Annotated in this window: 50 protein-coding genes and 2 tRNA genes (1 of these 52 running past the window's edge); 35 read left to right on the top strand and 17 right to left on the bottom strand. The window is 62.6% G+C overall.

Going from position 1 to position 57671, the window contains the following annotated elements:
* Nucleotides 1-77: 77 nt before the first annotated feature.
* Entirely contained in the window at nucleotides 78-908 is an 831-nt protein-coding gene (gene rlmB / locus JQ632_RS16430) for a 23S rRNA (guanosine(2251)-2'-O)-methyltransferase RlmB (RefSeq protein ID WP_212403626.1), read from the bottom strand.
* 217 nt (nucleotides 909-1125) lie between these two features.
* Here rlmB and JQ632_RS16435 point away from each other — a divergent pair.
* Nucleotides 1126-1211: transfer RNA gene (locus JQ632_RS16435), tRNA-Tyr, on the top strand.
* A 297-nt stretch (nucleotides 1212-1508) separates the two neighbouring features.
* Entirely contained in the window at nucleotides 1509-1748 is a 240-nt protein-coding gene (locus JQ632_RS16440) for a GIY-YIG nuclease family protein (protein ID WP_212403627.1), read from the top strand.
* Between the two features lie 41 nt (nucleotides 1749-1789).
* Here JQ632_RS16440 and JQ632_RS16445 read toward each other — a convergent pair whose 3' ends face one another.
* The 5 genes from JQ632_RS16445 to JQ632_RS16465 form a co-directional block, all read right to left on the bottom strand.
* Nucleotides 1790-2821, bottom strand: a complete 1032-nt coding sequence (locus tag JQ632_RS16445) for an LLM class flavin-dependent oxidoreductase (RefSeq protein WP_212403628.1) — start codon at nucleotides 2819-2821, stop codon at nucleotides 1790-1792.
* Between the two features lie 106 nt (nucleotides 2822-2927).
* Nucleotides 2928-3908: an NADPH:quinone oxidoreductase family protein gene (locus JQ632_RS16450; protein ID WP_212403629.1), complete on the bottom strand. Its 981-nt coding sequence runs from the start codon at nucleotides 3906-3908 to the stop codon at nucleotides 2928-2930.
* Between the two features lie 103 nt (nucleotides 3909-4011).
* Nucleotides 4012-4257, bottom strand: a complete 246-nt coding sequence (locus tag JQ632_RS16455) for a hypothetical protein (RefSeq protein ID WP_212403630.1) — start codon at nucleotides 4255-4257, stop codon at nucleotides 4012-4014.
* A 29-nt stretch (nucleotides 4258-4286) separates the two neighbouring features.
* On the bottom strand, nucleotides 4287-6350 hold the full coding sequence (locus tag JQ632_RS16460; RefSeq protein ID WP_212403631.1) for an ATP-dependent helicase: 2064 nt from the start codon (nucleotides 6348-6350) through the stop codon (nucleotides 4287-4289).
* A 191-nt stretch (nucleotides 6351-6541) separates the two neighbouring features.
* A complete protein-coding gene (locus tag JQ632_RS16465; RefSeq protein ID WP_212403632.1) occupies nucleotides 6542-6928 on the bottom strand; it encodes a YciI family protein in 387 nt (128 codons plus the stop codon).
* A 215-nt stretch (nucleotides 6929-7143) separates the two neighbouring features.
* Here JQ632_RS16465 and JQ632_RS16470 point away from each other — a divergent pair, with 215 nt between their 5' ends.
* Entirely contained in the window at nucleotides 7144-7329 is a 186-nt protein-coding gene (locus JQ632_RS16470) for a hypothetical protein (protein WP_212403633.1), read from the top strand.
* A 31-nt stretch (nucleotides 7330-7360) separates the two neighbouring features.
* Nucleotides 7361-7576, top strand: coding sequence for a hypothetical protein (locus tag JQ632_RS16475; protein WP_212403634.1), 216 nt, complete (start codon nucleotides 7361-7363; stop codon nucleotides 7574-7576).
* Nucleotides 7577-7715: 139 nt separating this feature from the next.
* Here JQ632_RS16475 and JQ632_RS16480 read toward each other — a convergent pair whose 3' ends face one another.
* Entirely contained in the window at nucleotides 7716-8114 is a 399-nt protein-coding gene (locus JQ632_RS16480; RefSeq protein WP_212403635.1) for a VOC family protein, read from the bottom strand.
* A 291-nt stretch (nucleotides 8115-8405) separates the two neighbouring features.
* Complete coding sequence (locus JQ632_RS16485) at nucleotides 8406-9122, bottom strand: ABC transporter substrate-binding protein (RefSeq protein ID WP_212403636.1); 717 nt, start codon at nucleotides 9120-9122, stop codon at nucleotides 8406-8408.
* Nucleotides 9123-9453: 331 nt separating this feature from the next.
* Here JQ632_RS16485 and JQ632_RS16490 point away from each other — a divergent pair, with 331 nt between their 5' ends.
* Both JQ632_RS16490 and JQ632_RS16495 read left to right on the top strand, forming a co-directional pair.
* Nucleotides 9454-11862: an ATP-binding protein gene (locus tag JQ632_RS16490; RefSeq protein WP_212403637.1), complete on the top strand. Its 2409-nt coding sequence runs from the start codon at nucleotides 9454-9456 to the stop codon at nucleotides 11860-11862.
* 345 nt (nucleotides 11863-12207) lie between these two features.
* Nucleotides 12208-12281 (top strand) — tRNA-Gly (locus JQ632_RS16495).
* Nucleotides 12282-12611: 330 nt separating this feature from the next.
* On the opposite strand, the gene JQ632_RS16500 is transcribed toward JQ632_RS16495, so the two are convergent.
* The 6 genes from JQ632_RS16500 to JQ632_RS16525 form a co-directional block, all read right to left on the bottom strand.
* Entirely contained in the window at nucleotides 12612-13976 is a 1365-nt protein-coding gene (locus tag JQ632_RS16500) for an FGGY-family carbohydrate kinase (protein WP_212403638.1), read from the bottom strand.
* Between the two features lie 136 nt (nucleotides 13977-14112).
* Nucleotides 14113-15228: a substrate-binding domain-containing protein gene (locus JQ632_RS16505; protein ID WP_212403639.1), complete on the bottom strand. Its 1116-nt coding sequence runs from the start codon at nucleotides 15226-15228 to the stop codon at nucleotides 14113-14115.
* A 47-nt stretch (nucleotides 15229-15275) separates the two neighbouring features.
* On the bottom strand, nucleotides 15276-16268 hold the full coding sequence (locus JQ632_RS16510) for an ABC transporter permease (protein WP_212403640.1): 993 nt from the start codon (nucleotides 16266-16268) through the stop codon (nucleotides 15276-15278).
* Nucleotides 16265-17251 carry an ABC transporter permease gene (locus JQ632_RS16515; protein WP_212403641.1) on the bottom strand — a complete coding sequence of 329 codons (987 nt, stop codon included), beginning with the start codon at nucleotides 17249-17251 and terminating at the stop codon, nucleotides 16265-16267. The genes JQ632_RS16510 and JQ632_RS16515 overlap by 4 nt, the downstream gene beginning before the upstream one ends.
* Nucleotides 17248-18789, bottom strand: a complete 1542-nt coding sequence (locus JQ632_RS16520; protein ID WP_212403642.1) for a sugar ABC transporter ATP-binding protein — start codon at nucleotides 18787-18789, stop codon at nucleotides 17248-17250. Before JQ632_RS16520 ends, JQ632_RS16515 begins: the two co-directional genes overlap by 4 nt.
* A gap of 2 nt (nucleotides 18790-18791) precedes the next feature.
* Entirely contained in the window at nucleotides 18792-19604 is an 813-nt protein-coding gene (locus JQ632_RS16525) for a DeoR/GlpR family DNA-binding transcription regulator (RefSeq protein ID WP_212403643.1), read from the bottom strand.
* Nucleotides 19605-19788: 184 nt separating this feature from the next.
* On the opposite strand from JQ632_RS16525, the gene JQ632_RS16530 reads away from it, so the two are divergent.
* Nucleotides 19789-21885, top strand: coding sequence for a bifunctional rhamnulose-1-phosphate aldolase/short-chain dehydrogenase (locus JQ632_RS16530; protein WP_212403644.1), 2097 nt, complete (start codon nucleotides 19789-19791; stop codon nucleotides 21883-21885).
* Nucleotides 21882-23180: an L-rhamnose catabolism isomerase gene (gene rhaI, locus JQ632_RS16535; protein WP_212403645.1), complete on the top strand. Its 1299-nt coding sequence runs from the start codon at nucleotides 21882-21884 to the stop codon at nucleotides 23178-23180. Before JQ632_RS16530 ends, rhaI begins: the two co-directional genes overlap by 4 nt.
* 204 nt (nucleotides 23181-23384) lie before the next feature.
* Here the strand turns inward: rhaI and JQ632_RS16540 are convergent, their stop codons facing one another.
* Nucleotides 23385-24515 carry a Gfo/Idh/MocA family protein gene (locus JQ632_RS16540; RefSeq protein WP_212403646.1) on the bottom strand — a complete coding sequence of 377 codons (1131 nt, stop codon included), beginning with the start codon at nucleotides 24513-24515 and terminating at the stop codon, nucleotides 23385-23387.
* A gap of 168 nt (nucleotides 24516-24683) precedes the next feature.
* On the opposite strand from JQ632_RS16540, the gene iolD reads away from it, so the two are divergent.
* The 4 genes from iolD to JQ632_RS16560 all read left to right on the top strand — a co-directional run bounded on the left by iolD (nucleotide 24684) and on the right by JQ632_RS16560 (nucleotide 29614).
* Nucleotides 24684-26555 carry a 3D-(3,5/4)-trihydroxycyclohexane-1,2-dione acylhydrolase (decyclizing) gene (gene iolD / locus JQ632_RS16545; RefSeq protein ID WP_212403647.1) on the top strand — a complete coding sequence of 624 codons (1872 nt, stop codon included), beginning with the start codon at nucleotides 24684-24686 and terminating at the stop codon, nucleotides 26553-26555.
* A gap of 7 nt (nucleotides 26556-26562) precedes the next feature.
* Nucleotides 26563-27462: a myo-inosose-2 dehydratase gene (iolE, locus tag JQ632_RS16550; protein WP_212403648.1), complete on the top strand. Its 900-nt coding sequence runs from the start codon at nucleotides 26563-26565 to the stop codon at nucleotides 27460-27462.
* A gap of 26 nt (nucleotides 27463-27488) precedes the next feature.
* On the top strand, nucleotides 27489-28463 hold the full coding sequence (locus JQ632_RS16555; protein WP_212403649.1) for a Gfo/Idh/MocA family protein: 975 nt from the start codon (nucleotides 27489-27491) through the stop codon (nucleotides 28461-28463).
* Between the two features lie 77 nt (nucleotides 28464-28540).
* The gene (locus JQ632_RS16560) at nucleotides 28541-29614 is read left to right on the top strand and encodes a Gfo/Idh/MocA family protein (RefSeq protein WP_212403650.1); all 1074 of its coding nucleotides are present in this window, start codon (nucleotides 28541-28543) and stop codon (nucleotides 29612-29614) included.
* A 42-nt stretch (nucleotides 29615-29656) separates the two neighbouring features.
* On the opposite strand, the gene JQ632_RS16565 is transcribed toward JQ632_RS16560, so the two are convergent.
* The gene (locus JQ632_RS16565; protein ID WP_212403651.1) at nucleotides 29657-30529 is read right to left on the bottom strand and encodes a MurR/RpiR family transcriptional regulator; all 873 of its coding nucleotides are present in this window, start codon (nucleotides 30527-30529) and stop codon (nucleotides 29657-29659) included.
* A gap of 302 nt (nucleotides 30530-30831) precedes the next feature.
* On the opposite strand from JQ632_RS16565, the gene JQ632_RS40280 reads away from it, so the two are divergent.
* From JQ632_RS40280 to JQ632_RS16640, 16 genes are all read left to right on the top strand, one after another.
* On the top strand, nucleotides 30832-31470 hold the full coding sequence (locus tag JQ632_RS40280) for a Gfo/Idh/MocA family oxidoreductase (RefSeq protein WP_312015616.1): 639 nt from the start codon (nucleotides 30832-30834) through the stop codon (nucleotides 31468-31470).
* Entirely contained in the window at nucleotides 31464-31835 is a 372-nt protein-coding gene (locus JQ632_RS40285; protein WP_312015617.1) for a Gfo/Idh/MocA family oxidoreductase, read from the top strand. Before JQ632_RS40280 ends, JQ632_RS40285 begins: the two co-directional genes overlap by 7 nt.
* 77 nt (nucleotides 31836-31912) lie before the next feature.
* Nucleotides 31913-32722, top strand: coding sequence for an SDR family oxidoreductase (locus JQ632_RS16575; RefSeq protein WP_212403729.1), 810 nt, complete (start codon nucleotides 31913-31915; stop codon nucleotides 32720-32722).
* Between the two features lie 254 nt (nucleotides 32723-32976).
* The gene (locus tag JQ632_RS16580; protein ID WP_212403730.1) at nucleotides 32977-33717 is read left to right on the top strand and encodes an ATP-binding cassette domain-containing protein; all 741 of its coding nucleotides are present in this window, start codon (nucleotides 32977-32979) and stop codon (nucleotides 33715-33717) included.
* Complete coding sequence (locus JQ632_RS16585) at nucleotides 33707-34810, top strand: ABC transporter permease (RefSeq protein ID WP_312015618.1); 1104 nt, start codon at nucleotides 33707-33709, stop codon at nucleotides 34808-34810. The genes JQ632_RS16580 and JQ632_RS16585 overlap by 11 nt, the downstream gene beginning before the upstream one ends.
* Nucleotides 34811-34865: 55 nt before the next feature.
* A complete protein-coding gene (locus tag JQ632_RS16590) occupies nucleotides 34866-35870 on the top strand; it encodes a substrate-binding domain-containing protein (RefSeq protein ID WP_212403652.1) in 1005 nt (334 codons plus the stop codon).
* A gap of 921 nt (nucleotides 35871-36791) precedes the next feature.
* Entirely contained in the window at nucleotides 36792-39014 is a 2223-nt protein-coding gene (locus JQ632_RS16595) for a TonB-dependent siderophore receptor (RefSeq protein WP_312015619.1), read from the top strand.
* An 82-nt stretch (nucleotides 39015-39096) separates the two neighbouring features.
* Nucleotides 39097-39528 (top strand): ParB N-terminal domain-containing protein, encoded by a 432-nt coding sequence (locus JQ632_RS16600; RefSeq protein ID WP_212403653.1) that lies wholly within the window; start codon nucleotides 39097-39099, stop codon nucleotides 39526-39528.
* Nucleotides 39525-40916: a Y4yA family PLP-dependent enzyme gene (locus JQ632_RS16605; RefSeq protein ID WP_212403654.1), complete on the top strand. Its 1392-nt coding sequence runs from the start codon at nucleotides 39525-39527 to the stop codon at nucleotides 40914-40916. Before JQ632_RS16600 ends, JQ632_RS16605 begins: the two co-directional genes overlap by 4 nt.
* On the top strand, nucleotides 40898-41908 hold the full coding sequence (locus JQ632_RS16610) for a PLP-dependent cysteine synthase family protein (RefSeq protein WP_212403655.1): 1011 nt from the start codon (nucleotides 40898-40900) through the stop codon (nucleotides 41906-41908). Before JQ632_RS16605 ends, JQ632_RS16610 begins: the two co-directional genes overlap by 19 nt.
* On the top strand, nucleotides 41905-43044 hold the full coding sequence (locus JQ632_RS16615) for an NAD/NADP octopine/nopaline dehydrogenase family protein (protein WP_212403656.1): 1140 nt from the start codon (nucleotides 41905-41907) through the stop codon (nucleotides 43042-43044). Before JQ632_RS16610 ends, JQ632_RS16615 begins: the two co-directional genes overlap by 4 nt.
* A complete protein-coding gene (locus tag JQ632_RS16620; RefSeq protein WP_212403657.1) occupies nucleotides 43044-44930 on the top strand; it encodes an IucA/IucC family siderophore biosynthesis protein in 1887 nt (628 codons plus the stop codon). The genes JQ632_RS16615 and JQ632_RS16620 overlap by 1 nt, the downstream gene beginning before the upstream one ends.
* On the top strand, nucleotides 44927-46156 hold the full coding sequence (locus tag JQ632_RS16625) for an MFS transporter (RefSeq protein ID WP_212403658.1): 1230 nt from the start codon (nucleotides 44927-44929) through the stop codon (nucleotides 46154-46156). Before JQ632_RS16620 ends, JQ632_RS16625 begins: the two co-directional genes overlap by 4 nt.
* The gene (locus JQ632_RS16630; RefSeq protein WP_212403659.1) at nucleotides 46153-47325 is read left to right on the top strand and encodes an ABC transporter substrate-binding protein; all 1173 of its coding nucleotides are present in this window, start codon (nucleotides 46153-46155) and stop codon (nucleotides 47323-47325) included. Before JQ632_RS16625 ends, JQ632_RS16630 begins: the two co-directional genes overlap by 4 nt.
* Entirely contained in the window at nucleotides 47322-48389 is a 1068-nt protein-coding gene (locus JQ632_RS16635) for an iron ABC transporter permease (protein WP_212403660.1), read from the top strand. Before JQ632_RS16630 ends, JQ632_RS16635 begins: the two co-directional genes overlap by 4 nt.
* On the top strand, nucleotides 48383-49135 hold the full coding sequence (locus tag JQ632_RS16640; RefSeq protein ID WP_212403661.1) for an ABC transporter ATP-binding protein: 753 nt from the start codon (nucleotides 48383-48385) through the stop codon (nucleotides 49133-49135). Before JQ632_RS16635 ends, JQ632_RS16640 begins: the two co-directional genes overlap by 7 nt.
* Before the next feature lie 134 nt (nucleotides 49136-49269).
* On the opposite strand, the gene JQ632_RS16645 is transcribed toward JQ632_RS16640, so the two are convergent.
* Complete coding sequence (locus JQ632_RS16645) at nucleotides 49270-50607, bottom strand: LacI family DNA-binding transcriptional regulator (protein ID WP_249152096.1); 1338 nt, start codon at nucleotides 50605-50607, stop codon at nucleotides 49270-49272.
* On the opposite strand from JQ632_RS16645, the gene JQ632_RS16650 reads away from it, so the two are divergent.
* The 7 genes from JQ632_RS16650 to JQ632_RS16680 form a co-directional block, all read left to right on the top strand.
* Nucleotides 50591-51757 carry an ABC transporter substrate-binding protein gene (locus JQ632_RS16650; protein WP_249152098.1) on the top strand — a complete coding sequence of 389 codons (1167 nt, stop codon included), beginning with the start codon at nucleotides 50591-50593 and terminating at the stop codon, nucleotides 51755-51757. The two genes, JQ632_RS16645 and JQ632_RS16650, sit on opposite strands and share 17 nt — an antisense overlap.
* Nucleotides 51758-51830: 73 nt before the next feature.
* A complete protein-coding gene (locus tag JQ632_RS16655) occupies nucleotides 51831-52709 on the top strand; it encodes a carbohydrate ABC transporter permease (RefSeq protein ID WP_212403664.1) in 879 nt (292 codons plus the stop codon).
* 5 nt (nucleotides 52710-52714) lie between these two features.
* On the top strand, nucleotides 52715-53599 hold the full coding sequence (locus JQ632_RS16660; protein ID WP_212403732.1) for a carbohydrate ABC transporter permease: 885 nt from the start codon (nucleotides 52715-52717) through the stop codon (nucleotides 53597-53599).
* Between the two features lie 6 nt (nucleotides 53600-53605).
* Nucleotides 53606-54691 carry an ABC transporter ATP-binding protein gene (locus tag JQ632_RS16665; RefSeq protein WP_212403665.1) on the top strand — a complete coding sequence of 362 codons (1086 nt, stop codon included), beginning with the start codon at nucleotides 53606-53608 and terminating at the stop codon, nucleotides 54689-54691.
* A 26-nt stretch (nucleotides 54692-54717) separates the two neighbouring features.
* On the top strand, nucleotides 54718-55479 hold the full coding sequence (locus tag JQ632_RS16670; RefSeq protein WP_212403666.1) for a sugar phosphate isomerase/epimerase: 762 nt from the start codon (nucleotides 54718-54720) through the stop codon (nucleotides 55477-55479).
* Between the two features lie 14 nt (nucleotides 55480-55493).
* Entirely contained in the window at nucleotides 55494-56654 is a 1161-nt protein-coding gene (locus JQ632_RS16675) for a Gfo/Idh/MocA family protein (RefSeq protein WP_212403667.1), read from the top strand.
* Nucleotides 56655-56811: 157 nt separating this feature from the next.
* Nucleotides 56812-57671: the 5' portion of a sugar phosphate isomerase/epimerase gene (locus JQ632_RS16680; protein ID WP_212403668.1), read on the top strand. The gene runs 196 nt beyond the window's last position; 860 of the gene's 1056 nt are visible here — the first part of the coding sequence; the start codon lies at nucleotides 56812-56814; its stop codon lies off the right edge, out of view.

Below are 57671 nucleotides of genomic sequence, written 5' to 3' on the forward strand. Positions count from 1 at the left end.
ACCGAACCGCCGTATACGGACCCGTACGTACGGTGGTGTGGGAGGGGCGGAGCTGAGAGGCTCCCCCCTATCCCGATTTAGCGCTTCATGAGCCCAAGCCGGCTGGCGCCGACATAGAGCGACAGTACCGCGGCGTTCGACACGTTGAGGCTCTTGATCTCGCCGGGCATGTCGAGCCGCGCCACGACGCTGCAGGTCTCGCGCGTCAGTTGGCGCAGGCCCTTGCCTTCGGCGCCGAGCACCAGCGCCAGCGGTTCGCGCAAAGCGACTTCGCTCAAGTCCTCAGAACCCTCGCTGTCGAGCCCGACGGTCTGAAAACCGCGCTCGTTCAGCGCCGTCAGCGCGCGGGCGAGATTTTGCACGGTCACCATTGGCACCAGCTCGAGCGCGCCGGAAGCGGCCTTCGCCAGCACGCCGGTTGCCTCGGGGCTGTGGCGCGCGGTGGTGACGATCGCCTTGACCGCAAAGGCCGCGGCCGAGCGCAGGATGGCACCGACATTGTGCGGGTCGGTGATCTGGTCGAGCACCAGCACCATGCCCTCTGGCGCGAGCGTCTCGATGTCAGGCGAGAGCAGGGGATCGGCCTCGGCGAGCAGGCCCTGATGCACGGCGTCCGGCGACAGCAGCCGGTCGATCTCCTGGGGCCGGACGATCTCGGGCGTGATCCGGGTCGGGATGTTGTCCTCGGCGAGCCGCCGGGCGGCGTTCTCGGTCAGGATCAGCTTGCGGATCCGCCTGTTGGGGTTGGCGAGCGCCAGGGTCACGGTGTGCCAGCCGTACAGGATGGCAGGGCCGTCGGATCCCGAATCGCGGTCGCGCCAGGCCGGGCGGCCGGCCGATTTCTCGCCTCTCTTGAAGGGCTTACCGCCGCCGCGGCGGCCCTTGGGAGCGAATTTTCGATCGTTCATGGCTGCGCTTGTGTCACGGGTTCCGGAATATGGCAATTTGGCCGTCCCCAGAGGCCATTATGGACGATTTTCCCCGAACGCCTCGGTTGACTTTGCCCTGCCGCATCGCCCATAAACGCGCCCGGTCGCGCCCCGATCCGGGTCGTCGCGGCCTTCACGTTCCATGGCCGTCTTCGGTCGCCGGCAAACGTCCGGACCGATCATGCTGCCGTCGAGCGGGGGAGTGTCCCGAGTGGCAAAGGGAGCTGACTGTAAATCAGCCGCCTCATGGCTTCGAAGGTTCGAGTCCTTCCTCCCCCACCAGCCTTCGCTCGCTTCGCGAGCTACGGCTCGGCAAGCCAGCCCAGGTGGCCGTGGCGCGAAGCGAGCGAAGGCTGCCGCGCCGTAGCCCGCAGGGCGTAGGCGGGCTTTTCTCCACCAGGAAAAACCTGCATATGATGCCATCGTCGCGAGCTACGGCTCGGCAAGCCAGCCCAGGTGGCCGTGGCGCGAAGCGAGCGATGGCTGCCGCGCCGTAGCCCCGCAGGGCGTAGGCGGGCTTAGAGACCTTCGGCATTGCGATGTATAGGATAGCGGGCGTTCAGCCTTCGAGGGGCCCGGATGATCTACGTGTACATCCTCAGGAGCAAGAGCGATCCAAGTCGCTACTATGTCGGTCTCACTTCTGATCTCCGCGCGCGTCTCAAGAGGCACAACGCTGGTGAAGTCCCGCACACATCGAAGTTCGCCCCGTGGGAGCTCAAGACATATGTCGCATTCTCGGACGAACAGCAGGCCATCGCCTTCGAGAGATATCTGAAATCAGCCTCCGGCCGTGCATTTGCCAAGAAACGACTCTGAAGCAACCGTATCGGGTTCGTCGATCTGGTAACGCCGCCGCCTCACCCCATCATCTCCCGCACCATCGGCACCACCTTCCGCCCGTAGAGCTCGATGCTCTTCATCAGCTTCTCATGCGGCAGGGGACCAGCCGAATATTTCAACTGAAACCGCGCGATCCCGAGCGCCTTCGCGGTCGTGGCGATCTTGCGCGCTACGGTTTCGGGTGAGCCGACGTAGAGCGAGCCGTGGTCGGCTTCGCTCGCGAACTCGTCACGGCCCATCGGCGGCCAGCCGCGTTCCTTGCCGATGCGGTCGCGCATGGTCTTGTAGTCGGTCCAGAGCTCTTCGCGCGCCTGCGCGTCGGTCTCCGCGACGTAGCCCGGCGAATGCACGCCGATCGGCTTTGGCGTCCGGCCGAATTCCCTGAAGGCGCGGTGATAGAACTCGACATAGGGCGCAAAGCGCGCGGGATCGCCGCCGATGATCGCGAGCATCAGGGGCAGATCGTAGTGCGCGGCGCGCACCACCGATTGCGGGCTGCCGCCGACGCCGATCCAGGTCTTTAGCGTGCCGCTCTCGACCGGAGGAAACACGCGCTGGTTCTGCAGCGGCGGGCGCAGATTGCCCTGCCAGCTCACCGGCTCCTGCTTCAGGAGCGCCGCGAACAGGTCGAGCTTCTCCTCGAACAACTCTTCGTAGGATCGCAGGTCGAAGCCGAACAGCGGAAAGGATTCCGTGAACGAGCCGCGGCCAAGGATCACCTCGGCGCGGCCGCCCGAGATGGCATCGAGCGTGGCAAAGCGCTGGAAAACGCGGATCGGATCGTCCGAGCTCAGCACCGTCACGGCCGAGCCGAGATGGATGCGCTTGGTGCGCGCGGCGATCGCGGCGAGCACCGTCTCGGGCGAGGAGATCGCAAAATCCGAGCGATGGTGCTCGCCGAGCCCGATGAAGTCGATGCCGAGCTCGTCGGCCAGCACCGCCTCGTCGACGACGTTGCGGATCACCTGCGCATGCGGCAGCGCTACTCCGGTCGCGCCCTTGGTGACGTCGCCAAAGGTATCCAGTCCGAGCTCAAGCGGTTTGGTCATTGATCAGGTCTCTGTGGGGAAGAACCCGAGAGATAAGGGACCGTCGTCCCGTCACAAGACCGTGCAGCGAAATGCTCGGTTTCCATTCGTGAACCCGACGCGGGGCTTACGACGGGATCCGCACCACCATCTTGCCGAGGGCGTCGCGCGCTTGCATCGCTTTGAAGGCGTCGCGAAAATCGGCGAATGCGAACACACGGCCGACCACGGGTTTGAGCTTGCCCTCGGCGAGCCACGTCATCAGCTCGGCGATCAGGCGCCTCTCGACGTCAGGTTCGCGCGTCGGAATCTGCGCGAGATCGACGCCAAGGAGCGCGCCTCCCTTGAGCAGCGGCAGGTTGAACGGCAGCGCCGGGATGCTGCCCGCCGCGAAGCCGACCACGAGATGCCGACCGCGCCAGGCGATCGAGCGAAATGCCTGCACCGAGATCTCGCCGCCGACGGGATCGAAGATGACGTCGGCGCCGCGGCCGGCGGTGAGCTCCTTTAGTGCGTCGCGCCAGTTTGCTTGCGTATAGTCGATGACGGCGTCGGCGCCGTGCTGCCGCGCAAAGTCGCGCTTCTCCGGCGTGGAAGCCGCAGCAATGACGCGCGCGCCGAGCAGCTTGCCGATCTGCACGGCAGCAATGCCGACGCCGCCGGCTGCGCCCAGCACGAGGAGCTGCTCGCCTGCGGCCAGCATGGCGCGCGAACTGAGCGCATAATGCGCGGTCAGATAATTGGCGCGGAAGGAAGCGCCGACCTCCGCCGTGACGCCGTCAGGCATCGCGTGCACCGCCTCGGCGGCGACGGTGATGTATTCGGCGAGCGCGCCCGATCGTGCCATGCCCATCACGCGCGTGCCGGGCACGTAGCCGGCACCGTTGCCGGGAGCCTCGTCGACCACGCCGGCAAACTCCGTTCCGGGTGTGAAGGGCAGGGGATCCTTGGTCTGGTACAGCCCCTGAACCTTCAGGCCGTCGACAAATCCGATTCCGGCAGCGTGAACCTTGATCCGCAATTGTCCGGCCGCGACGGGCGGCATCGGGATGTCCCTGAGCTCGATTTGATCGATCGGCGCATAGTGTTCGACGACAACGGCTTTCACGCGGAATCTCCTGGATATCCGACGGGCAGGCGGAACCGGCCCGCGTCTTCGGGCTACCGTGCCCCCATTCCGCGCCGATATCTTGCGTCGCCGCGTCGCGACGTCAGAATGTGAACTTCTCGGTCATCTCGCCGGCACTGCGGGCTCGCAAGACGCGCCGCCGCAGCTGCTTGAGCCCGTCGATCTCGGCGTCGATGGCCTGGATCGCCTTCATCTGCTGCTGGCGAAGCGCGCGCCTGTCCCTGATGTGGACCATGGTCTGGTCCTTCGACTTCTGAAGCACGTCACGGGCAAGCCGCCGAAGAGCATCGAGCTGCGCCACAATCTCTTTCTTGCCTGCGTTTGCCATCGATCCGCTCCTTGATGAGTCTTCGGCGTCTACCGCCACATGCCCCGCATGCGTGCGCCGACGTCGATCCTCGGCCCTTGCGCGGCTGTCCGCGCCTGACCGCTTGCTGCTTGCGGCCAGCTCGTTCGCTCGAACAGCGGAACGAGCGCCTCCGGAATGAAGCGGGTGCGCGAGGCATAGACGTGGCGGTCGCCCTGCGCGGCCTGGCCGTGGGTGAAGAAGCGCTGCGGTACCACCAGGTGCAGATCGTCCTTCGCCCGTGTCATCGCGACATAGAGCAAGCGGCGCTCCTCCTCGATCTCGGCGCTCGTGCCGGTGCCGAGGTCGGAGGGCAAGCAGCCGTCGACGACGTTGAGCACGTAGACCGACTTCCATTCCTGGCCCTTGGCGGAATGGATCGTCGACAGGATCAGATAGTCCTCGTCGAGCAGGGGAACGCCGGCCTGGTCGCTGGTGGCATCAGGCGGATCGAGCGTCAGCTCGGTCAGGAATTTCTCGCGCGAGGCATAGCCGCCGGCGATCTGCTCGAGCTGCACGAGATCGGCGCGGCGCGTCTCGGAATCCTCGTGGATGCGATCGAGATGCGGCTCGTACCAGAGCCGCGCGCGTTCGAGATCGGCAGGCCATTCGGAGTAGCGCAAATTCTCTATTGCCTGGACGAACGCCGTCCAGTCGGCGCCGGCCCGCGGCGGGGCGGGGAGCTGGACGAGCGCATGAATGGGATTGGCGCTCTCGGCCATCTGGTCGAGCACGCGCTGCGCGGTCGCCGGCCCCACGCCAGGCAGGAGATGGAGGATGCGAAAGCCGGCGACGCGGTCGCGCGGATTTTCGACGAAGCGCAAAAGCGCCAGCATGTCCTTGACGTGGGCGGCGTCCAGAAACTTCAACCCGCCGAATTTCACGAAGGGAATGTTGCGTCGCGTCAGCTCGATCTCGAGCGGGCCGCTGTGCGAGGAGGTACGAAACAGCACCGCCTGGTGCTTCAGGAGCGAACCCTGCTCGCGGTTGGCGAGCACCTGCTCGACGATGTAGCTCGCCTGTTCGGCCTCGTCGCGCAACGAGACGAGCTGCGGCTTCTGCGAGGAGGTACGGTCGGTCCAGAGGTTTTTTGTGAAGCGCTCCTTGGACAAGCCGATGACGCCGTTCGCGGCCGACAGCACCGGCTGCGTCGAGCGGTAGTTGCGGTCGAGCGTGACGATCTCCGCCCGCGGCGAGAACTGTTGCGGAAATTCGAGGATGTTGCGCACGGTCGCCGCGCGAAACGAGTAGATCGACTGCGCGTCGTCGCCGACGACGGTGAGCCCGCGTCCTTCAGGCTTGAGCGCCAGCAGGATCGAGGATTGCAGGCGGTTGGTGTCCTGATATTCGTCGACCAGCACGTGATCGAAGCGGCTGCCGATCTCCTCGGCGATGCCGGCATCGCTCATCATTTGCGCCCAGTAGAGCAGGAGGTCGTCATAGTCGAGCACGTGCTGCGCCTGCTTGGCCTCGACATAGGCGGCAAACAGGCTCTTCAGTTCCGAAGCCCAGCCCGAGCACCAGGGATAGTGCTGACCCAGTACCTTTTCGATCGCCATCTCCGCGTTGACGCAGCGGGAATAGATCGAGAGGCAGGTGCCCTTGGCGGGAAAACGGCTTTGCGTTTTCGATAGGCCGCATTCGTGCCGAACCAGGTTCATCAGGTCGGCGGAATCCTCGCGGTCGTGGATGGTGAAGGCGGGATCGACGCCGATCCGCTCGGCATATTCGCGCAAGAGCCGCGCGCCGATGCCGTGGAAGGTACCGGCCCAGGTCAGCGCGTCGCGCATCACTGCGGCCTTGTTCTCGCCGAGCACCTTGCGCGCGATGCGCTCGACGCGGGACGCCATCTCGGCCGCCGCGCGCCGCGAAAACGTCATCAGCAGGATTCGCCGCGGGTCGGCGCCCGCGACGATCAAATGGGCCACCCGGTGCGCAAGCGTGTTGGTCTTGCCGGAGCCGGCACCGGCAATGACGAGGAGGGGGCCGCCGATCGTGCCGCCGTCGCCCACGCCATGTTCGACGGCGCGGCGCTGCTCGCCATTGAGCGTATCCAGATATGTCGCCGCCGTCACGAATCGCCCCCCTGAGAGTGGGGCAGAATCGGCGATATCAGGCCAATCTGCAATCCGGCTGGACGCCGGGCGGTTTAGGACCTACGGGAAAGGCGTCCCGCCGTTCCCCGCCGTATCTGTGGTTCCTGACTTTTGGCGGGCTTCTGATCCAGCGCGCTTTCACGTCGGGACCGGCGAAGTAGCGCCGTCTCTCATCCGTCGGCCGGTGTCGCGCCAAACCCGTCGGCCGGCACGTAAAGCTTGACCGGGCGGATTTCGTAGACCGCAGTCGGATTGACCTGACGCAGCCTCCGCGCCGCGGCGATCACCTCATCATCAGTGTCGAATTCCACGAGGTGGAAGCCCAGAAGCTGCTCCTTGGTCTCGGCAAACGGGCCGTCCAGCACCATGCCCGCGCCGGGGCCACGCACGGTGCGGGCCTTTCGGGTCTCATCCAGACGGGCAGCCGGCCCAGAATGTCCGCTTGCTCGCAGGGGGGCCTGAACCTCGATGACTTTGGCTACGACCGCGGCGTCTTCCTCCGGCGTCCAGGACAAGACCTCGCTTTCAACATGATAGGCCAGGATGGCGTAGAGCATCGTTACCTCGTGTGCATTTTGCGTATCCGCGCGGACTGAAGACGTATCACGCAGGCCGTCCCCGACAACCCGCCGACACGAAATATTGCGTCGTTCTGCCGCGACGAAACAATCCTGAAACCCGATTGTGAGGTTGCCGCCTGAACGCGACGCGGAACCGTTGCGACTGATAGCCACTGAGAACGCTGCACAAAGCAGCGGCAGCGGAGGCGGCAATGTCAGGTCGAAGCATCAAGATCATCTGTGACGCACGGCGATCGGCGCAGTCCGATTCGGGCGATCTGCACGACCAGTCCGGTCACCATCGCTACTATGGCAGCTCGGCCTCGAACGGCGGCGAGCAGATCGTCGAGAGCCGGCGCGGCAAGCGGCCGCGGTCGCTCAATTTGTTCGGCTTCTGATTGCAGCGCGCGCGAGGGGAGTCCGTTTGACATGACCCTTTCCACCGTGCTGATCGCTGCACTTCCGTTCGTGCTGTCGCTTGCAAGCAGAACCAACCACGCCATCGCGCCTTGCGCGGTTGCGAGCGTGCTCACGCTGTTCCTCAGCGCGGAGCCCTACCGCGGCATGCTGGCCTGGTCGATCGGCATGCTGATCGCGATCATTGCGCTGCGCGAGCGGCTTCGCCTGATCTCGTTCTGGCCCTAGCGCGTTTTCGAGCGAAGTGGATACCGGTTCGCGTCAAGAAAACGCGCCTAGTTGATCGAACGCGGGGAGACTGCAACGGACGGGCGCCAATGACGGGCGTGATCGACCGATACGCAGCAAAATCATCTCGACCTGTCGCTTATCGAGATCCAAATCGCTGTTTGGCGGCGTCGGTAACGGGAGTATACAAGCTAACCAGCGTGCCCTCGGGGTCACGGAATTGAGCTGCGCGATTGCCCCATGGCAAATTCTTCGGCTCGTGAACGAGTTCGACTTGGTCCTTCAATCGCGCAAACTCGGCATCAACGTCCGTCACTTGAAATTCGATGATTGCCGTACGGTTGGCGGCGGGTTCGGCACTTCCTTCCTTGAAGAGAGCTACAGTCTCCGCGCTTCCGACGGCGATCGCGGCTGTCGGGGTCACGATCTCAGCGAAGACCGGTGCGAGCCAATCGGCCCTCTTGCCTGTCACCTCTTCGTAGAAGCCCACCACGGCTTTGATGTCGCGGGCGATCAGACGTATTGAGGCGAATTTCATAAACCCAGCTCTTCTGAATGTTTCAGCGCTTCCATGGCGCAGTATCGCCCCACTGCTGACAGCGTCCTGTCAGCAGCACCCAGGCACGCACTGCACCAAATGGCTGCAATCTGACCCATGCATGCTTTCCTAGACAGACTTCAGCTACTGGCCCATCGCGACATACTGCGCTGCCGCACGAGCTTGGTCGCTATAGGAGCAAAGCCGACGTAGTCACCAGTCACTGACGCCGCCGGTTTATAGGTACACGGCCTCGAGTCCCGTTCCGATTCCATCGGTACGGACTTGGCCCTAGCGCCCGCTCAGCACCTGCTTGACCAGTGACGCCCGCAGTTGCGCCAGTTCGCCGCTGGCGTCCATGTCCGCGATCGCTTTGCCGATCTTCGGGACGAGATCGCGGTGCCGCTCGTGCAAGTAATGATAGATGTAGATCCGCTGCAGCGGCGGGGAGAGCGGATAGATGCGGGCCTCCAGATTGAGCTTCCGCACCGCGACCAGCCCGCTGAACAGATCGGTCACGATCAGGTCGAAGCGGTCGGCGTCCAGCATCTGGATCATGTTCTCCAGGCTTGTGGTTGCCGTGACGCGGCTCATGCCGCGGGTGCCGGCTTCCGACGAGCCGACACCGCGCACGATGCCGATGCTGTAGTCCCTGATCGAATCCCAGCCGGCGACGTCGAAGCGAAGCTTGGTGGTAAAGACCGAAGGCTCGATATAGTTGATCGGTGGCGAGATCTGCACCAGCGTCGGATAATCTTTCGCGAGGTTGGCGATTCTCTGGATTTCGCCATCGAGCTCGCCGGTGCTCGAGAGTGCGAGTGCGCGCTTGCCAGGGACGTCCTCGAATTCGAGCTTGATGTTCAGACGCGCGTAGACAGCCCGCAGCATTTCCCCGCCGACATATTGATCCGGGATGTCGGCGATTCGGGCGAGCCGGATCACCGATTGGGCCTGCGTCGGGCTGCCATGAAGCAGCAGCAGCGCTGCTATGAGAACTGTCCGCCACATGACGCGTCTCCGTGTCCGTCCATTGCTACCGCTGGATTGAGGGATCAACGCGATCTACCGGAAGGTGGTCCGTTCCCAGGGCCGCTTCAACGCGCCGCATCGGGCGGCTCCGGACTTTCACCGATGTCAATCTAGCATGCGCGGTGCTAGTTTGTGACGGGCTCCTGCCGCTGGGCGCAACATTTGACCCCCGGTTCGCCAATCGCCCAGGGGCTGGAAGGGAGGCTGCGCGAGAGGGGCAGGTCTTGAAGGGGTAGGCCGAACGTCGGCTTGCTCGAGGCTGCGTGGGACTGGCCTCGGCAGGGATGCCGCCATCACGGGGGAGCGGTGCATGGGCAGTGGAGGAGAGAACGACCTTGGCCGCAAGCGCGTCGTTGCGCCGGCGGCTTCGAAGGACGAATTGAGCGGTATCGGAGCGCCGATCGCGCCGCCGCTTCTCACTGCTCGTTTGTCCCGAATTATCAACTGGCTTGGCGGCGGCATCGGCCCGCGCCTTTTGGCCGCAGTGCTCTTGTTCAGTTCGGTCGTGACGCTGACCCTGACCGCGTTGCAGCTCTATCTGGACTATGATCGTGAGGTGAGCGCGATCGAGACGCGCCTCGACGAAATCGGCCGAAGCTATCTCGGCAGTCTTGGCGAAAGCCTGTGGAGCCTCGATCAGAACCAGCTCCGGCTCCAGCTCAACGGCATCCTGCGTCTGCCCGACATCCGCGCCGCCGAGGTCCGCGAGATCGCCGATCGTCCCAATCCCATCCGAATCGCGGTCGGCGAATCCACGACGCGCGCGGCGATCGAGCGGGACTATCCGCTCTCCTATGTCGTGGCGGGGACCAGTCGCCAGATCGGCGTGCTTCATGTTCGGGCAACGCTGACGGAAGTGTATCGGCAACTCGTCAACCGAGGACTGGTGATCCTGGCAAGCCAGGCGGCAAAGACCTTCCTGGTGTCGTTCTTCATCATCTACATGGTCTACCTGCTGGTGACCAGGCATCTCGTCGCCATCGCCGGCTTCGTCAGCAAATACAATCTGGCGCGGCCGCCGCCGCCGCTTCAGCTCGACCGCCGGCCGCCGCGCGATCCGGACGAACTCGACAAGATGATCGACGCGTTCAACGCCATGTGCGCGAGCCTCCAGCGTGCCTATGGCGAGTTGCGCCGGGCCAATACTCAGCTCGAACGCGACCTCGTGATCCGGCAGCGCGCCGAGGAGGACGCGCGGCGAAGCGAACAGCGTTTTCGCGACTATGCCGAGACCGCGTCCGACTGGTTCTGGGAGACCGGGCCCGACCACGTGTTCACCTATATCTCGGACCGCGCGGACGCCTTCGGCATCGGCGGCAACTACGTGATCGGCAAACGCCGTGGCGACACCGCGGCCGACCGCGACAGCGAGCCGCAGAAATGGCTCGACCACCTGGCCTTGCTGGACCGGCACGAGCCGTTCCGGAAGTTCGAGTATCGCGGCCGCGACGCGGCCGGACGGGTCCATCATATCAGCGTCAACGGCCAGCCGGTCTTTGCGGACGACGGCCGCTTCCTCGGCTATCGCGGATCGGCCACCGACCTCACCGAACAGCACGAGACCGAGGAGCGGCTGCGGCAGTCGCAGAAGATGGACGCGATCGGGCAGCTCACCGGCGGCGTCGCGCACGACTTCAACAACGTGCTCACGGTCATCACCGGCACGATCGAGATCCTGCAGGAGGGGCTCGCGGACAAGCCGCAGCTTGCCGCGATCGCCCAGCTCATTGACGATGCGGCGACGCGCGGCGCCGAGATCACCACGCAGCTCCTGACCTTCGCGCGCCGCCAGCCGCTCGAGCCGCGCGAGATCGACGTCAACGGTCTCGTGCTCGAGACGGCGCGGCTCCTCAAGCCGATCCTCGGCGAGCACATCAGCATCGAGACGGCGCTCGCTGAGGATGCGTGGTCCGCGATGGCCGATCCCTCGCAGCTCTCCTCGGCCATCGTCAATCTCGCCGTCAACGCACGCGATGCGATGCCGGGCGGTGGCATGCTGAGGCTGGAGACCGCCAATCTGGCGTTCATGTCGATCGCGGATTCCGGCGACGGCGAGGTACGGCCGGGCGAATTCGTGATGATCGCGGTCACCGATACCGGCCATGGCATCCCCGCCGAGATCCGTGCCCGCGTGTTCGAGCCGTTCTTCACCACCAAGGGGATCGGGCAGGGCACCGGGCTCGGCCTCAGCATGGTCTACGGCTTTGCCAGGCAGACCGGCGGCACCGTCAGGATCGAGAGCGAGGAAGGCCGCGGCACGGTGGTCAGACTGTTTCTGCCGCGTTCGGTGGGACAGGCGGCGGCGCGCGCCGAGCCGGTGCAGACGCCCGGCCTGCCGCGCGGACACGAGACCATCCTCGTGGTCGAGGACGATCCACTGGTGCAGGGCTATGTGATCGCCCAGCTCGGCAGCCTCGGCTATCGCACGCTGGTCGCCGGCGACGGCGCGACCGCACTCGCGTTCGTCGACCAGGGAGCCAAATTCGACCTCCTGTTCACCGACGTGATCATGCCGGGCGGGATCAACGGCAAGGAATTGGCCGATACGATCCGGGCGCGCCGCGCGAGCGTGAAGGTGCTGTTCACCTCGGGCTACACCGACAACACCCTCATGCATGAAGGCCACCTCGATCCCGGCGTGGCGCTGCTCAGAAAGCCGTACCGGAAGGCGGAGCTGTCGCGGAAGCTCCGCGAGGTGCTGACGGGCGGGCCCGGCTAAAAAAGGATCGCTCAAAAGAAAAGGCGCGGCGGGAGTGAACCCGTCGCGCCCGATCTGTTGTCTCGCTGGTCCAGGGCTGAGAGCGCCCCGATGCCAGGCTCTCATCCGAGAAGCTAGCGGGCGATCCCAGCGAGGTGACAGCGCTTGAGATAAGACACTGGATCACCTCCTTTCGTTGGTTTCGGGAGATTTTAATATAGGGGCCGGCAACCGCGCTGTTAAGACCGGAATCGCCGGGGGCTTAGGATCGGAACCGGGACCGCTGCCAAGTCGCCTGTCAGGCCGTCTGTCAAGTCGCGCAGGGCGGTTGAGGCGGCCGTCCCGCCGTGTTAGGTGATCCCCAACGCGGGTGTAGCTCAATGGTAGAGCAGCAGCCTTCCAAGCTGAATACGAGGGTTCGATTCCCTTCACCCGCTCCAATGTTTTCAATGATTTAGCGCGTCAAGGCCTCTTCATTCTGACAAGCGGCGCTTTCTCATTCTGACAAACGTTCACTTTCCCTTCGCTTGTCTTGCCCCGCGCTTGATGCGTTTCATTTGCGCATCCTGCTTGGCCTCTTCATCGTCGTGCAGATAGTTGGCCATGGCTTTCGTCGATGCCATTGGCCCTTCTTCATCAACTGAGTTTCCGTCAAGCCGGACGCACTCGCCTCTAACGACGGGATGGTCGCGGCCGGAGCCGTTGTTGTTTCCTCGGGTAATCCCGCCGGGCTTCAGGAATCAACTCGGGTAGCAGCAAGGCGATAAGCTTCAACGCGCGATCTGATCGACTGACGCCCTCCAGGCGTCGCGATACGCGTCGAGGCCGGCGATCGCAGCCGGATGAACGGGCGTCGGCGCTGCGATGGGATAAGTCGGGGGCCAGTGCGCCAGCAGGGCGGCGCCGCGTGCGGTGCCTGCGGCGTCCTTCGCCGCAAAGATGCGCTGTTTCGGCCTCAGGGCGCCGAGCAGCTCGCAGAAGGCGGGATTGCCGACGAAGGGGCCTTCGATGACGAAATCGCCGCTGGTTGCGCCCATCCGCGTCAGCATGAGATCGCTGATCAGCGCACAATAGAGCGTCGCAAGCGCCGTGCGATCGGCTGCTGCGACGTCGCCGACGATCACGCCCTCGGTCGCCGCATAAGGTCCGCCCTGACCAGAGAAGCAGGGCAGGGCCATCGCGCCGGAGACGATGACGCGCTCAACCGCGTCGAGATCCGGATTGCCGCCGCCGCCCGCGATGACGGCGAATTCGCGTCCTCCCATGAAACGCCCGCAGGCGATGGGACGGCCCAGCGCGTCGACGTTGGCGAGCGTGTCGTCGCGAGGATCGAGCTGATCGAGCGAAAGGCCCACACACATCAGGATCACCCAGGTGCCGGTCGACAACACGGTGAACGGTGCCTGGCGCGAGACGAGGTAGGGCAGTAGCGAAGCGTTGGAATCGTGGATACCGCAAAAGACTTGCGTTTCAGGCGCGAGCCCGGTTAGGGCGGCGATTTCAGGCTGAATCGGACCGATTGGATCGAAGGCGCGGCGCAGCGGCGGCAGCAAGTGGTCGACGCCGAGAGCTTTGACGAGGCTCGAGACCTGTCCCTGCCGCGGCGCCCAGAGATCAGTATGGGCGCCGAGCGAGGTGACTTCCGAGGCTGCAACGCCGCTCAGGCGCCAGGTCCAATATTGCGGATAGCCAACGAAATACCTTGCTTTGGCGAAAAGGTCCGGACAGCGCCACTTCTGATAGGCGAGCTGCCGGCCGAGATTGAGGCCGGCCGGTACTTTCGGCGACAGGCTCTCCGAAAAGGGCGGGCGCAGCCTGGCATAGTCGGGCTCGATCACTTCTACGCCCGTGAATTCGTAGTCCATGACCGGAGCGGCGAGCTCGCTCTCGCCGATCAAAGCGCCGGCTGCGCCATGCGCGGTCGGAACGATCGCACCGATCTGATGCGCGCGTGCAGCCTCACGAAACGCATCGAGGAAGAAGTTCCATGCGCTCTCAACATCTTCGTGCGGATAGGGCGGGCCCGGCCGAACGCAGTTGGGCGCCGACTTTTCCCAGAGAAGTCGGCCGTCGTTAAACAAGGCAAGCTTTACGTTGGTCTTGCCGATGTCAAGGACTGCGACCGTCTGGCTCATCGTCAAGCTCAAGGCAAGTGGAACATCTCGACAAGCAACATCACCACCGTGTCATGGCCGGCTTGTTACGGCCATGACAGCGGAGGCCAAAAGTGCGTCGCACGCGAGCGTTCTGTGGCCGGGCGACGAGTCCAGATCAGAAATCGAAGTCCTTGATGTTCTGCTTTGTGAAGATGAAGGGCGAGCCAAGCAGGATCTCGCTGCCATTGACCACGTTCAGCTTGCCAAGCTTGCCCGCGTCCACCGAGGTCGCGCCCGGCTTCAGGCTGCCGTCGACCACGGCACGCATCACGTAGGTCGCGGCATAGCCGAGATCGACCGGATTCCACAGCACGACCGACTTCACGCAGTCCGCGTTGACATACGGCTTCATCGCATTGGGCGTGGCAAGGCCGACCACCGCCACCTTGCCGCAGAGCTTGGCCTTGGTCACCGCTTCCGCCGAAGCGGGTGTCGCGACCGAGGTCATGCCGAACAGGCCAGCGAGCTTGTCGCCATGCTTGTTGATCAGCGTCGTCGCCTGGTTGAAGGACAGGTTATTGTCCTCCTGCGCCTCGACCGTTTCCAGCCATTTCAGCTTGGGGTGACACTTCTGCGCATAGGCCCACATCTCGGCGATCCAGCGTGCCTGGTTCGGCGTCGTGAAGGTCGAGGTGACAATCGCGAAGCTCTTGTCCTCGCCAGCCTCCTTGGCCATCGAGTCGATCATCGCCTTGGCGATGCCGTTGAACTCGGCCTGGTTGACGAACCATTCGCGCGCATCCGGCGTCGAGTTGGCGTCATAGCCGATGACATGGATGCCCTTGGACAGGGCCTTCTTCAAGACCGGCGCGATAGCCACCGGATCGTTGGCGGCGAAGAGAATGCCGTCGACGCCGCTGGTGATGTAATTGTCGATGAACTTGATCTGCTCGTCGATCTTGGCTTCGGTCGGGCCGTCGGTCTTCACCGTGACATTGCCGAGCGCCTTGGCGGCGTCCTGCATGCCTTTCGACGTCGCGTTGAAATAGCCGATGCCGATCAGCTTCGGCACGTCGACGAGCGTGATCGGTTTGCCGGCCTTGTCGGCCGCATTGGTTGGCCGGCCGCCGTCATAAGGCTTGGCCGCGGGCGCGGCGTTGGCCTCACCAGCCGAACAGGCAAGCGGATTGACCGGCAGGTCGTCCGCGCCGTCCCATCTCTTGTCCGCCGCCGAGGCCGTTCCGGCCAGCAGCGTCGCGCTGAGGAATGCAGCAGCAAATCCGAGTTTCATTTTGTTTCCTCCCATGTTGAAGCCGCTTTTCGCGGCCAGTCATTCCATCAAACGCCCTCACGTCGCCGCTGGAGCGAACTCGCCACAAGAGTTGAAAGGATGAGCACCGTGCCGATGACCACAATCGTCGCGTCGCCCTTGACGCCGGTCAGGGCCAGCCCGTTTTTCAGGAGCTGGATCATCGCCAGGCCGACCACGGTGCCCCAGATCGTGCCGACGCCTCCGAATATGCTGGTGCCGCCGAGCACCACCGCCGCGATCACGTCCAGCTCATAGCCCATCCCCATGTCCGAGCGGGTTGTCGTCACGCGCGAGACGAGAACACAAGCCGAGAGACCGGCCATGAAGCCCGATAGTGTGTAGATGATCAGTTTGACGCGATCGACCGGCAAACCGGAAAAGCGCGCGGCGGTCTCGTTGTTGCCGATCGCATAGAGTGTCCGGCCGAAAGTGGTGCGGTCAAGAACGATTGCCGCGACCACGATCGAGATCAGCAAGAGCCACAGCTGAGCCGGCACGCCGAACAAATTGTCTTGTCCAATGAAATAGAACCATTCCGGGTAGCCGCGCACCGAACGCGCCTGGCTGATCCCCTCGGCGAGCCCGCGATAGAGGGCGAGCGTCGCGATCGTCATGATCAGCGGCGGCACTTTCACCCTGGTGATGACGATCCCGTTGAGGAAGCCCGCTGCGGCACCGACGAGCAGCGAGAAGCAGATCGCCAGCGGCAAGGGAAAGCCGAATACCTTCCAGGAATAGCCAAGCAGGATCGCGCAGAGCCCGACGATCGAGCCGACCGAGAGATCGATGCCGCCCGTGATGATGATGAAGGTCATCGGCAGCGCGATCAGCCCGACCTCGGTCGTCAGCCTGCCTTGATTGAGCAGATTGTCGAGCGTGAGGAAGCGATTGTTCAAGTAGCCGAGCACGATCAACGCAACGAGCAGGATCAGTGCGAGCATGGTCTCGTGGCGCAGCAGCCACCAGGGCACGACACGCTTGGCGCTGTGGGGGAGAGGGATTTCGCTCATGGCGCTCATGCTCCGGCCATGCGCCGGCGCCGCAGAATGTCGGCGATCACGGTCACGAGGATGAGCACGCCCTGGACCGCGCGGATCCAGTAGGGCGAGACGTCGATGAAGACGAGCGCGCTGGCGATCTCGGCGATCAGTACGGCGGCAAGCGTCGAGCCGACCACTGTGCCGACGCCGCCGAGAATGCTGACGCCTCCGACGACCGACGCGGTGATGATCGTCAGCTCGAGATTGGGCGGCACGGTCGACTGGATGACGCGCAGCTGCGTCGCGTAGAGCAGAGCGGCCGCTCCAGCGAACAAGCCATGCAGCGCAAAGACCATGACGATCGTGCGCGGCTGCGAAATACCACAGAGCCGCGCCGCTTCGGCGTTGCCGCCGACTGCGTAGATGGCGCGGCCCGAGGCCGAGTAGCGCATCCACAAGGCTGCCAGGATCGTCGCCAGGATCATGAGAAAAACCGGAAACGGCAGCACACCGAGGAGTTCGATATCAGCGAGATGGAAACTGTCGGGCAGGTCGGTGATCCATTTGCCCCCGGTGACGCTGATCAGGCCGCCTTTGAGGATCGACAGCATGCCGAGCGTAACCACGATCGCCGGAATGCGCAGATAGGCGATGATGACGCCCTGCAAGGCCATCACGAGGATGCCGACAACGAGTGCTGCCAGCCAGGCGACCACGATCGGCGCGCCGTTCACCGCCAGAGTGCCGCTGATCGTCGCCAGGACGCCGATCAGCGCGCCGACGGAAATATCGATGTTGCCGGAAATGATCACCATCGACATGCCGACTGCGGCGACGGCGATATAGGCGTTGCCGAGCAGCACGTCGGAAAGATTGCGCGCCGCCAGGAAGCGCGGATTGTAAAGGCCGACGGCGATGGCGAGGCCGATCACCGCGATCGCGAGCAAAGCCTCCTGCGAGGCAAGCACCTTCAGCCGCCGCCGCAGATCAACCTCGGCACCGGCTAAGGTCACCGTCGTCATGCCGCTTCCTCCGCGTTTTCATGGCTACCCATCATTGCGGCGCCGATCGATTCCTGGGTTGCTTCTTCGCGCGAGAATTCGGCAACGATACGGCCTTCGCGCATCACGAGCACGCGGTCGCTCATGCCGAGCACCTCTGGCAGCTCGCTCGAAATCATCAGGATCGCAAGCCCCTGGGCCGCAAGCTCGCCCATCAGCCGATGGATCTCCGCCTTGGCGCCTACATCGATGCCCCGCGTCGGCTCGTCGAGGATCAGCAGCTTCGGCGCATTGGCGAGCCATTTGCCGAGCACGATCTTCTGTTGATTGCCGCCGGAGAGCTTGCCCGCGATCTGCTCGATCGAGCTAGCCTTGACCGCAAAGCGCCTGACACCGTCGCCAGCCAGCTTGCGCTCGGCGCCGCGATCGATGAAGCCGCCGAATGCGACCTTGCCAAGTGCGGCGAGGCTGAAGTTCTCACGCACCGTCATCGGCCGCACCAGGCCTTGCGTGCCGCGATCCTCGGGAACATAGGCGACGCCCAAAGACCGTGCCTGCGCTGGCGAGCGGATGTCGACCTTCTGTCCGGTGATCCGGATTTCGCCGTTGTCCGCTGGCGTGACGCCGAAAATGGTTTGCGCGAGTTCGCTGCGACCCGAGCCGACGAGGCCGGCAAGGCCGACGATCTCGCCGGCGCGCACCGTGAGCGAGACGCTCCTCGTCAGCGGCCGTCGTTCGAGGTCCTTCACCTCCAGCACCGGCTTGCCGATCGAAACCGCGATCTTCGGGAACAGGCTTTCGATCCTGCGGCCGACCATTAGTTGCACGAGCTCGGCGGCGTCCGTGTCGGCGACGCGCTTGGTCGCGACATGTGCGCCGTCGCGCAGCACAGTGACACGATCGGCGATCGCGAAAATCTCATCGAGCCGATGGCTGATATAGATCACGGCGACGCCGCGGGCTTTCAGCTTGCGCACGATGTCGAAGAGCCGCGTTACGTCGTACTCGGTCAGAGCCGCGGTCGGCTCGTCCATGATCAGGATGCGCGCGTCCTGCGACAGCGCGCGCAGGATTTCGACGCGCTGGCGATTGCCGACACTGAGGGAACCGACGACCCGGTCGGCCTGCAAGTCATGAATCTCGAGCGAAGCGAGCAGCGCATTCGTCTTCTCGTGCATCGCCCGCCAGTCGATCCGGCGGAGGTTGGCGCGGGGCGCATGCCCCATGAAGATATTCTCGGCGACTGTGAGCTCCGGAAACAGCAGCAGTTCTTGATAGATCGTGGCGATGCCGGCGCGCCTTGCATCGTCCGGCCGGGCGAGGTCGACCGGCTTGCCGTCCACGAGTACTTCGCCGCGATCGGGCGGGAACACGCCGGAAACGATCTTGATCAGCGTCGACTTGCCGGCGCCGTTCTCGCCGAGCAAGGCGTGGACTTCGCCCCTGACAGCGTCGAACGAGACGCCGGACAGCGCCCGCACGCCTGGAAAGGACTTCTCGACCGTGCGCACCGACAGAAGCGGTGTTGCGGGAGTTTCGCTGTGCAGGTCCGTTGTCATGGTCACGCCGCCGCATTGGTTTGAGCGCCAGCATCGACGACAACGACACGGACACCGTGCGCGCGCAGCATGTCGAGTGCATCGCTCGGCGCATCGGAATCGGTGATCAGCGTATCGATGCGCGAGAGTGGACAGACGACAAGGCTGCCGCGCGAGACGAATTTCGAGGAATCGGCGAGCACGATCAGCTTGTCGGCACGCTTCAGCAGTTTCGATTCGGCGCGGGCGAGCAGGGGATCGCCCTCGATCACGCCGAGCGGGCCGATCGAGATCGCACTCATGAACATCCGCGTCGCCGAGTAGTGCTGGATCGCATCCTCTTCAAAAGGCGAGACGATCATGCCCTGCTCACGATAGACCTCGCCACCCGGCAAGGCGACGCGGCATTTCGACGTGTGGATCAGCGCGTCGGCGAGCAGATAGGAATTGGTCAACACCTTCAGACGGCGCTCGCGCAGATACTCGCCCATCTGATACGTGGTCGTGCCGCCATTGATGATGATCGTCTCGCCATCGGCGCAGAGGGCGACTGCCGCTTTCGCAATGGCACGCTTGGCGTCGATATTGAGCGTCTGGCTGACGTCGAAGGAGCGAGTGGCAAGGGAGAGGACGTCGCCCGGCGCGTTGGCGGTTTCCGGCAGGGCTTCGAGTCCGCCGTGCACCCTTATCGCGACACCTTGCTCGGCGAGCCTGGCGAAATCGCGCCGTATCGAGGCTTCGGAGACGCCGGTCGCGCGACAAGCGTCGGCGATGCGCACCAGCGACCGCTCACGCAAGAGTGCCTTGATGACCTGCCAGCGTTCCCGCTCGTGCACGTCGCCCTCCCTTTTGCCCGTAAATAGGTCACGCTCTCGACCAGTGGTCAACTGCAAACCGTCAAATTCGCTCAATATCGCGCTGCATCAATCATATTGCGTCGCAGTGTTGAGTGTCGGTGATTGACCTTGATTGAATCCGTGGCCTAAGCTGCCCAGAGATCAAGCACAGGGAGAATGCCTAATGAGCGAGGTCGCGGCCGCGCCCCTGCCAAATCTCTGGGACGACGCGCTCGCCGGCGGGCTCGATGAGGCAGGTCAGTTGCTGTACCGCTCGAACCTGCTCGGGGCCGATCTGCGCATCACCAATTTCGGCGGCGGCAACACCTCGGCCAAGATCGAGATGAAAGATCCGCTGACGCGCGAGAATGCACGCGTGCTCTGGGTCAAAGGTTCGGGCGGCGACCTCGGCTCGATGAAGCGCGACGGCTTCGCGACGCTGTACCTCGACAAGCTCGAGAGCCTGAAAGGCCTCTATCGCGGCCTCGACCGTGAGGACGAGATGGTCGCATTGTTCAATCACTGCACCTTCGATCTCAATCCGCGCGCGACTTCGATCGATACGCCCTTGCACGCTTTCGTGCCATACCGGCATGTCGATCACGTCCATGCCGACGCGGTCATCGCCATTGCCGCGTCAGTCGACGCCGAGCGTCTGACCCGCGAAGTTTTCGGCGGTAAGCTCGGGTTCCTGGCGTGGCAGCGGCCGGGCTTCGATCTCGGCCTGAAGCTTGGCGAGATGGCTGCGCGCCATCCCGACTATGTCGGCGTGGTCCTCGGTGGGCACGGGCTCTTCACCTGGGCTGAGACGTCGAAAGCCTGTTACGAGATGACCTTGCGTGTGATTCAGCAGGCCGCCGATTGGCTGGCGGAGCATGAGCAGAAGCCGGCCTTCGGCGGCGCCAAGGTCCAAACCGCCTCGCCGGAAAAACGCCGCGCGATCGCGGCCAGGCTGATGCCGCTGATCCGCGGCAAGATCTCCGCGGACGAGCGCAAGATCGGTCATTTCACCGATGCCCCGGAAGTGCTGGAGTTCGTCAACTCCAGCGCGCTGACGAAGCTGGCGCCGCTCGGCACCTCCTGTCCGGATCACTTTCTTCGCACCAAGATCCGGCCGTTGCTGCTGCCCTACGATTCCGTGCGCGACAATCTCGACGAGGTGATCGCCGGCCTTGACGACTTTCTCGCCGCTTACCGGCGCGACTACGCCGCCTATTACGGGCGCTGCAAGCATCCGGACTCGCCGGCCATGCGCGATCCCAACGCGGTCGTGTATCTCGTTCCCGGAATCGGCATGTTCACCTTTGCCAAGGACAAGGCGACGGCACGCGTTGCGGCCGAGTTCTACGTCAACGCGATCAACGTCATGCGCGGCGCCTCGGGCGTCAGCGCCTATGTCGGCCTTGCCGAGCAGGAGGCCTTCAATATCGAATACTGGCTGCTGGAAGAGGCCAAGCTCCAGCGCATGCCCAAGCCGAAATCGCTTGCCGGGCGGATCGCCTATGTGACCGGCGGCGCCGGCGGCATTGGCGGGGCGACCGCGCAGCGGCTGCTCGGCGAAGGTGCTTGCCTCGTCATTGCGGATATCGACGAGAAGGCGTTGAACGAGCGCGTTGCGGCGATCACGAAGCGCCATGGCCGCGACGCGGTGATCGGTGTGAAGCTCGATGTAACCGACGAGGCGGCGGTGGTCGCTTCGTTCGAGGAAGCCGCGCGCGCCTTTGGCGGTGTCGACATCGTCGTCTCGAATGCCGGGATCGCCTCGGCCTCGCCGGTCGAGGACACGAGTCTTGGACTGTGGCAGCAGAACATGGACATTCTCGCCACGGGCTATTTTCTCGTCTCGCGCGAGGCATTCCGGCTGATGCAGCGTCAGAACATCGGCGGCGCCATCATCTTCGTCGCCTCGAAGAACGGCCTTGCCGCCTCGGCTGGCGCCTCGGCCTATTGCGCCGCCAAGGCGTCGGAGATCCATCTCGCCCGCTGCCTGGCGCTGGAAGGCGCGGCGCATGGCATCCGCGTCAACACGGTCAATCCGGACGCGGTGCTGCGCGGCTCGAAGATCTGGGAGGGCGAGTGGCGCCAGCAGCGTGCGGCGTCCAACAAGGTCACCGAAGACCAGCTCGAGGAAGTCTACCGCCAGCGCTCGATGCTCAAGCTGTCGGTCTTCCCCGAGGATATCGCCGAGGGTGTCTATTTCTTCGCGTCCGACCTTTCGGCCAAATCGACCGGCAACATCCTCAATGTCGACGCCGGCAACGCCCAGGCCTTCACGCGATGAACACGCCATTCTCGATCAGCGCGGATTTCATCGCCGAGCACAATGCGCGGCGCGAAGAAGCGACCATCGAGGACTATGACGCCCTGAAGCGTGCGCTGGCGCGGCACGGGATCGATGCGGAAGCCCTGGTGCAGAAGGTCATGGCCTTCGGTGTCGCCATTCCGACCTGGGGTGTCGGCACAGGGGGCACGCGTTTCGCCCGCTTTCCGGGGCCGGGTGAGCCGCGCAATGTCTTCGAGAAGATCGACGATTGCGCCGTGATCCAGCGATTGGCGCGGGCGACTCCGACCATCTCGCCGCACATTCCGTGGGACAAGGTCGCCGACTATGCTGCCTTGCGCGAGCAGGCTGCGACGCACGGCCTTGCCTTCGATGCGGTCAATTCCAATACGTTCCAGGACCAGCCGGGACAGGAGCTTTCGTACAAGTTTGGTTCGCTGTCGCATACCGATGCGCGTGTGCGCGCACAGGCCATCGCCCACAACGTCGAATGTATCGAGATCGGCCGCAAGCTCGGTTCGAAGGCGCTGACCGTCTGGATCGCCGACGGCTCGAATTTTGCCGGCCAATCGAATCTGACCAAGGCGCTCGACCGCTATATCGGTGCGATGCGCGAGATCGTCATGGCGCTGCCCGCCGACTGGCGGGTGTTCCTCGAGCACAAGCTTTACGAGCCGGCATTCTACTCGACCGTGATCTCGGATTGGGGAACGAGTTTCGCCGTGGCGCAGGAACTCGGGCCCAAGGCGTATTGCCTCGTCGATCTCGGCCATCATGCGCCGAACGTGAATATCGAACAGATCGTCGCCCGGCTCGTTCGCTTCGGGAAGCTCGCGGGCTTTCATTTCAACGATTCAAAATATGGCGACGACGATCTCGACAGCGGCTCGGTTGATCCCTTCCGGCTGTTTCTCGTCTTCAACGAGCTGATCGACGCCGAGCGCCGCAAAGCGGATGGGTTCGCGCCCGCTTATATGATTGACCAGTCGCATAACGTGACCGATCCGATCGAGAGCCTGATGCAATCGGCGATCGAGTTACAGCGCGCCTGCGCGCAGGCCCTCATCGTCGATCGCGCGGCGCTCGATGCCGCGCAAGAGGCCAATGACGCGCTCGGCGCGCATCTCGAATTGAAACGCGCCTTCACGACCGACGTCTCGCCGCTCCTTGCCGTCGCCCGCCTGCGCGCCGGCGGAGCGATCGCGCCGATCGCAGCCTACCGCGCATCCGGTTATCGGGCGCAAAAGACGAAGGAGCGTCCCGCCGTTGCCGGGACATCGGCGGGAATTGTATAGGCGAGAGGCCTTCGCGCGGCGCATCGTTATCTGATTTCCGCCGTCAGAGCCTCCGCAGCGCTCGACCGCCATCGACGTCCGGCTCTCGATAGCGTGAGCGCGAAGGCGCGGCCGATGCCGCGCCCCGCACGAACGGCTCAGCCAAAATCTCGATGAAGCGGGCCGTGTGACTCCAGCCACGGCCAAAAACACGATGAGAATTTCTCAAGGAACGTCCTTCCATGTTCCAGCGCGGTTCGATGCGTGGATGGTCTCGACGAGCGTTTGAATACGCAGGCCAGCGCGGAAGTTGAATGGCTCCGATCGACGTCCAGCGATAGCGTCCAGGTAGCCCGCGGCTTCGATCGCCTTCAGGTCGTTGAAACCAAGCTGGTGGCCTGGCGCAACGCAGAACAGGCCGTATGGCGGATGCTCGGGGCCTGCCTCGATCCGCCGGAATCCCTGGCGGCCACGGCGGTCATCGGTCGAGAAGAAATGCAACTCGTTGAATCGTTCCTGGCTGAAGGCGAGGGTGCCTCTGCTTCCATAGACCTCGAAGTCGTGTTGCATCTTTCGCCCTGTCGCGATCCAATTCCCCTCGATAGAGCCGGAGGCGCCGTTGGCGAAACGGAGGAAAGCTCGGCCAACATCATCGACTTCGACAGGCCTCCGGCCGCTCTTGCCGTCTGGACGTTCCTTGATCATCGTGACGCAGTCGCCCATCACCCGGATGATCGGCCCGGCGGCTTGACCCAACAGGAATTCGGCGGTGGCTAGTGCGTGACTGCCAATGTCGGCCAGCGCGCCGCCGCCCGTCGGGTCATGCCGGAAGGTGAACGGCCCGGTGTTGTCGGCCATGTAGTCTTCGGCGTGGACACCGCGGTAGCCGCGTATCTCGCCGAGTTCTCCCGCCGCGATCATATTGCGTGCGAGGCCCAGCATGGGGTTGCAAAGGTAGTTGAAACCGACTTGCGTCTTGACTCCGGCCGCTTCGGCGGCCTCGGCCATTTCGCGGGCGTCTGTCGCAAGCGGCGCCAGCGGCTTTTCGCAATACACATGTTTGCCCTCGGCAATCGCCGCCAAGGCCATTTCCTTGTGGAGTGCGTTGGGTGTGGTGATGTTCACGACGTCGATATCCGGGTCCGCCACGAGCGAGTGCCAGTCCGAGGTCGCGCGCGCGAAGCCTAGGGCCGAGGCTGCCTTCGCGGCCGCCTCGTCGCTAAGATCCGCGATCGTATGCAGTTCCAGCTCGAAGGGGAGGTCAAAGACACGCGCGGCGATGGAGTAACCGAAAGCGTGGGTCTTACCCATGAATCCGCTACCGATGAGGCCGATGCGAAGCTTCGGTTTGGTCATGTCGGAAATCCATGTTCACGATGAGGTCCGAGTTGAGGCGACCTACAAAACGATCGAGCACGTTTTTGGATGGAAGAGCCGTCGGCAATATTTGTTGCAGAAAAATATTATTGTCAATATTCAATGCGAGAGGTTATGTTTCTCGCAAACGTCGAGGGAGGAGATCTCATGACCGGCGCGACAATCCGACTCACGATGGCCCAGGCGGTGGTGCGGTGGCTGACTCAACAATTCACCGAAATCGATGGTGTTCGCGTGCCCCTGTTCGCCGGCGTCTTCGGCATTTTTGGTCATGGGAACGTGACCTGCCTGTCCGAGGCCCTGGAGGCGGTGCAGGATCAACTGCCGACCTGGCGCGGACAGAACGAGCAGTCGATGGCATTAGCGGCTATCGGTTTCGCGAAGGCCAAGCTTCGGCGGCAAATCATGGTAGCCACGTCGTCCATTGGTCCAGGCGCTCTGAACATGGTGACGGCGGCGGGAACGGCTCACGCAAATCGCTTGCCCCTTCTTCTCATCGCTGGCGATACGTTCACCAACCGGCTGCCGGATCCCGTTCTCCAGCAGGTCGAGCATTTTGGCGACCCGACCGTCACCGTGAATGACGCTTTCAAGGCGGTCACGCGTTACTGGGATCGGATCACTCATCCCGCGCAGATCATTTCATCGCTGCCGCAGGCAGTGGCTGCCATGCTCGATCCGGCTGATTGCGGCCCGGCCTTTCTCGCGCTACCACAGGATACTCAGGAGGTAGCCTTCGACTACCCCGGGGTCTTCTTCGAATCTCGAACTTGGACCATCCCGCGTCTGCGTCCCGACCGTCAGAAGCTCGCGGAAGCAGCCGCGCTGCTCAAGACCGCGAAGAAGCCGCTTCTCATCTCTGGCGGCGGCGTGCGCTACTCGCTGGCGGGAAATGTCGTCGCGGATTTTGCGGTCAAGCGTGGAATTCCCATTGTGGAGACGGTCGCCGGCAAGGGCGCGGTGACCCACTATCACCCGGCTCATGCGGGGCCGATCGGAATTATCGGCTCAACATCTGCGAATGCGCTTGCGGCCGAAGCCGATGTTGTCCTTGCGGTGGGTACGCGCCTTCAGGATTTCACGACAGGATCATGGACCGCCTTCAGTCCGGACGCGCGCTTCATCTCGATCAACGCGGCCAGGTTCGATGCGGTGAAGCATCGTGCGCTGGCCGTGGTGGGCGACGCGCGGGAGACGATTGAAGAACTCGAAGCGTCGCTCGGCGCGTGGCGCGTCGACCCTGCCCACATCGCGCGTGCCCAGATGCTCTTTAGGGAATGGGACGCGCTGCTCGAGTCACTGCAGGCCCCCAGCAACGCTCCGGTGCCGACCTACGCGCAGATAGTCCAGGCCGTGAATGCATCCGCCGGCGAGCGAGATACCTTGATTTCAGCCGCTGGCGGGCTGCCCGGCGAAGTGGCAAAGGGCTGGCGCGTCAAGGCGCCGAACACCTTTGACCTTGAGTTCGGCTTCTCTTGCATGGGCTACGAGGTCGCGGCCGGTTGGGGCCATGCGATGGCCAATTCCGGGCCCGGCGGACTCGGCGGCACGCCGATCGTGATGGTCGGCGACGGCACCTATTTGATGATGAACTCGGACATCTACTCGACCGTTCTGAGCGGTCACAAGATGATTGTTGTGGTCTGCGACAATGGCGGGTTCGCGGTGATCAACCGGTTGCAACAATTCAAAGGCGTGCCGGGATTCAACAATTTGTTGACCGATTGTCGAGTTCAGAATCGCGACAATCCTCCTCACGTTGATTTTGCCAAGCACGCCGAGTCCATGGGGGCGGCTGCACGACGTTGCGAGAGCCTTGCCGACCTTGTTGCTGCGCTCGAATGGGCCAAAGGCAACGACCGCACCACCGTGCTTTCGATCGTTTCGGACGCGTATTCGTGGGTTCCTGGCGATGCGGACTGGGACGTAGGCGTGCCCCAAGTATCGTTGCGCGAGACGGTTCGAAGCGCGCGCAAGCAGCAAGACGAGATCCGCGCGAAGCAGCGCATCGGAGTGTGAAGGAACCATGAAAGCGAAACTTGGAATTGCTCCCATTGCCTGGTGGAACGACGACCTTGCCGATCTGTCCGACGACGTGAGCCTGGAGGAGTGCTTACGCCAGGCGAGCGTCGCCGGCTTTACGGGAATGGAGACCGGACGGCGCTTCCCGATGAACATGAAGGAACTGGGGCCGATACTCGCCCGATTTGGCATTTCCGTGTGCGGCGGCTGGTTCTCCGGCCTTCTGCTCGACGGTGACATCGAACGAGAGAAGGACCGCGTTCGCGCCCAGATGGAATTTTTCATTGCGGCGAAGGCGCCTTGCATCGTCTACGGCGAAACTGCGCGCTCGATCCAGGGCATTCGCTCCGCGCCGCTCGATACCAAACCCCGGCTTTCGGACGAGGAGATGAAGGGCTATGGACGCAAGATGACTGACTTCGCCGAGTGGTGTGCCGAGCAGGGAATGCCGATCGCTTACCATCACCACATGGCTGCGGCGATCGAGACCGAAGCTGAACTCGACCTGCTCATGGCGAATTCCGGTGAGGCGTTAGCGCTGTTGTTCGATGCCGGCCACATGGCTTTTGCCGGCGGCAACGTCTTGCGTGTCATCGACAAACATCATTCCCGCATAAGCCATGTGCATACCAAGGACGTCCGCAGCAGCGTCATTGACAAGCTCGACCGGAGACGGGAGAGCTTCCTCGACGCGGTGGTGAAAGGGGCATTCACCGTGCCAGGTGACGGCTCGCTCGACTTCGCCGCGATCATCGCCCGCCTCGCATCCTACGGCTACGAGGGATGGTTCGTCGTCGAAGCTGAGCAGGATCCGAAGATCAATCCCCCGCTCGAAATGGCCAAGAAAGGCCACGCGGAACTGATGCGCTTGATGGCATCTTCCGGATACGAAGTCGTGCAATGAGCCGTACCGATCGGGAGGAGAGTGAAATGAGCATCGGGATCGGGGTCATCGGGACGGGTGTCATGGGCGCCGAGCATGCTCGGATACTCCGACACGAGACTCCCGGTGCTCATCTTGCCGGGATTTGTGACGCCGACGCGACTCGGGCGCAGGCAGTTGCCTCTGGAGCAACCGTCTTTTCGGATCCTCAATCGTTGATCGCGTCGGATCAGATCGACGCGATCGTGATTGCATCGCCCGACGCCACACACGCGGCGCTAACACTAGCCAGCATCGAGGCGGGGAAGCCTGTTCTCTGCGAAAAGCCTTTGGCGTCTTCGGCAGCGAATGCCCTGGACGTGGTGCAGGCGGAAGTTGCTTTGGGTCGCAGGCTCATCCAGGTCGGATACATGCGCCGGTTTGACCCGGGATATCAGCAGATCAAGCGCATCAAAGACGCCGGTGAATTGGGCGGACCCGTGTTGCTGCACAACGTGCACCGAAACGTTCGCGCGCCGGAGTGGTTCGACGGCTCGATGGCCATCACGAATTCGTTCGTCCACGAGATCGACGTCAGCCGTTGGCTTCTGGGGTCGGAGATGGTCTCCGCGCACGTGGAGGCGGGGCCTGGCGGCGAACCCCTCATGATCACGATGAAGACGGACAAGAACGAAATTGTCTCGACTGAGGTTTTCGTGAATGCCAGCTACGGTTACCACGTCCATGTCGAACTGGTCGGTCGGCAGGGCACGGTATCGCTGGCTCCGGCATCACTGACGCTGGTGAACAGAGACAGAGCCGGCCGTCATTCGTATCCGGACAATTGGGTGCCGAGGTTCGAAGAGGCGTATCGCAGGCAGATGGCTGATTGGGTCAGCGCTGCGAAGACCGGAGCGTCGGTTGGAGCGAGCGCATGGGACGGCTATGTCGCCTCGGCCATCGCAGAGCAGGTCGCTGGGGCTCTCGCCGGAAATGGTGTGACAGCCCTGAAATATGGACCACGCCCCTCGCTGTACGACTGACAAATAGCAAGCGAACGAGGCTGGAGGGAGTTCGACCAGCCGCTCACGCGATCCAAATGCGAATCCCGGGAGAGGAAATGATGATCAAGTATGCAGTTGTCGGCGCAGGCTGGATTTCGCAAAAGGCCTTCTTGCCGGGCGTTGGACAGTCCACAAACTCGAAGGTCACCGCGATCGTGACCGGTGATCGAGACAAGGCCGCGCGGTTGGCGGAGTTCCATGGTGTTGGCCAGATCGTCGGTTATGACGGATACGATGCCCTTTTGAGAGGCTCCGACGTCGACGCGGTGTATATTGCTCTGCCCAACCACTTGCATGCTGACTACGCTATTCGGGCGGCTCGCGCCGGCAAGCACGTCTTGGTCGAGAAGCCGCTGGCTACCAACGAACAAGATGCGCTCGGCATGATCGCTGCTGCGCATGAAGCCGGCGTGTTTCTGATGACCGCCTATAGGCTCCACAACGAACCCGGAACTGTCGCGGTCCTCGAACACATCCGCAATGACGCGATCGGCCGGCCGCTCTTCTTTCAATCGGTGTTCAGTTTCCAGGCGCCGCCAGAGAACCACAGACTGAAAGCTGCGAGTTGGGGCGGACCGCTCCAGGACGTAGGGGTTTACTGCATCAATGCGGCTCGTCACATCTTTGCTGAAGAGCCGATCGAGGCCATGGCGATGGCGCATCGACCGAACGACGATCCGCGTTTTCGTGAGGTGGAAGCGTCCGTCGCAGCTTTGCTGCGTTTCCCTTCGGGCGGTTTGGCGCAATTCGTCGCCAGCTTCGGGGCGGCCGCCGCCGACAATTATCGGGTCGTCGGGACGGCGGGCGAGCTCGAACTCGATCCCGGCTTTAGGTTCGAGGCTGCAACAAAACTACGTCTGCGCCGCGACGGCGAGGTCCGTGAAACGCAGTTTCCGCAAATCGACCATTTTGGCGCGCAGGTGGAATATTTTTCAGATTGCATCAAGGCGGGAACGCCGCCTGAGGCTGATGGCGAGGAAGGGTTGGCCGACTTGCGCGCACTGGTCGCAATTGAAACGGCCGTCCTGACGGGACAACCGCAAACCATCACATCCCGACCACGTGCCCGCCATCCAACGCCAGACATGGTGCGAGTTACCCCGGTGACCGATCGCCGACTGGTTTTTTGAGAGCGTGACGAGGTACCTTAGCGTAAGCCAGTTCGTGTTATTCTACTTACCGGTAACGGTTGGAATTCGCGGATTGACGTCGTTTTTCTGTAGTCTCGCTGCCAGCGCTACCGTCAAAGCCTGTGCAAGGCACATCGGAGCGGCGAGTGAACGCGAAAACGTGTATTCATGCTCTGGAACAGCGAACAGAACGCGGGCGCTCTTAGCCAGCGGCGACAGCGTGCTATCCGATATCGCAATGATGGGAACACCATTGCGCCCGGCTTCCTCCACAACGTTGACGACCTCGTTTGCGTAGAATCGGAACGACACCGCAACGAGTACGTCCTTCTTGCGGATCGTGCGCGCGATGTGAGTCGCAAGTCCGCCGCCTGCGTCGAGCAACACGCAACGTTTGCCCAACATGGTCAATATGTAACGAAGGAATTCAACTACGGGCGCTGAACGTAGTTGCCCGATCAGAAAAACCGAGTCGGCTCTCTCAAGGAGGTTCACCGCTTCCGAGAGAGCCTTTGGTGAAATCTCCGTGAGCATGTCCTGAAGGGAGGCAATGTCACGGACGACCAGGTCGCGCAGAAAGCCAACTTCGCTACGATCGGCACGAGCGCCCAACTCGACTTCCAGAGCTTTAATCCGCGCCTCGAAACCCGGGGCGGCGGTTGACAAGCGCCGTTGAAACAGCGCCTGAAGCTCCTTGAAACCCTCATAGCCAAGTGATTGGGCGAAGCGCACGAAGCTCGAGGCATGGATGCCGCAGCGGTCGGCGATGGCGTTCACCGACAGGACCGCGACATCATTCGGGTTCTGGGTCAGATAAACGGCTATCTTTTGATAGGACTTGCTCATGTCATCGTAGCGATCGTGGATGACACGGATCAATTCCTCATAGTCTTCCGGCGTCTTCACGTCCTGCATCTAAGGTGCTCTCGTCATTGGTTTCATCGTGTGCGGATGCTGGCAACTTCACTCTCGTTCGGAAGGTTGTCCTCTCCAAAAGCCAGCAGGGCCAAGGCGTCGGCATTGGTCGAGCATCCAGCAACACAGCCTGGCCGTTGACCGGACGGGCCAAGGACCCAAAGGGACTCGCGCGCCCTCGCATCACCAGTGCTGGCGGCGGGGCACAATCATCGATAGTACCGGCGAACAATTATTGACACTTTTGCATATTTGCAATAACTCTTGCAAGCAAATCGAACATTCGTCGGCGGGTGGAAACGGTGGCGATCAAATTCGCATTGCTCGGGTGCGGGCGTATCGGCGTGCTGCACGCCCGGAATCTTGCCAAGGCGGACGGAGCCCGCCTGGAGACGGTATTCGATCCAAATACAGCTGCCGCTGAAGCGGTCGCAAGAGCGCATGGCTGCGGGGTATCCGCAAGCGTGGAAGATGCGATCGGTAAGGCCGACGCGGTTCTCATTGCGACATCGACTGCCACCCATTCCGATCTAATCGAGCTCACGGCAAAGGCCGGCAAGGCGATTTTGTGTGAGAAGCCGATAGATCTCAGCCTCGATCGGGTACGAGCATGCCGCAAGGCCATTGAAGGCTGCAACGTACCAATTCAGATTGGCTTCAATCGCCGCTTCGACCCCGGGCACCGAGCTGCGCGCGACGCGTGTGCCGCTGGCAAGATCGGAAAACTTGAGCAGGTGGTTATCACGTCGCGTGATCCAGGAATGCCGCCGCGAGGTTACACTGCGGTCTCGGGCGGTATCTTCCGAGACATGACGATTCACGATTTTGACGTGGCGCGCTTCATGTTGAACGACGAGCCGACAGAGGTCTTCGCGACCGGCAGCGCGCTTGTTGATCCTCTATTGGACCGGATTTCGGCGACTTCGACTCCATCATGGTGATCATGCGTACTGCTGACGGAAAGCTGTGCCACATCAACAACTCTCGACGGGCTGCCTTTGGCTATGACCAGCGGATCGAGCTCTTTGGCAGCGATGGGATGGTCATCTCCGATAACAAGAAGGCGCACGAGCTGAAGTTTTACGGCTCGACCACGACTGAAGGGGCTGAGCCCTACCTCAACTTCTTTATCGAGCGTTATGCGGAGGCCTACGAAGCCGAGATCGCGGCCTTCATTGCGGCCGTTCGCGACGCTGCGCCGACCCAGGCGACTTTCGACGACGGATACCGCGCGCTCATGCTCGCGGAGGCGGCGGTCGAGTCCGCCAGGACCGGCAAGAAGGTCGAAGTCCACGATATCGTGTGACGTTGAAGGTGCCTATGGCGTCGAGCAGCAGCAGCGACAGGCCAAGCAGCACTCGGACCGACTCTTGGAGAACCGAAATGACTTCGATGCATGGAAAGATCGCGATTGTCACGGGCGGGACCCAGGGGCTCGGTGCCGCCATCGCCAAACTCTTCGCCGAGCGCGGCGCGAAGGGCATCGTCACGTGCGGTCGTGACGAGACGAAGGGGCGAGCAAAGGCCGATGCAATCGCCACAGCCACGGGCGCAGCCGTGGTATTTGTGCGCGCTGACCTGACGAAGACCGAGGATTGCGCCAGAGTCGTAGCTGAGGCGGACAGGGCCTTCGGGCGCGTCGACGCCTTGGTGAATGCCGCGGGTGACACGAGCCGCGGTACGATCATCGACACAAGCCCGGAACTGTTCGACAAGATCTTCGCCGTCAACACGCGTGCCCCCTTCTTTCTGATGCAGGATGCGATCAAGCTCATGCGCCGCGACAAAGTGCAGGGCACGATCGTCAACGTCTCTTCAATGTCGGCGATGGGTGGCCAGTCCTTCATTGCTGCCTATTGCGCATCGAAAGGCGCGCTCGACACGCTGACGCGAAACACGGCCCACGCGCTGCTGCGCAACCGCATCCGTGTGAACGGTCTCAACATTGGCTGGATGGCCTCGGAAGGCGAGGACAACATACAACAGGTCTATCATGGCCGGACTGCGAATTGGCTTGAGGAGGCGGCCGCGCGGCAGCCCTTCGGCCGATTGCTCGATCCCATCGAGGTGGCGCGCGCCGTTGCGTTCCTGTCCTGCGGTGAGTCTGGAATGATGACGGGGGCCACGATCAACTTCGATCAAAGCATCTGGGGCGCCTATGATACGTCACCGCACCCGGAAGCGCCGCTCTGAGATGGTTCGAGGCCAAAGCCCTTTCTCTGTGACAAGCGGGCGACGCCATGGACGGCATCGCGGCAGGCAAGCTGGACGCGGTCTCCTGCACTGCTGATGTCCACGCGTTCTGGCCAAGCCACGATGAGCGTCCATGCAAGAGCCCCCGCCAGCATGTGAAATAGGTGTTGCAGGATTCTAGGCTATGCAATATTAGTTGCAAAAAGAACGATGTGAAGCGGCCGGATAGAGCCGCCACCGCATGGAGGGAACGCGTGGCTTTGCTTGATGTGCGAAGCATCTCGAAGAGCTTTGGTGCTATTCGGGCGCTGTCCGATGTCAGCTTTTCGGTTGATGCGGGGGAAGTGGTCGGGCTGATGGGCGACAACGGCGCCGGCAAGTCGACCATGGTGAAGCTGATTGCCGGAAACTTCCCGCCGACCGAGGGCGCCATCGTCGTCGAGGGCAAGGCATGCCATTTCCACAGGCCGATCGAGGCCCGGGCCGAGGGCATTGAAGTTGTCTATCAGGAGCTCGCGCTCGCCGACAACCTCACCGCCGCGGAGAACGTCTTCCTCGGACGCGAAATCAAGAAGGGTTTCTGGCCGTTCCGCATCCTCGACAAGCAGTCGATGATCGGGCGCGCCGGCGAGCTTTTCGCCGAGCTCAAATCGGAAACGCGTCCCCGGGACCTCGTGAAGAAGATGTCGGGGGGGCAGCGCCAGGCTGTTGCGATTGCCCGGGCCCGGCTGTCTAATGCCAAGCTCGTCCTGATGGACGAGCCGACCGCGGCCATTTCTGTGCGACAGGTCGCCGAGGTGCTCGAGCTTATCCGCCGGCTGAAGGCTCGCGGAGTATCGGTGATGCTGATCAGCCACCGCATGCCTGACGTGTTTTCCGTCTGCGATCGTATCATTGTGCTCCGGCGTGGCTCAAAGGTGGCCGACAAGGAAACCGCGACGACCTCGCCCGAGCAGATCACCGGCCTGATTACGGGGGCGATCCGTGAAGCCTAGTTCTGCCAAAGCGATCGAAGAAACACACGCCGCAATCAGCGACGTCGTCAGCATTCGCGAGCAGACGACCTTCCAGCGACTGATGACCAATCAGGCAATCTGGGTGGCCGTCGCACTCCTTGCTCTGGTGGTGTTCATGACCTGGCTGGAACCGAGCTTCGGCACCGCCGATAACGTGACAAACATCACGCGCAACTTCGCTCCGCTCGCGATCATGAGCCTCGGCATGACCGTTGTGATAATCACGGGGGGCATCGATCTGTCCGTCGGCTCGGTGATGGGGCTCGTTGCCATTGTCACCGGGATCCTGCTGACCTGGAATTATCCCTGGTACGTTGCCTTCGCAGCCGGGCTCCTGTCGGGACTGGCGTGCGGAGCCTTCAACGGCTTCTTCGTTGCTTACATTGGCATGCCGTCTTTCGTCGTGACGCTCGGCATGCTGTCGATCGCGCGCTCGCTGGCCGTCGTGATCTCCGGCAACCAGATGCTGTACAAGTTTGGTCCGGACGCGCCGATCGTCAGGGCAATTGGCCAGGCGAAATGGCCGCTGCGTGCGCCGGCCGGGTGGGCGCCATCCTGGATTCCGGAGTTCTCTTCCCACTTTTGGGTGATGGTGATCCTTGCCCTCATTCTCGGTGCCATCTTCATGTTCACCGCCTGGGCGCGCCACCTCTATGCGATCGGCTCCAATGAAAGCGCCGCGCGTCTAACCGGCGTGCCGGTCGACTGGATCAAGTTCCAAGCCTATGTGTTCTCGTCTTTCACGGCCTCCATCGCCTCGCTGCTGCTCCTCGGCTACAGCGGCTCAGCCATCAACGCGATGGGCACCGGTTACGAGCTCCGTGTGATTGCCGGCACGGTCATCGGCGGCGCCAACCTGATGGGCGGCTATGGAACCGCCTTCGGCGCCGTGATCGGCTCGGCGTTCCTCGAGGTCATTCGCAACGCCCTCCTGATGGCTGGCATCGACTCGAACTGGCAAGGCGCGTTCGTTGGCATGTTCATCGTCATTGCCGTGCTGCTCGGCATGCAGACGAGCGGGACGTCGCTTCTTGCTACGATCCGCGAGTGGGTTGTCTGGAAGCGTAGTTAGAAATCCGATGGCAATGAGGTCGGAGACTTGGAGTCAACAACAAGGGAGGAGAAACGTGCATAAGCATCTTTTGATGGCCGCCGTGGCGTTTTCAGCGCTCATGGGAGGACAGGCCAGCGCGCAGCAGAAGTTCACCTTTGCGCTCGTTCCCAAGAACATGAACAATCCGTTCTTCGATCAGGCGCGGGACGGTTGCAAGAAGGCGGAAGCCGAGTCCAAGGGCGCGTTCCAGTGCATGTATATCGGCCCCGGAGAGCATGGCGGCGGCGAGGAGCAGGTGCAGATCGTGCAGGACCTCGTGGCCAAGAAGGTGGACGGCATTGCCGTGGCACCGGCCAACGCGGCAGCGATGGCCGTTGCGCTGCAGGCCGCCAAGGGCGCCGGCATTCCCGTGTTGACCTGGGACTCCGATGTTCTCCCCGAGAACAAGGATCTGCGCCTTGCCTATATTGGCACCCACAACTACGAGATCGGCGTCAACATCGCCAAGATCGTGCAGACCATCAAGCCGAAGGGCGGCACGATCTGTATCCAGTCCGGCGGCGCAGCTGCAGCCAACCACAACGAGCGCATGAAGGGTATCCGTGACACGCTCTCCGGCAAGGAGTCGGCTCAATCGCCCGGGGAGCGGCTGACTGGACAGAATGGCTGGAAGGAGATCGACGGCTGCCCGCTCTACACCAACGACGATTTCCCTCTGTCGGTGCAGCAATTCCAGGACATCATGGCAAAGAACCCGACCCTGGACGCGTTCACGCCGACGGGCGGTTTCCCGCAATTCGTGCCGGACGCTAACCGCGCTGCGGTCGCGCCCTTCAAGGACAAGATCGGCAAGAAGGATCTGGCGTTGGTGGTTGCCGACACGCTGCCGGTTCAGATCGATCAGATGAAGGAGGGGCTGTCGCTCGGCCAGGTCGGACAGCGACCGTTCGAGATGGGCTACAAGACCATGTTCGCTTTGAAGGACGTCAAGGAAGGCAAGGCTGCGCCTAAAGATCCGACCTATACCGGCCTCGACGTCTGCACATCCAAGAACGTCGATACCTGCATCGCCAAGTAGTTCGTGCGTGACGGCAGCGGGCTAGGCGACTAGCCCGCCCCGGCAAGCGAGGGCGGTTGTTCATTGAATTGATGTGACGCCCGCCGAAGTCTGGGCGACCCTAAAGCGTTTCCTGCGTGGGCAAGGGCAGGGCACCCGTGCAAGACCAGGCAGGAACTGGTAGCGCTACTCACGAGCACAGCTCAGTGCTCGCTCGCTATGCGAACTGGAGAAGCTGGCTGGCTCTTTCCGCGGCAGCGAAGTGAGGCCGAGGTCGATCATGATGGCCTTCACCACCAAGGCGCCCCATTGAGCCACCGCGATAGCTCATCACGTTCTCTTTAATCTGCACATCTTGTGCTGCGGCACGTCGTCGCGACGCGAGCGACAGGAGCGACATGGTGGCGCGCAACAGTCAGTCCATGACGAAGTCCGGTGCGTTCGCTAAGAACGAGGCTATTGCGTTGCCGCCGTCCACGAAAAGCGCGGCGCTCTGGTGAGAGCGCTCTCGTCAATCTTTCCTGCAAAAGTTCAACAGCACTGATTTGGAAATTTTCAAAGCGCGTTTGGATTCTTTCCAAACGCGACGTCAACTGACTCGAGTCGTCGATGATCGAGACATTCTAAGTCGCACCGCACGCATTTGCGTTGCGATCACGATAGCGTCTCTCTAAAGAAGCGGTGCAGATCGTTAGCAATCGGACGTTGCCGAACAGGCGCAGGCAACCAACCCGGAGTGCAAGTCTGCGGAGAATTACTCACGAGCCGTAGGTGTCGGTCGAGTTCGGACGCGGCGGCGGATCTTCGATCCGTGGTCGGTGCAGGCCGAGCGCGGAGTCATGTCACGTTGGGCGACGTGCTGTTGATGAGGGACTTTCTGGAATGCGGCGTGCAGGTGAGGTTGGAACGGTAGCTCGCCGTGGTGCGGCACTGCTGAGCGGAGTGGCGTTGCTGGCGTTGTTCGAGTCGCCCGCTCAATCCCAAACACCGCAAAGCGCAAATTCCCTTCCACCTGTTACCGTCGATGCTCCGACGCAACAGTCGATCCGCCGCACACCGGCCAAACGAAATGCGGGCCGGGTCCAATCAACGTCACGGCGCGCAACGGCGCCGGCCGCCGCGCAACCCGAAAACGTCGCGGTGGAATCGCAGCCGTCGCAGTCGGGTGTCGTGCCCGCTTTCGCGGGCGGGCAGGTCGCTCAAGGCGCGCGGCTCGGACTGCTCGGAAACACCGGCACAATGAAGTCGCCGTTCAACGTGACGAGTTACACGGACAAGTTCATCCGGGATCAGCAGGCGGCGACGGCTGCGGATGCCTTGATCCTCGATCCCTCCGTGCGCAGCTCCCATCCAACGGGTGGTGTGGTCGATTCCTTCAACATTCGCGGCTTTCCGATCAACGAAGGCAACAATGGTGAGTTCGCCTTCGAGGGCCTTTACGGGATCGCGCCGACATACCGCATCTTCACGGATTATGTCGAGCGCATCGAAGTGCTCAAGGGTCCCGCAGCCGCGCTTTCGGGCATCGCGCCCAATGGCGGTGTTGGCGGCGTCATCAATGTCGTGCCTAAGCGCGCGGGAGAGGAGTTGACCCGCTTCACCGTGGATTACGGTTCGGCCGCACGGTTCGGCGGTCACTGGGATATTGCGAGGCGTTACGGCGACGGCAAGGAATGGGGCGTACGCACCAGCGGCAGCCTGCGCGACGGTGATACGCCGATCGATCGCCAATCCGAAACGACAGGGGTCGGATCGCTGGCCCTCGACTATCAGGGTGAACGGTTCAGGTCTTGGCTCTATCTCATCGCCCAGACCGATCGGTTCGACGCTCCGTCACGTCCCTTTCTCATGGCTTCCGGCCTGCAAGTGCCAAAGGCGCCGGACGGTCGGCTGAACGTGACGCAACCCTGGGAATGGTCGCGCATCAATGATCAATCTGCCTTGCTGCGCACTGAATACGATGTAAGCGATCAGGTTACGCTGTTCGCCGATGTCGGCGGATCGCGGACCAACGTCGAGCGATTCTTCGGCCTTCCGACGATCATCAACGCGAGCGGAGACACGACCTCGACGCCGCAATTCTTCGGGCTCAGCATCGATCGAACCACATATGATGGCGGCGTCCGCACCCGCTTCGATACAGGCTTCGTGCACCATGCCGTCGCCTTCCAGGCCTCGGTCTATCATGACGCCCTGTACCGGCGGCTGACCAATGGCAGTCTGGTCGCGTCGAACATCTATAATCCGACCGTGGCGCCAACTCAGTTCGCGAACGAGATCAGCGGGCGTCCTCGGCTCTCGGGCAGTGAGCTGACGGGGCTCTCGATTGCTGACACCTTGTCCGTGCTCGATGAGCGTGTCCTGTTGACTTTGGGTGTCCGACGCCAGGGCATCGAGGCGAACAACTATCTCTCGAATGTGGGAACGCTGACGACGTCCTACGACAAGAGCGCGACCACCCCCGTGGTCGGCCTTGTCATCCGGCCCCGGGACAACGTCTCTCTGTACGCGAACTACATCGAAGGTCTAAGCCGGGGCGACGTCGCGCCCCAGGCCGCTTCCAATTTCGGCGAAGTGCTCCCGCCCTACATCGCAAAGCAGTACGAGGCTGGCATCAAAGTGGACTTCGGCCGGTTCGCAACCACCTTCAGCGCCTTCGAAATATCGAAGGCTAGCGGCGAGCTGTCCGCCGGGCGGTTCGCGGCGACCGCCGAACAGCAAGTCCGAGGGCTCGAGTTCAACGTGTACGGCGAGCTCATGTCCGATGTTCGTGTTCTCGGAGGCCTTTCGCTGCTGGATGGCACCCTCACGAAGACTGCCGTCGCGGCAAACGTAGGCAACACGCCAATCGGCGTTCCGAACGTACAAGCCAATATTGGAGCCGAGTGGGATCTCCCGTGGATGAGAGGGCTTACTTTGAATGGGGCGGTTATCTACACGGGCAAGCAGTTCGTCGATACCGCCAACAAGCAGCCGATCCCGGATTGGACCCGGCTCGATCTCGGTGCCCGCTACACGACGGCAATCAACGGCAGGAAGACGGTTTTCCGGGCGAACATTCAGAATGTGACCGGTACGACTTACTGGTCCAGCGTGGCCTCATTCGGGACGTTCTTCCTGGGAGCACCGCGCACGTATCTCCTGTCGATGACCGTGGACATGTAGTCGCTGCTCTTAGCAACGAAGCAGTTCGACCCCGAAGGCGCTTCGTGAACGGTTCCTGCTGACAAAAATCAGGCTGGTCGATATGCAAGTTTGCCTCCTTTCGCCAACATGCTTGATCCCGACCGAAGAGGTCGATCCCGACAGGGTAGCGGAGCTGCACGCGCAAATTCTCTGCGCGGGTTGCTGGACGGTTCCGATCACGGCGGAGAAGGACGCCCTGTGCGTGATGGACGGTCATCACCGGCTCACAGTCGCGCACCGTCTGCAACTGCCGCTGGTGCCAGTGATTCTCCTGGACTACAGCGCAGTGCGCGTGGAGAGCTGGCGCCCGGGCCAAACGATCACGCCAGCGTGCATCCTCGCGATGGCGCGCAGTGGCCGGAAATTTCCCTGCAAGACGACGCGGCATATTTTTAATCAGAGCCTTCCGAACTGCAACCTGCGGCTGGAGAGCTTGCGCCTCCTTGCGCCGACAGAACGCTCTGTAGCCCATGTCGAAAGGGCGAGGTCATGACCTTGCATGGCCACAAGCCCGGTGCGCGCCTCTCGCCGAGTCTGCGGCCGAACACGGCGGAGCTCTTGGCTGGCAACGCCCCACTGCTGATCGATTGGGTCGCTCGACATGGGTCTCCGGTCAATCTGATCTGGCCCGATGAGATGCAGAGGAATCTCGCGGCACTCAGGGGCGTCTTGCGAGAGAGCGGTGTCGCAAACGCGATCTATTACGGAGCGAAGGTCAACAAGTCGCCCGGGCTGTTGGCCGCAGCCCTGCGCGCGGGGGCCGGCATTGACGTCTCGAGCCTCTATGAGTTGCGAGATGCCAAACGGCTCGGTGCCGACGGCACGCAAATAGTGGCGACGGGCCCGGCGAAGACGGCGGCATTCCACAATGAGCTGATCAACTGCAACACCCTCATATCGGTGGATTCACCGGAAGAGCTCGAGGATCTGATCCGCAGGCTTCCCGCCGGCGGCCCGGTTCAGGCGGTGCTGCTGCGTTTGCATCCCACCAAACAGGCGCGGAGTCGCTTCGGCATGCCGGCCTCGGCCATCCGGCAGTGTCTGTCGCGCATCGCTGGCGAAAGCATGCTGCGCTTTGACGGGCTGCACTTCCACCTGAGCGGCTATAGCTGGGAATCTCGAGCGCAAGCGATCGGAGAGGCCGCCGGCCTGATCAATGAATCCCGCGCACAAGGTTTTGCGCCGCGCATGATCGACATTGGGGGCGGGCTGCCGATCCAATATGTCGATCAGCGCGCCTATCAGACACATCTTGCGGCACAGATGCCCGAGGACTACCGCACCGAGGAGGTGCCGGCCTCATTTTATCCCTACGGCGGAGAGCTTTCCGCGGCCGAGTGGCTACGCTGCCTGCTGTGCGCACCGATGGCCGATGGCCGCACCATCGCGAGCTATCTTGTCCATGAGGGGCTGGTGTTGGGGATGGAGCCCGGGCGAGCACTGGCCGATCAGGCCGCGATTTCCGTCTTTCGGGTGTTGCGTGTGAAATCCGTTGGCCCTGATGCCCATGTTGTCTTCGTCGAAGGCAGTAGCTTCAGTGCTTGCGAAACCTGGTTTGGTTCCGAGTTCCTGGTCGATCCCATCCTGGTTCCGGCCACATCGCCGCCGGTCGCCACAAAACCGATCCGAGCTTATCTGGCGGGCCATAGCTGCCTGGACGAGGACGTCCTCTGCAATCGATGGCTCACCTTTCCCATCCCTCCGCGAGCCGGAGACCTTCTGGTTTACGCCAACACCGGCGGTTACCAGATGGACCTCCTCGAAAACGAATTCCATCGCCATCCGATGCCGAGCCGCCTTTGCGTGGTTCAGGATGCAAAAGGACAGCTGACGCTCGTTCCCGACACGATAGGAGAGGCACAATGCTCTGCACGACCGTAAGCCAGTTGATCGGCCAAACGCCGGTGATGCCGATCACCGTTCCCAACAGCGATGCCAAGCTTGTGCTGAAGCTTGAAAAGAACAATCCGGGTGGCTCCATGAAGGACCGCATGGCGCGCAGCATGGTGCTTGCCGCGCTTCGGGACGGGCGGCTCCCGCCGGGCGGCACAATCGTCGAATCGTCATCCGGAAACACCGGGATCGGACTGGCGCTGATCGCATTGGAGTTGGGTCTGCGCTTCATTGCCGTTGTCGATCATCACGCCGCGCCAGACAAGATCCGCACAATGCGCGCGCTGGGCGCGGAAATTCGCTATGTCGAAGGCGATTATCGGGAGGACGAGGTTGCGGTGGTTGAGCGCCAACGGCTGGCCGCCCAGCTTGGTGCGCAACTTCCTGATGCGCTGTTCATGAACCAGTCCGACAATCCGGCAAACCCGGAAGGCTATGCGGGCTTCGTCGACGAACTGCTGGCACAGCTTCCGGACGGCATCGACGCCTTTGTCGGATGTGTCGGCACTGGCGGGTCTATGACCGGCATCGCCCAGCGTCTGAAGCGGGCTAACCCTGCTGTCCGGATCATCGCCGTGGAGCCGGCCGGCTCGATCGTCTTCGGCAAACCCGGCCATCCCTACTACCAGTCGGGCACGGGAACGCCCGCGGGCGATGAGGTCGGCAAGGTGCTCGACTATGGATGCATCGATGAGGGAGTACAGGTCACCGACGCCCAGGCCTTCGAAACCGCACGTTTTATCGCGCGGCGCCACGGTCTTCTGGTCGGGGGCTCAACCGGGGGCACCATCTACAAGGCGCTGGAATTCATTGCGACCGGCAAGCTGTCCGGCACGGTGGTCACGCCTGTTGCCGACGGCGGCGAGAAATACCTCGGTTCGGTCTTTGACGATGAATGGATGGCCAAGCGCGATTTGTTGGATCCGACAATCGCCGCACAGCTCGACGCCTGGCTACCCGGAAGGGTGCGCGCAGCATGAAGGTGACGATCTGCGGTGCAGGGCGGACTGGGCATTTGAATGCCGTGCTCTTCAAGCAGCGTCCAGGTATCACTGTTTCCGTGCTGACGGGAGCGGCTGCCGTCGTCGATGGGTGGGCGAGGGGAGACGGTGTTTGGTGGGCCCAGACGGCGGACGGCCACGTCTTGAGCGGACGGCCCGACTATGTCGGCACCGATCCGAGCGAGGCGCTCACAAACACGGACATGGTGATCGTGACGCAGCCGGCCCACGCGCGGCCCGCGCTTCTACACGATATCGCACCGTATCTCCCCCGGGACAGGACTGTCTATGTCGGCGCGATTCCTGGCTTTTGCGGCTTCAACTGGCTCGCAGCCAAAACCCTTTCAGGCACAGACAATGTGGTGATCTGGGGCATGAAGGACGTGCCCCATACGGCCTTCGATCTGGTCCCGGGCGAGCGGGTGCGCATGGGCGGGGCCAAGGCCCAGCTCTTTGCGGCACTTCATCGCCACGAGTCCGCAGCGAGCCGCACCAAGCTCCAGGCGATGTTGAGCCGACTTTATGAAGCTCCCGTCACCGTGCTGCAGGACTATCTGGAAATCACGCTGACGCCGGGCAACGCGCTGATGCATCCCGCCGTGCTCTATGCCTTGATCGGCCCCGGTGCCCCCTGGGAAAACAAGCCCTTTGATCGTCCTCTCTGCTGGTGGAGCGACTGCCCGCGCGCCGGCGCCGAATTGCTGGAAGCGTGTGATGCGGAAAACCAGGCAATCCGCCATGCGGCCGAGTCACGCCTGGGCATTGACCTGAGTTCGGTGAAGCCGCTCCGGCAGGAATTGATCGAGGCTTATAGCAGTCAGATCGAGGACAACCGAACCATGTATACGCTGTTGCGAACCAACCGTGCTTACGCGGGCATTCACGCCCCACTCGTTCCCAATCCGGACGGGCCCGGCCTTGTCATCGACCGGGCAAGCCGCGCTTTCCACGAAGACATCGCCTGCGGGCAGGCACTGCTGGTGGAATTGGCCGCGCGGCTTGAAGTGGCAACTCCCGCGATCACGAAAACCTACAATTGGGCGCTCAACTACCACGGCGGGTTCACCGAAGACGCGTCGGCTTGCTTGCCCGCCAAATGGCCGGAGGAAGCGTAATGAACGAGAGGATGTCTTCCTCCGCAGAGGCCGAAGCTCAGACGCGTGCCGCGCAGCTTTGGTTGGGCGCATCGCGCAATGCGCTCAACCGGTTGGTCCGCTGCCTGTTTGCCGAGCGTCTCCTTGAACCGGATGCATTATTGCGGGCGCGTGACGGTAACCAAGCATGGCTGCCCCTTTGGCAGTCACGCCGGGTCCTGCATTTCGCCGACCTGCGTCGTGCGCCTGCCGGAACATTGCAAAATCGTGGTTCTGTCGAAGTGCTGGACGAGACCGGCGCTCGGCGCCGGATCGATGATCCCTCCGACCTCATCGGGCAGGTCGTGCCCGCCTTGTCGATCAAGCCTGCATCGGATGCCGTCCAGCATCTCATACGCGACGTCGAGGACAGCATGCGCAACGACGTCCTGGCGCGTCGTCACCGTGAGCACTGGAGCTCCGAGCTCCGAGGGAAGGTGGCCGAAGCAGGCGCGCAGGGATTCCTCGCATATCTGGAAAAGAGCCTGCCGCCGCACCTGGCGGCCATGACTCTCGATCAGTGGGGGGCGCTCGAAGGTCACCCCTTCTATCCAACATGGAAGGCCAAACCCGACCTGTCGCCCGAGGACGTCACTGCTTTGTCGCCTGAGTTCGGTGCTCGCGTGCGCGTTCGGGTCGCGGCGCTGCGCAAGGAATGGACCTATGTGGAGAGGATGCCGCATGTCGGCAGCTATTCGGAATGGTTCTCACAAAACTTCCCCGAGCTCTGGCGCGACTGGACCGACGGATTGAATGAACGTGGAAAGTCCCCTGAGGACTGGCTGCCTCTACCTGTTCATATCTGGCATCTTGACAACTTCGTGCGTCGTGAATTCGCATTCGAGATAGCTTCCGGAGTTTTCGACCCGGATGGCCCTGAGGTCGTGACGCTGCCGTCAATGTCGTTCCGCACAATGCTGCCGGACGAACAGGAGCCGAGGCCCTTTATCAAGCTGCCGGTGGCGATCTGGATGACCAGCGAACAGCGCACTCTGCAGGCCAAGTCGATTCACATGGGGCCGCGTCTCAGCACTCTGATTTCCGATATTCTGTCGAAGGAGAGGGAGCTGTGTGACGGGTTGGAGATCTTCACCGAAGAGCTGGGCGCAATCCTGCACCACCCCATAACGGGCGACGAGCATCCGGGCCGCTTTCTCTCGGTTGTCTACCGCAACTCCGACGCTCTGGTGCGAAATGATGGTCTGCCGGTCACTGTTGCGGCACTCTTGACGGCAAGCCCGATCGATGGTCGCCCGCTCATTTGCGAATTGATTGCGAGAAGCGGCGATGAAAGCGAAGCGGGCGTATCTGCGTTTTTCCGTGCCTATGTAGTGACGGTCCTCCGGCCCACGCTCGCGATGTATCTGCTCTACGGAATTGCCTTTGAGGCACATCAGCAAAACAGCACGATCGTCTTCGATGAAACCGGCCACCCGCGAAAACTGCTGATCCGTGATTTCGGCGATGGCCGCAGTTTTGCACCCCTGTTTAGGAAACGAGGACACGACCTCAAGCCCTTTACTCGCGCGGGGATCTTACCCACCACGTTTGATGACGACATCGGTCTCGTACGTTCATTCGTCATCGACGCCTGCTTCGTCTGCCACCTCCATGAGGTCGCACTGTGCCTCCGCGAACACTATGCCCTGTCGGGCGCAGGCCTTTGGCGCATCCTGCGGGAAGAAACCGAAGCAGGTTTCGACGCGCTCAGGCCACGCATGTTGTCGGACGCGTTCTGGCTCGAAGAACGCAAGGCCTTTCTCGAAAAACCCTGGCCGAGCCGCTCGGTGCTACGGATGCATCTGGGGCGCTATCGCGACTACCGGGTTGAGCACGAGCTGCCAAATCCAATGGCGGGAGCGGAATGACAAATGCTTCCGTCGCGCTTCGCGGTTTCGGACCTGTCTTTGTTTTGCTGTTCGGACTGCAATTCATTTCCATGGGCGCCATGGAGATGAGTGGTCCATTCTGGCCGGTCCAAATCAAAAAATTGAGCCCTTCCGACAGCATCTTTGGACTCGCAGGTGTTGGTGTCTACGTTGGCCCGATGATTGGCATGTCGCTGACCAGCGCCTTCTGGGGGCTAATCGGCGATCGCTACGGCAATCGGCTGATGATGGTTCGGGCGCTCGGCGGGTTAGCGGTCACGCAACTGCTTGTTGCCGTTGCACAAGATGTCTGGACGATCATGGCGCTGCGTTTCTTGCAGGGCGCCTGCGCCGGCTATATTGCGCCTGCGCAGGCCTATGGCGTGCAGATGACCGGCGGGAAGGATCGCGCAAGCCTCTTCGCCTGGTTGCAGGTTGCCACGAATGTGGGCTCGCTGGGCGGCGCTTTCCTAGGCGGGCTCATTCTCGATAGCTTCCCTTTTGCCGGAATAAATCTGGCCGCCGGGGCAATTTGCGCGCTGTGCGCTGCCGTTGCCTGGTTGAGCCTGCCGGTACCGACGCCAGGAGCTGCTGCCGCCAATCACGGAAAGGCGGGTACAGCAAAGCCTACGGCGTCGAAGGGTGCTCCGATCGCAGCTCTTCTTGCCTTGATGGGGATGCTGCTTGCGAGCCGCATGGTCCTGCAGGTTCCTTTCTCACTGTACATGACCCAGGTATTTGGCGCCCGGCACTGGGTCGCCGGGCTCACCTACGGGCTGCTGGCGTGCGGCTTTGTCGTGGCTGCGCCCCTATGGGCGCGGCTCTTCGAGAACCGAACGTCATCCTATGTTCTGGGCGGGAACGTGCTGATTTCGGCCGCGTGCGTTTTGGTTACGCATCTGGCGGGCAGCACGGGCTCCGTTGCCGTATTCGCGTTCCTGTATTTTATTTGGGGCACGCTTCTTGGGGGAACGACACCGGTCCTTCTCGCACTTATTTCGGCAGCCGTGGCTAACGATCGGCAGGGCGCGGTTCTGGGCCTCGCGCAAGCTTCCCAACAGGTCGCTTCCGCGAGCGGCATCATTGCCGGCGTCGCGGTCACCCAGCTCTTTGGTCTCGAAGCCGCTTTCCCGCTCGTCGCCGCGCTTTACGTACTGTCATTCCTGTTGGCTCTCTGCGTCTGGCTCAAAACTGCGCACCCCACTCAAAAAGGAAGCCGACCATGATGGAACACCGTTCGCTGCTGCATGCCGCGGTGATGGCTATTGTTCTGATCGCTTTGCTTTCAACAGCAGGATTTGCTGGCGAACCCGGACTCGGACAGACACAAGCGCCGTTGACCCTCACTGATATCGCGGGCCGTCAGGTGACGCTTAGCGCGCCCGTCAAGCGCATGCTTCTGGGCGAAGGCCGGCAGCTCTATCTCATCGCCTCGCTCGAGCCTGAAGATCCTCTGGCCCATGTGGTTGCGTGGCGCACCGATCTGATCGCGGCCGACCCCGCCACTTACGCGCAGTATCTCGAAGTGTTTCCGGAGTTGGCGAAGCTCCCGGCCTTTAAGGGGCAGGAGGACAGCTTGATCGACATTGAATCGGCGATCATCCAGAAGCCTGATGTGGTGCTGCTCAATCTTGAATCCATGCAGGCCAACAAGGACGCCAACTACATCGAGAAGCTCGCGGCACTGAACATACCGGTTCTCTATATCGATTTTCGCCACCGTCCCCTGGAAAACACCGAGCCGACGATTCGGCTCCTTGGCAGGATCATGGGGCGCGAGGCGCGTGCGGAGGGGATTATCGCGTTCCGCCACCAGGCCATGGCTGCAGTTGCCAACGTCCTTGCCGCCAAACAACCGAAACGCCCCAATGTGTTCGTCGAGCGGATCGGTGGCTACTCGCAGGATTGCTGCCTGTCTTTCGGCGCAGAGAATTTCGGCAAGTATGTCGAGCTCGCTGGCGGCCACAATATCGGCAGCGACATCATTCCCTCGACCTTCGGGCAGATCAGCCCCGAACAGGTCATCGTCGCCGATCCCGAGCATGTGGTGGTTACCAGCGCCGACTGGAAAGCCTATGTACCCGGCGGCCACTGGATTCCGCTCGGCCCAGGGGCGGATCCTCGCCTGACGCGCAAGAAGCTAGAATGGTTCGTTACTCGCGACGCCTATACCGGCATCGCGGCAAAGAAGACGCAGAATTTTCACGGCATTTGGCACCAGTTCTACAACAGCCCTTACGAATTTGTTGCCGTCCAACAATTGGCGAAGTGGTTCCACCCCGAACTGTTTTCCGATCTGGACCCCAATGCAACCTTTGCCGAATATCATCGTCGCTTCCTGCCCATAGGCTACCGGCCCGGCTACAGCATCAGCCTTTCCGACGGCCAGCGATGACAGATATTCATAGCGAAGCACTGACCTTAACCGGACGCGGTGCCTACCAAGCGCTGAGCGCCAGGCGCTGGATCGTTCTCCTTGCGCTGGTGGTTGGGGTTTGCATCGCATTGGTCGGCGACCTCTCGACTGGACCGGCCAGCTACGGGCTTGGAGAGGTTGTGCGCACGCTCGTCCGGCCAGCAGAGGCCGATGCGCAGATGCGCGTCATTGTCTGGTCGATCCGCATGCCGTCGGCCCTTATGGGCGTCGTGGTCGGCGTGGCGCTTGCCATCGGCGGCGCTCAGATGCAGACCATCTTGAACAATCCGCTGGCGAGCCCGTTTACGCTGGGCATTTCCGCCGGTGCAAGCTTTGGCGCGGCTCTCGCGCTCGCCTTCGGTGTCGCACTGGTTCCCATGGCAGGCGACTACATCGTCGCGGCTAATGCTTTCGTCGTGGCCATGGCAACGGCCTTCCTGATCCATTTGGCCAGCCTTCGACGCGGAGCGTCGATCCAAATGATCGTGCTTTTGGGCATTGCACTGGTTTTCAGTTTCAATACGGCGCTCGCCATCACCCAATATTTCGCTGCCGAGCAGGCGGTCGCGGCCGTCGTCTTCTGGACCATGGGCAGCCTCACCAAGGCAACATGGTCCAAGCTCGCCATCACCGCGCTCGTCGCGGGTCTAACCTTGCCGGTCTTTCTGCGCCGCCGGTGGCAGTTGACGGCCTTGCGTCTTGGCGAGGCGCGCGCGGCGAGCTTCGGCATTCCCGTGCGGCGCCTGCGGCTCGAAACACTGATCCTTGTCTCCCTTTTGTCGGCGATCCCCGTCGCGTTTGTCGGCACGATCGGTTTCATCGGTCTCGTAGGTCCGCACATCGCCCGCATGATGGTCGGCGAAGACCAGCGCTTCCTGCTGCCCGCGAGTGCACTGACTGGCGCGCTGATCATGTCGTTGAGCTCGATCCTGGCCAAAATCGCGGTACCCGGCGCCGTCCTCCCGATCGGCATCGTCACCTCAGCGATCGGATTGCCGGTCTTCCTCTATCTGATCCTGAAAAGCGGACGAGACATATGGTAGTGCTGAGCACGCATCGCCTCGGCGCGCGCTTCGGATCACGCCAGGTACTACGGGATGTCACGCTTCCGCCCTGTTATGGCGGCGAGGTGGTGGCCGTCATTGGTCCGAATGCTGCGGGCAAGTCGACGCTGTTTCGGCGCCTGGCGGGTATTCTTCCCGGGCCCGGCGAGTGCCGGCTGGAAGGTGTGCGCGATGCAGATCGCGCCGTCGCCTACATGCCTCAGGACCAAACCGCAAGCGCAGTTCTGACGGTGTTCGAATCCGTCCTTCTTGCGCGCAAGCAGGTCAGCGGCTGGCGTCTGGAGAGGTCCGATCTGGCGGCGGTCGACCAGGCGCTGGCAGCACTCGATATGGGCGATCTTGCCAATCGAATCCTTTCCGAGCTGAGCGGAGGACAGCGCCAGCTCGTCGGCCTTGCCCAATGTCTCGTGCGCGAACCGCAGGTGCTGCTCTTGGACGAGCCCACCAGCGCGCTAGACATGCACCGCCAGCTGGAAGCGATGCGGCAGGTGCGCAGCCTTGCGCACGACGAGGGTATGCTCGTGCTGATCGCGCTGCACCATCTCGACCTGGCACTGAAGTTCGCCGACAAGGTCGCGATCCTCTCTGACGGGACGTTGCACGATTTCGGCACGGCGGCTGGCGTCCTGACGCCGGAAAACCTTGCCGCCACCTTTCGCATCAGGGCTCGTGTCGAATCCTGTTCACAGGGCAAGCCACATTTGATCGTCGACGACGCGATCTGATGCCCGACGAGTGAGGGGGCTGGCCTCAGAAGTCCGTCGTGATGGACAGCTTCACCGTGCCGCTTCCATGGGTCATGCTGTCGGCGGGCATCCGCGCTGCATGTGCTGACTGGATTTAGGAGAATTGTGCCGTCCTAGCCGGACCTCGCGCCTCGGGATGAATGGCCGGGACTCTTCCGCGGCGGGCGCGTGCTGTCGCGTAGCATCAGCGTGGCGGGAAGTTTGATGTTCTTCCGCAGCCCCGCTTGGCCGATCGTCATCAGAGCGATCAGTTCGGCTGCGGCGGTGGCCCCGAGGTCCCGGCGCGGCTGGACGATGGTCGTCAAGGTGGGTTCGCAATAGTCGGCATAGGCAATGCCGTCGAAGCCGACGACGGAGAGATCGTCCGGGATCTGGAGGCCGGCCGCGTGCACGGTCTTGATCAGGCCGATCGCCATTTCGTCATTGGCCGCAAACAGTGCGGTCGGACGCGCTACGGTCTCGAGCGCCAGCAGCGCGCGGCCGGCCTCGACACCGGCGCGGAAGGTAAAATCGCCGGGCAGAATCAACCCCGCATCGGCCGCAATCCCCGCCTCGCGCAAGGCCTGCCGATAGCCTTCGAGACGCTGCTGCTCGAGGATGTTGGATTTGGGCCCGGACAGATAGGCGATACTCGTGTGGCCCAGTTCGATGAGGTGTCCCACCGCCTCGCGCGCAGTGCCGACATTGTCGATTGTGACCTGCGGGAAGTTTTCGCGGGGGATGTACTCGCAAGCGGCAACCAACGGCACGTGCGCTTCGCGCAAGTCGCGGTCGGGGCTGCGCATCACGTGGCCGCACAAGAGCAAAACGCCGTCGGCCTGGCCGGCGCAGACCAGGTCGACGTAACGCGCCTCCTTCTCCGGCGAGCCAGCCAGATTGGCAATGATGAGTCCGTAGCCGGCGGTCGACAGCGTGTCGTCGATGCCCTGTAGAACCTCGGCGAAGAACGGGTTGGCGATGTCCGGCACCGCCACGAGCACGACCATGGTCTTTCGGACGCGCAGGTTCCTTGCGGAAATGTTCGGCGTGTAGCCGGTGTCGCGCACGGCGGCGAGTACGCGTGCGCGGGTTTCCTCAATCACGACCTCGGGGCGGGCCAGCGTCCGGCTGACGGTCGCAACCGAGACTCCCGCAAGCCGCGCAACGTCGGCGATCCTGGCCGCCTTTTGACGTGTTACTCCGGTTCGCTTGGCCATATCGTGGCTCGCCATCTCGGCGTCATAACGGGACTTGCAAAATCTTGAAGTTCTGGTAGGATGGACATGTAATCGATTACATTCGGCATGTAAAGCCAGAACGAGCCCATAAGGGCCGCAAGCCGAATAAACAGGCCTGTAAAGGCAAATCAGGGAGGGAATGATGAAGCGCACGTTGTTCGCATCGCTAGCGATTGTCGCCACGGCCTGGGCCTCGGCGCCAGTTTCCGCAGAAGAGATGAAGGCCGAAGTCATCCACTGGTGGACCTCCGGCGGCGAGGCGGCCGCCGTGAAGGTGTTTGCCGACCAGTTCACCAAGGCTGGCGGCACCTGGATCGACAGCGCGGTCGCCGGCGCTGCGAATGCACGAAACGCCGCGATCAGCCGCACCGTCGCCGGCAATCCGCCGACCGCCATGCAGCTAAACACCGGCAAGCAGTTCGACGAGTTGGTGGAAGGCGGCCTGCTCGCCGACGTCGATGCGATCGCAACCGAAGGCAACTGGAAAAACGTGATGCCCGCCGCGGTCATTGCCGCGGCGACCCGCAACGGCAAGATGTATGCGGTGCCGATCAACATCCACGGTCAGAATTGGCTTTGGTACAACAAGGCTGTGCTCGGCTCCGTCGGCGCCACCGAGCCGAAGACCTGGAATGACGCTCTCACGATTCTCGAGAAGCTTAAGGCCGACGGCAAGGTGATCCCGCTGGCCTTCTCGGGCCAGAAGAACTGGGAGCAAAACCTGTTCAACTCGGTCATGATCGGCGTCGGCGGCGCACAGATGTGGACAGGCATCCTCGGCAAGCGCGACGCGTCGCTGGCGCGGAGCGCCGAGTTCAAGGCGGTCGCCGTCACTTACAAGAAGCTCAAGGACTATGTCGACGCCGGCGCGCCCGGCCGCAACTGGAATGACGCGACCAACCTCGTCATCCAGGGCAAGGCCGGAATGCAGATCATGGGCGACTGGGCCAAGGGCGAATTCGTCGCGGCGGGCAAGGTCGCCGACAAGGACTATGGCTGCACGGTGCTGTCCAATGGCAGCGGCGGTTATGTGATGGGCGGCGACGTGTTCGTATTCCCGAAGGCGAAGGACCCATCCACCACCAAGGCGCAGATGACGTTGGCGAGACTGATGCTGACGCCCGAGACCCAGATCCAGTTCGCGCTGAAGAAGGGCTCGATCCCGGTGCGTGGCGATGTCGATACGTCGGCACTCGACGCTTGTGCCCAAAAGGGCATGCGATATGTCGCAGACAAGGCCCAGCAAATGCCGTCCGGCGACATGCTGGCGCCGCCGGCGCTGATCGGTGCGCTGCAGGATGCCATCTCGCAATATTGGAACACCAGTATGAGCGCCGATGAATTCTCCGCCAAGGTCGCTGCGGTGCTGAAGTCCCAGGAGTGATGCATCACAAAAGGCGGCTGACGAACTGTCGGCCGCCTTTCCTCCGTCGACCTATCTTCGATCTGGCGATGCAATGCGTCTTTCGCTGAACTCCCGACTTTCCGCGATCTCCGCGCTTTTGCCGGCGTTGCTGGTGATGCTCGTCGTCTATATCGGCGCCACCAGTTGGACCGTGTGGATGTCGCTGACCAATTCGCGCATGCTGCCGAACAACAATTTCGTCGGGCTCCGGCAATATGAGATGTTGCTCGGCAACGACCGCTGGATCACCTCGGTCCACAACATCGTTATCTACGGTTTGCTGTTCGTTTCGCTCGCGCTTCTGGTCGGCTTCCTGCTGGCGGTTGCGATCGATCAGCGGGTGCGTGCCGAGGACACGATCCGCTCGATCTTTCTCTATCCCTATTCGATGTCCTTCGTCGTCACGGGCCTGGTCTGGCAATGGCTGCTCAACCCGACTCTCGGCATCCAGCACGTGCTGCGCAGCTGGGGCTTCGAAGGCGCGACGTTCGACTGGATCGTGCGGCCGGAGACCGCAATCTATTGCCTGGTCATCGCGGGCGTCTGGCAGGCTTCGGGGCTGGTGATGGCCATCATGCTCGCCGGTCTGCGCGGCGTCGACGACGAGATCTGGAAGGCGGCGCGGGTCGACGGCCTGCCGAAATGGCGGGTCTATGTCTCGATCATCATTCCGATGATGGGCGCAAGCTTTGCGACCGCCGCGGTGCTGCTGTCGACCGGCGTGGTGCGCCTCTACGACCTCTCGGTCGCGATGACCAATGGCGGGCCCGGCATCGCCTCGGAGGTGCCCGCCAAATTTGTCATGGATCATTTGTTCGAACGCGCCAATATCGGGCTTGCGACGGCGGCGGCCACCACCATGCTGATCACGGTGATCGCGGTGGTCGCGCCCTATCTCTACTGGCGCGCGCGCAAGGGAGAGGTGCGATGACCGCGGTGGCTCAGCCCTTGCCCGCCGCTCGCCGGCCGAAGCGCATGACCCCGGCGCGCTGGGGCCTCTATGCCTTCATCTTCATTACCGCGCTCTACTTCCTGCTCCCGCTCTATGTGATGGTCGTCACCTCGCTGAAGCCGATGGCGGAGATACGGCAGGGCAATCTGCTGGCCTTGCCCGTAGCTCCCAGCATTGACGCGTGGGTCAAGGCCTGGACGTCGGCCTGTACCGGTCTGACCTGCCAGGGCATCAAGATCGGTTTTCTCAACTCGTTGCGCATCCTGGTGCCGTCGGTAGTCATCTCCATCCTGGTCGGATCGCTCACCGGCTATGCGCTGTCGCTGTGGCGTGTGCGCGGCGCCAACATCCTGTTCGGCACGATGATGGTGGTCGCGTTCATCCCCTATCAGGTGTTCATCTATCCCCTGGTGCGGGTGTTTTCCTTCACCGGGCTCGGGCAGTCGCTCTCAACCATCGTGATCATCCACACGATCTTCGGCCTTCCCACGATGACCCTGCTGTTTCGCAACTATTTCGCGTCGCTGCCGGTCGAGTTGTTCAAGGCCGCCCGCGTCGACGGCGCCGGCTTCTACCAGATCTATGCGCTGATCATGATGCCGATGGCCATCCCGATGATCGTGGTCGCGGTGATCTTGCAGACCACCGGCATCTGGAACGATTTCATCCTGGGGCTCGTCTTCGCCGGCCGCGACAATCTGCCGATGACGGTGCAGCTCAACAACATCGTCAACTCGACGCAAGGCGAGCGCGCCTACAATGTCGACATGGCGGCAACACTGTTGACCGCGCTGTTGCCGCTTGCCGTCTATTTCGGCTCTGGCCGCTGGTTCGTGCGCGGCATCGCCGCCGGCGCCGTGAAAGGCTGACGCAGCATGCAGAAATCGAATGTCGACATCAGGAGCCTGCAGATCGGCTTTGGCGGCCTGAAGGTGCTGGAGAATCTCGATCTCCACGTTGGTGCGTCCGAGTTTCTCGTGCTGCTTGGGCCGTCCGGCTGCGGCAAGTCGACATTGCTCAACGCGATCGCGGGGCTGATCGACGTCAGGGGTGGCGAGATCCATGTCGGCGGCCGCGATGTCACCTGGGCAGAACCGAAGGATCGCGGCATCGCGATGGTGTTCCAGAGCTACGCGCTGTATCCGCGCATGAGCGTGCGCCGGAATATGTCGTTTGGGCTGACGGTCGCGGGCACGCCGCGAGACGAGATCGAGCGCCGCGTCGGCGAGGCCGCGCAGATGCTGCGGCTCACCAGCCTCCTTGACCGCCGTCCCAGCGAGCTGTCCGGCGGCCAGCGCCAGCGTGTCGCGATCGGACGGGCGCTGGTGCGCCATGCCGGCGTCTATTTGTTCGACGAGCCGCTCTCTAACCTGGACGCCCAGCTGCGCGCCGAGCTCAGGGTCGAGATCAAGCGGCTGCATGCACGGCTTGGCGCCACCATGATCTACGTGACGCATGACCAGATCGAGGCGTTGACACTCGCGGACCGGATCGCTGTCATGCAGGGTGGCGTGATCCAGCAGCTGGACACGCCGAAAAAGATCTATCGCGAGCCCGTCAACCGCTTCGTCGCTTCTTTCGTCGGCTCGCCCGCGATGAACTTCATTCCCGGCCAGCTCGCGCGCGGCAGCGAGGTCGCATTCATCGCCGGCGTAAACCGGGTCAGTTTAAACGGTTATGCCTTCCGCAGCCAGCCGACCGACGCGCCGGCCGTTCTCGGCATCCGGCCCGAGCATATCGAGCTGACTGCGTCCAACGATCCATCCGCCGTGTCCGCGCGCGTCGAGATGGTCGAGCCGATGGGCGCCGACACGCTGATCTGGTGCCGTCTTGCCGACAGCACCGCCTTCTCCTTCCGCCACGACGCCGACGCGCAGGTGCGAGTGGGAGACACGCTCAACGTCCGGTTCCCCGCTGAAGCCCTGTCGCTGTTCGATGAGACAAGCGGACAGCGCCTCTAGATCCTCTACTCAGCAGAAAGCGAGACATGACCAAGCCGATCGACCGATTCTCCATCCAGCTCTATTCTGCCCGCTCCATCACCCCACTCGAGGCGCAATTCGCGCTGCTTTCCAGCCTCGGCTACACGATGGTGGAGCCCTGGGGCGCACTGTTCAACGATCCCGAGACGCTGAAGAGCCTCCTCGATCTCCACGGGATGACAGCGCCGAGCGCCCATGTCGGCCTCGACCGACTGCGTGAGGATGCGGTCGGCACGGCGAGGATGTGCAAGGGACTCGGCATCGAGACCATCTTTGCGCCGGCCCCGCCATTGGGCGAGCGCGAGGGCGGAGAAAAGGAGTGGCGCGGCATCGGGCGCGGGCTTGCCGAGATCGGAAAGGCGGTGACCGGCGAGGGGCTCAAATTCGGCTGGCACAATCATCATTGGGAATATGGCCGTAGCGAGAGCGGCAAGACCTATCTCGAATGCCTGTTCGAGGAGGCGCCCAACCTCGTCTGGGAGGCCGATCTCGCCTGGATCGTGCGCGGCGGCGGCGATCCGGTCGCCGAGATCAAGAAGCATGCGCAGCGTCTGGTCGCCTGCCACATCAAGGATCTCGCGCCATCGGGACAATGCGCGGATGAGGACGGCTGGGCCGATCCCGGCCACGGCATCATGAATTGGTCGGCGCTGCGCGCGGCGATGAAGGAGGCTGGGGTCTCGCTGTTCGTCGCTGAACACGACAAGCCGAACGACGTCGCCCGCTTCGCGCGCCGGGCGCGCGAGACCGTGTCGTCATGGACGTGACGGGGGATCGGATCATGAGCAAGCTCGGAGTCGGCATCGTCGGTTGCGGCAATATCTCGACGATCTACATGCACAACTTGCCGAAATTCCGCGATCTTGAGCTGGTCGCCTGTGCCGACCTGCGGCTCGAGGCCGCGCAAGCCCAGGCGGCGCAGTTCGGCATCGCGGCGTTGTCGATCGAGGCGCTGCTGGCGCGTCCCGATATCCAGATCGTCGTCAATCTCACCACGCCGAACGCGCACTATGGCGTGAGCCAGGCGGCGTTTAACGCCGGCAAGCACGTGTTCGGCGAAAAGCCGATCACGGTGGAGGCCAACGACGCCGCGACCTTGGTCGCGGAGGCGGCGCGTCGCGGCTTGAAGCTCGGCTGCGCGCCGGATACTTTCCTTGGCGGCGGCGGACGGATGGCGCGCGAGTTCGTCGATACGGGTCGGATCGGCAAAGTGCTCTATGGCACCTGCTTCCTGATGTCGCATGGCATGGAGCACTGGCACCCCGATCCAACCTTCTTCTTCAAGCCGGGCGGCGGACCGATCCTCGACATGGGGCCCTATTACCTTGCGGCCCTCATCAACCTGTTGGGTCCCGTTGCACGAGTTCAGGGGCGTGCGAGCGCCGGCTTCGCGGCGCGGCTCGTCACCTCGAAGGGGCCGATGAACGGTAAGACCGTCGCGGTTGAAACTCCGACGACGGTCATGTCGCTGCTGCATTTCGAGTCAGGCGCCGACATCATCTTTGCGATGAGCTGGGACGTCTGGAAACACGGACATCCGCCGATCGAGCTTTACGGCACCGAGGGCTCGCTGCGGGTGCCGGACCCCAACTTCTTCGGCGGCGCCCTGCAATACACCGAGAAGGGCGGCGACTGGATCTCGGTCGCAGCCGACGACCGGCCGTTCGGCAAGCCCAACTGGCGCTCGCCGAATTGGGCCGATCACATGCCGAACCAGGCCAACTATCGTTGTCTGGGCGTTGCCGAACTCGCAAGTGCGGTGCTGCGCGGCACGCCACACCGCTCTTCCGGAGCGTTGGCGAGCCACGCGTTGGAGGTGATGCACGCGATCCTCGAGGCCGGCGCCGAAGGCGGAGAGATCGCAGTGCGCTCGCGCGTCGAGCGACCGGCGCCGCTGTCCGACCTCGATGCGACGGCGTTGTGGGCCGGGGAGACGTTCTGAAGCCGGGACAGTCCCCAGATGCGAATGCCCGATCTGGGCATTGGGATGAAATGCCCGCTCTGTCTCCTGGAACCAGCGAGGGGAGGCGAGTTTTGGTGGGGTATCGAACTCAGCGGGCGCGTGCTGCTGGAGCGTCCAGGGTAGAAGGAAGCTTTCGATGAAGATGATCAAGGGACCAGCGATATTCCTCGCTCAGTTCGCTGCCGACGCGGCGCCGTTCAACTCCTTCGACGCGATCTGCGGATGGGCCGCTTCGCTCGGCTACAAGGGGGTTCAGGTTCCGAGCTGGGACGGGCGGCTCTTCGACCTGAAGAAGGCCTCGGAGTCGCAGGACTATGCCGACGAGGTGAAAGGAATCGCAGCTCGTCACGGCCTTTCCATCACCGAGCTCTCGACTCACCTCCAGGGCCAGCTCGTCGCCGTCCATCCGGCTTATGACGCGGCGTTCGATGGCTTCGCTGCACCCGAAGTCCGCGGCAATCCCAAGGCGCGCACCGAGTGGGCCGTCGACCAGGTCAAGCGCGCGATCTTGGCCTCCAAGCGTCTCGGGCTCACTGTGCACGCGACCTTCTCCGGCGCACTTGCCTGGCCCTACATCTATCCATGGCCGCAGCGTCCGGCCGGCCTCGTCGAGGCCGCCTTCGACGAGCTCGCAAAGCGTTGGCGGCCGATCCTTGACCATGCCGACGAGCACGGCGTTGATCTTGCCTACGAAATCCACCCGGGTGAGGATTTGCACGACGGTGTTTCCTACGAGATGTTCCTCGATCGGGTGAATAACCACAAGCGTGCGAACCTGCTCTACGACCCATCGCACTTCGTGCTGCAGCAGCTCGACTACCTCGACTACATCGACATCTACCACCCGCGCATCAAGGCCTTCCATGTCAAGGACGCCGAGTTCAATCCGACGGGCCGGCAGGGCGTCTATGGCGGGTTCCAGAGCTGGGTCGACCGTGCCGGCCGCTTCCGTTCACTGGGCGATGGCCAAGTCGATTTCGGCGCCATCTTCTCGAA

It is taken from the genome of Bradyrhizobium liaoningense (assembly GCF_018130955.1).
Classification (GTDB): Bacteria; Pseudomonadota; Alphaproteobacteria; order Rhizobiales; family Xanthobacteraceae; genus Bradyrhizobium; species Bradyrhizobium liaoningense_C.

Coding starts and splice junctions, on each gene's coding strand:
- JQ632_RS16510 (WP_212403640.1), bottom strand. CDS start 16,268: ATGAGCGCCATGAGCGAAATCCCTCTCCCCCACAGCGCCAAGCGTGTC.
- JQ632_RS16560 (WP_212403650.1), top strand. CDS start 28,541: ATGATGATCAAGTATGCAGTTGTCGGCGCAGGCTGGATTTCGCAAAAG.
- JQ632_RS16605 (WP_212403654.1), top strand. CDS start 39,525: ATGACCTTGCATGGCCACAAGCCCGGTGCGCGCCTCTCGCCGAGTCTG.
- JQ632_RS16640 (WP_212403661.1), top strand. CDS start 48,383: ATGGTAGTGCTGAGCACGCATCGCCTCGGCGCGCGCTTCGGATCACGC.
- JQ632_RS16635 (WP_212403660.1), top strand. CDS start 47,322: ATGACAGATATTCATAGCGAAGCACTGACCTTAACCGGACGCGGTGCC.
- rhaI (WP_212403645.1), top strand. CDS start 21,882: ATGAACACGCCATTCTCGATCAGCGCGGATTTCATCGCCGAGCACAAT.
- JQ632_RS16490 (WP_212403637.1), top strand. CDS start 9,454: ATGGGCAGTGGAGGAGAGAACGACCTTGGCCGCAAGCGCGTCGTTGCG.
- JQ632_RS16630 (WP_212403659.1), top strand. CDS start 46,153: ATGATGGAACACCGTTCGCTGCTGCATGCCGCGGTGATGGCTATTGTT.
- JQ632_RS16625 (WP_212403658.1), top strand. CDS start 44,927: ATGACAAATGCTTCCGTCGCGCTTCGCGGTTTCGGACCTGTCTTTGTT.
- JQ632_RS16455 (WP_212403630.1), bottom strand. CDS start 4,257: ATGGCAAACGCAGGCAAGAAAGAGATTGTGGCGCAGCTCGATGCTCTT.
- iolD (WP_212403647.1), top strand. CDS start 24,684: ATGACCGGCGCGACAATCCGACTCACGATGGCCCAGGCGGTGGTGCGG.
- JQ632_RS16620 (WP_212403657.1), top strand. CDS start 43,044: ATGAACGAGAGGATGTCTTCCTCCGCAGAGGCCGAAGCTCAGACGCGT.
- JQ632_RS16610 (WP_212403655.1), top strand. CDS start 40,898: ATGCTCTGCACGACCGTAAGCCAGTTGATCGGCCAAACGCCGGTGATG.
- JQ632_RS16440 (WP_212403627.1), top strand. CDS start 1,509: ATGATCTACGTGTACATCCTCAGGAGCAAGAGCGATCCAAGTCGCTAC.
- JQ632_RS16675 (WP_212403667.1), top strand. CDS start 55,494: ATGAGCAAGCTCGGAGTCGGCATCGTCGGTTGCGGCAATATCTCGACG.
- JQ632_RS16520 (WP_212403642.1), bottom strand. CDS start 18,789: ATGACAACGGACCTGCACAGCGAAACTCCCGCAACACCGCTTCTGTCG.
- JQ632_RS16505 (WP_212403639.1), bottom strand. CDS start 15,228: ATGAAACTCGGATTTGCTGCTGCATTCCTCAGCGCGACGCTGCTGGCC.
- JQ632_RS16470 (WP_212403633.1), top strand. CDS start 7,144: ATGTCAGGTCGAAGCATCAAGATCATCTGTGACGCACGGCGATCGGCG.
- JQ632_RS16665 (WP_212403665.1), top strand. CDS start 53,606: ATGCAGAAATCGAATGTCGACATCAGGAGCCTGCAGATCGGCTTTGGC.
- JQ632_RS16600 (WP_212403653.1), top strand. CDS start 39,097: ATGCAAGTTTGCCTCCTTTCGCCAACATGCTTGATCCCGACCGAAGAG.
- JQ632_RS40285 (WP_312015617.1), top strand. CDS start 31,464: ATGGTGATCATGCGTACTGCTGACGGAAAGCTGTGCCACATCAACAAC.
- iolE (WP_212403648.1), top strand. CDS start 26,563: ATGAAAGCGAAACTTGGAATTGCTCCCATTGCCTGGTGGAACGACGAC.
- JQ632_RS16655 (WP_212403664.1), top strand. CDS start 51,831: ATGCGTCTTTCGCTGAACTCCCGACTTTCCGCGATCTCCGCGCTTTTG.
- JQ632_RS16575 (WP_212403729.1), top strand. CDS start 31,913: ATGACTTCGATGCATGGAAAGATCGCGATTGTCACGGGCGGGACCCAG.
- JQ632_RS16615 (WP_212403656.1), top strand. CDS start 41,905: ATGAAGGTGACGATCTGCGGTGCAGGGCGGACTGGGCATTTGAATGCC.
- JQ632_RS16515 (WP_212403641.1), bottom strand. CDS start 17,251: ATGACGACGGTGACCTTAGCCGGTGCCGAGGTTGATCTGCGGCGGCGG.
- JQ632_RS16475 (WP_212403634.1), top strand. CDS start 7,361: ATGACCCTTTCCACCGTGCTGATCGCTGCACTTCCGTTCGTGCTGTCG.
- JQ632_RS16465 (WP_212403632.1), bottom strand. CDS start 6,928: ATGCTCTACGCCATCCTGGCCTATCATGTTGAAAGCGAGGTCTTGTCC.
- JQ632_RS16650 (WP_249152098.1), top strand. CDS start 50,591: ATGAAGGCCGAAGTCATCCACTGGTGGACCTCCGGCGGCGAGGCGGCC.
- JQ632_RS16555 (WP_212403649.1), top strand. CDS start 27,489: ATGAGCATCGGGATCGGGGTCATCGGGACGGGTGTCATGGGCGCCGAG.
- JQ632_RS16445 (WP_212403628.1), bottom strand. CDS start 2,821: ATGACCAAACCGCTTGAGCTCGGACTGGATACCTTTGGCGACGTCACC.
- JQ632_RS16540 (WP_212403646.1), bottom strand. CDS start 24,515: ATGACCAAACCGAAGCTTCGCATCGGCCTCATCGGTAGCGGATTCATG.
- rlmB (WP_212403626.1), bottom strand. CDS start 908: ATGAACGATCGAAAATTCGCTCCCAAGGGCCGCCGCGGCGGCGGTAAG.
- JQ632_RS16480 (WP_212403635.1), bottom strand. CDS start 8,114: ATGAAATTCGCCTCAATACGTCTGATCGCCCGCGACATCAAAGCCGTG.
- JQ632_RS16565 (WP_212403651.1), bottom strand. CDS start 30,529: ATGCAGGACGTGAAGACGCCGGAAGACTATGAGGAATTGATCCGTGTC.
- JQ632_RS16670 (WP_212403666.1), top strand. CDS start 54,718: ATGACCAAGCCGATCGACCGATTCTCCATCCAGCTCTATTCTGCCCGC.
- JQ632_RS16500 (WP_212403638.1), bottom strand. CDS start 13,976: ATGAGCCAGACGGTCGCAGTCCTTGACATCGGCAAGACCAACGTAAAG.
- JQ632_RS16485 (WP_212403636.1), bottom strand. CDS start 9,122: ATGTGGCGGACAGTTCTCATAGCAGCGCTGCTGCTGCTTCATGGCAGC.
- JQ632_RS16645 (WP_249152096.1), bottom strand. CDS start 50,607: ATGACTTCGGCCTTCATCTCTTCTGCGGAAACTGGCGCCGAGGCCCAG.
- JQ632_RS16530 (WP_212403644.1), top strand. CDS start 19,789: ATGAGCGAGGTCGCGGCCGCGCCCCTGCCAAATCTCTGGGACGACGCG.